This window comes from Paenibacillus pasadenensis (assembly GCF_023715725.1).
GTDB lineage: Bacteria > Bacillota > Bacilli > Paenibacillales > Paenibacillaceae > Paenibacillus_O > Paenibacillus_O pasadenensis_A.
Genome location: NZ_JAMBOT010000012.1, coordinates 57,672 through 105,826, shown reverse-complemented (window position 1 = coordinate 105,826; position 48,155 = coordinate 57,672). Strand labels below are relative to the sequence as shown.

Annotated in this window: 38 protein-coding genes, 16 tRNA genes, 1 rRNA gene and 1 pseudogene (1 of these 56 only partly in view); 44 read left to right on the top strand and 12 right to left on the bottom strand. The window is 50.0% G+C overall.

The features are described 5' to 3' along the window. The 17 genes from M3223_RS20530 to M3223_RS20450 form a co-directional block, all read left to right on the top strand. A 23S ribosomal RNA gene (locus M3223_RS20530) occupies positions 1–124 on the top strand; the annotation flags it as partial. A 90-nt stretch (positions 125–214) separates the two neighbouring features. Further along, positions 215–290, top strand: a tRNA-Asn gene (locus M3223_RS20525). 3 nt (positions 291–293) lie between these two features. Continuing rightward, positions 294–384: transfer RNA gene (locus tag M3223_RS20520), tRNA-Ser, on the top strand. Between the two features lie 4 nt (positions 385–388). After that, a tRNA-Glu gene (locus M3223_RS20515) sits at positions 389–463 on the top strand. 72 nt (positions 464–535) lie between these two features. Then, a tRNA-Val gene (locus M3223_RS20510) sits at positions 536–611 on the top strand. Between the two features lie 8 nt (positions 612–619). Continuing rightward, a tRNA-Met gene (locus M3223_RS20505) sits at positions 620–696 on the top strand. Between the two features lie 4 nt (positions 697–700). Further along, a tRNA-Asp gene (locus tag M3223_RS20500) sits at positions 701–777 on the top strand. A 22-nt stretch (positions 778–799) separates the two neighbouring features. Further along, positions 800–875, top strand: a tRNA-Phe gene (locus M3223_RS20495). A gap of 23 nt (positions 876–898) precedes the next feature. Further along, positions 899–974: transfer RNA gene (locus M3223_RS20490), tRNA-Thr, on the top strand. 5 nt (positions 975–979) lie between these two features. Beyond that, positions 980–1,065, top strand: a tRNA-Tyr gene (locus tag M3223_RS20485). Positions 1,066–1,070: 5 nt separating this feature from the next. After that, positions 1,071–1,144 (top strand) — tRNA-Trp (locus M3223_RS20480). An 8-nt stretch (positions 1,145–1,152) separates the two neighbouring features. Next, positions 1,153–1,228, top strand: a tRNA-His gene (locus M3223_RS20475). 8 nt (positions 1,229–1,236) lie between these two features. Beyond that, a tRNA-Gln gene (locus M3223_RS20470) sits at positions 1,237–1,311 on the top strand. Between the two features lie 3 nt (positions 1,312–1,314). After that, positions 1,315–1,389, top strand: a tRNA-Gly gene (locus M3223_RS20465). Between the two features lie 13 nt (positions 1,390–1,402). Continuing rightward, a tRNA-Cys gene (locus tag M3223_RS20460) sits at positions 1,403–1,476 on the top strand. 15 nt (positions 1,477–1,491) lie between these two features. Further along, a tRNA-Arg gene (locus M3223_RS20455) sits at positions 1,492–1,568 on the top strand. A 38-nt stretch (positions 1,569–1,606) separates the two neighbouring features. Further along, positions 1,607–1,692, top strand: a tRNA-Leu gene (locus M3223_RS20450). Positions 1,693–1,825: 133 nt separating this feature from the next. On the opposite strand, the gene M3223_RS20445 is transcribed toward M3223_RS20450, so the two are convergent. Together M3223_RS20445 and M3223_RS20440 are read right to left on the bottom strand one after the other, a co-directional pair. Continuing rightward, complete coding sequence (locus M3223_RS20445) at positions 1,826–2,086, bottom strand: 2TM domain-containing protein (RefSeq protein WP_251565092.1); 261 nt, start codon at positions 2,084–2,086, stop codon at positions 1,826–1,828. 12 nt (positions 2,087–2,098) lie between these two features. After that, a complete protein-coding gene (locus tag M3223_RS20440; RefSeq protein ID WP_251565090.1) occupies positions 2,099–2,869 on the bottom strand; it encodes a MerR family transcriptional regulator in 771 nt (256 codons plus the stop codon). Positions 2,870–3,130: 261 nt separating this feature from the next. Here M3223_RS20440 and kduI point away from each other — a divergent pair, with 261 nt between their 5' ends. From kduI to kduD, 3 genes are read left to right on the top strand one after another with little or no spacing between them, the layout of a single operon-like run. Then, complete coding sequence (kduI, locus tag M3223_RS20435) at positions 3,131–3,964, top strand: 5-dehydro-4-deoxy-D-glucuronate isomerase (protein ID WP_251565088.1); 834 nt, start codon at positions 3,131–3,133, stop codon at positions 3,962–3,964. 5 nt (positions 3,965–3,969) lie between these two features. Further along, complete coding sequence (locus tag M3223_RS20430) at positions 3,970–4,725, top strand: DeoR/GlpR family DNA-binding transcription regulator (protein ID WP_251565086.1); 756 nt, start codon at positions 3,970–3,972, stop codon at positions 4,723–4,725. 24 nt (positions 4,726–4,749) lie between these two features. After that, on the top strand, positions 4,750–5,505 hold the full coding sequence (kduD, locus tag M3223_RS20425; RefSeq protein ID WP_251565084.1) for a 2-dehydro-3-deoxy-D-gluconate 5-dehydrogenase KduD: 756 nt from the start codon (positions 4,750–4,752) through the stop codon (positions 5,503–5,505). Positions 5,506–5,714: 209 nt separating this feature from the next. Here kduD and M3223_RS20420 read toward each other — a convergent pair whose 3' ends face one another. From M3223_RS20420 to M3223_RS20405, 4 genes are all read right to left on the bottom strand, one after another. Continuing rightward, positions 5,715–7,937, bottom strand: coding sequence for a helix-turn-helix domain-containing protein (locus M3223_RS20420; protein WP_251565082.1), 2,223 nt, complete (start codon positions 7,935–7,937; stop codon positions 5,715–5,717). Between the two features lie 218 nt (positions 7,938–8,155). Continuing rightward, on the bottom strand, positions 8,156–9,823 hold the full coding sequence (locus tag M3223_RS20415) for an extracellular solute-binding protein (protein WP_251565080.1): 1,668 nt from the start codon (positions 9,821–9,823) through the stop codon (positions 8,156–8,158). Between the two features lie 64 nt (positions 9,824–9,887). Next, the gene (locus M3223_RS20410; RefSeq protein ID WP_251565077.1) at positions 9,888–10,760 is read right to left on the bottom strand and encodes a carbohydrate ABC transporter permease; all 873 of its coding nucleotides are present in this window, start codon (positions 10,758–10,760) and stop codon (positions 9,888–9,890) included. Between the two features lie 12 nt (positions 10,761–10,772). Then, a complete protein-coding gene (locus M3223_RS20405; RefSeq protein ID WP_251565075.1) occupies positions 10,773–11,741 on the bottom strand; it encodes an ABC transporter permease in 969 nt (322 codons plus the stop codon). 209 nt (positions 11,742–11,950) lie between these two features. On the opposite strand from M3223_RS20405, the gene M3223_RS20400 reads away from it, so the two are divergent. From M3223_RS20400 to M3223_RS20345, 12 genes and pseudogenes are all read left to right on the top strand, one after another. Continuing rightward, positions 11,951–13,030, top strand: a complete 1,080-nt coding sequence (locus tag M3223_RS20400) for a glycoside hydrolase family 88/105 protein (protein WP_251565073.1) — start codon at positions 11,951–11,953, stop codon at positions 13,028–13,030. 18 nt (positions 13,031–13,048) lie between these two features. Further along, positions 13,049–14,911 (top strand): hypothetical protein, encoded by a 1,863-nt coding sequence (locus M3223_RS20395; RefSeq protein ID WP_251565071.1) that lies wholly within the window; start codon positions 13,049–13,051, stop codon positions 14,909–14,911. A gap of 90 nt (positions 14,912–15,001) precedes the next feature. Then, positions 15,002–18,448 carry a carbohydrate binding domain-containing protein gene (locus M3223_RS20390; RefSeq protein ID WP_251565069.1) on the top strand — a complete coding sequence of 1,149 codons (3,447 nt, stop codon included), beginning with the start codon at positions 15,002–15,004 and terminating at the stop codon, positions 18,446–18,448. Positions 18,449–19,008: 560 nt separating this feature from the next. After that, positions 19,009–19,209, top strand: a pseudogene (locus tag M3223_RS20385) (thiol reductant ABC exporter subunit CydC); the annotation flags it as partial. A gap of 238 nt (positions 19,210–19,447) precedes the next feature. Next, positions 19,448–19,765 carry a hypothetical protein gene (locus M3223_RS20380; RefSeq protein ID WP_251565067.1) on the top strand — a complete coding sequence of 106 codons (318 nt, stop codon included), beginning with the start codon at positions 19,448–19,450 and terminating at the stop codon, positions 19,763–19,765. 38 nt (positions 19,766–19,803) lie between these two features. Further along, entirely contained in the window at positions 19,804–20,904 is a 1,101-nt protein-coding gene (locus M3223_RS20375) for a hypothetical protein (RefSeq protein WP_251565065.1), read from the top strand. A 165-nt stretch (positions 20,905–21,069) separates the two neighbouring features. Next, positions 21,070–21,366, top strand: coding sequence for a hypothetical protein (locus tag M3223_RS20370; RefSeq protein ID WP_251565063.1), 297 nt, complete (start codon positions 21,070–21,072; stop codon positions 21,364–21,366). A 51-nt stretch (positions 21,367–21,417) separates the two neighbouring features. Then, positions 21,418–22,098, top strand: coding sequence for a PspA/IM30 family protein (locus M3223_RS20365; protein WP_251565060.1), 681 nt, complete (start codon positions 21,418–21,420; stop codon positions 22,096–22,098). Positions 22,099–22,104: 6 nt separating this feature from the next. Continuing rightward, on the top strand, positions 22,105–22,593 hold the full coding sequence (locus tag M3223_RS20360) for a PspC domain-containing protein (protein ID WP_251565058.1): 489 nt from the start codon (positions 22,105–22,107) through the stop codon (positions 22,591–22,593). Positions 22,594–22,597: 4 nt separating this feature from the next. Then, positions 22,598–23,308 carry a PspA/IM30 family protein gene (locus M3223_RS20355; RefSeq protein WP_251565056.1) on the top strand — a complete coding sequence of 237 codons (711 nt, stop codon included), beginning with the start codon at positions 22,598–22,600 and terminating at the stop codon, positions 23,306–23,308. Between the two features lie 170 nt (positions 23,309–23,478). After that, a complete protein-coding gene (locus M3223_RS20350) occupies positions 23,479–24,474 on the top strand; it encodes a sensor histidine kinase (protein WP_251565054.1) in 996 nt (331 codons plus the stop codon). Continuing rightward, positions 24,471–25,154: a response regulator gene (locus M3223_RS20345; protein WP_251565052.1), complete on the top strand. Its 684-nt coding sequence runs from the start codon at positions 24,471–24,473 to the stop codon at positions 25,152–25,154. The genes M3223_RS20350 and M3223_RS20345 overlap by 4 nt, the downstream gene beginning before the upstream one ends. A 15-nt stretch (positions 25,155–25,169) precedes the next feature. Here the strand turns inward: M3223_RS20345 and M3223_RS20340 are convergent, their stop codons facing one another. Next, positions 25,170–25,853 (bottom strand): hypothetical protein, encoded by a 684-nt coding sequence (locus tag M3223_RS20340; protein WP_251565050.1) that lies wholly within the window; start codon positions 25,851–25,853, stop codon positions 25,170–25,172. 143 nt (positions 25,854–25,996) lie between these two features. Then, a complete protein-coding gene (locus M3223_RS20335; protein ID WP_251565048.1) occupies positions 25,997–26,521 on the bottom strand; it encodes a hypothetical protein in 525 nt (174 codons plus the stop codon). 111 nt (positions 26,522–26,632) lie between these two features. Here M3223_RS20335 and M3223_RS20330 point away from each other — a divergent pair, with 111 nt between their 5' ends. From M3223_RS20330 to M3223_RS20320, 3 genes are all read left to right on the top strand, one after another. Next, complete coding sequence (locus tag M3223_RS20330; RefSeq protein ID WP_251565045.1) at positions 26,633–27,502, top strand: hypothetical protein; 870 nt, start codon at positions 26,633–26,635, stop codon at positions 27,500–27,502. A gap of 110 nt (positions 27,503–27,612) precedes the next feature. Further along, positions 27,613–29,169: a glucose-6-phosphate dehydrogenase gene (gene zwf / locus M3223_RS20325; RefSeq protein WP_251565042.1), complete on the top strand. Its 1,557-nt coding sequence runs from the start codon at positions 27,613–27,615 to the stop codon at positions 29,167–29,169. A gap of 275 nt (positions 29,170–29,444) precedes the next feature. After that, a complete protein-coding gene (locus M3223_RS20320; protein ID WP_251565040.1) occupies positions 29,445–31,025 on the top strand; it encodes a peptide chain release factor 3 in 1,581 nt (526 codons plus the stop codon). A gap of 94 nt (positions 31,026–31,119) precedes the next feature. On the opposite strand, the gene M3223_RS20315 is transcribed toward M3223_RS20320, so the two are convergent. Then, entirely contained in the window at positions 31,120–31,494 is a 375-nt protein-coding gene (locus tag M3223_RS20315) for a VOC family protein (protein WP_251565038.1), read from the bottom strand. Positions 31,495–31,661: 167 nt separating this feature from the next. On the opposite strand from M3223_RS20315, the gene M3223_RS20310 reads away from it, so the two are divergent. Then, positions 31,662–32,660 carry a LacI family DNA-binding transcriptional regulator gene (locus M3223_RS20310; protein ID WP_251565036.1) on the top strand — a complete coding sequence of 333 codons (999 nt, stop codon included), beginning with the start codon at positions 31,662–31,664 and terminating at the stop codon, positions 32,658–32,660. 36 nt (positions 32,661–32,696) lie between these two features. Beyond that, positions 32,697–33,887 carry a Gfo/Idh/MocA family protein gene (locus M3223_RS20305; protein ID WP_251565033.1) on the top strand — a complete coding sequence of 397 codons (1,191 nt, stop codon included), beginning with the start codon at positions 32,697–32,699 and terminating at the stop codon, positions 33,885–33,887. A 90-nt stretch (positions 33,888–33,977) separates the two neighbouring features. Here the strand turns inward: M3223_RS20305 and sspI are convergent, their stop codons facing one another. Further along, positions 33,978–34,190, bottom strand: a complete 213-nt coding sequence (gene sspI, locus M3223_RS20300) for a small acid-soluble spore protein SspI (protein WP_251565031.1) — start codon at positions 34,188–34,190, stop codon at positions 33,978–33,980. 131 nt (positions 34,191–34,321) lie between these two features. Between sspI and M3223_RS20295 the strand changes: the two genes are divergently transcribed. Both M3223_RS20295 and M3223_RS20290 read left to right on the top strand, forming a co-directional pair. Next, entirely contained in the window at positions 34,322–35,005 is a 684-nt protein-coding gene (locus M3223_RS20295; protein ID WP_251565029.1) for a potassium channel family protein, read from the top strand. Then, positions 35,002–35,811, top strand: a complete 810-nt coding sequence (locus M3223_RS20290; RefSeq protein WP_251565027.1) for a TrmH family RNA methyltransferase — start codon at positions 35,002–35,004, stop codon at positions 35,809–35,811. Before M3223_RS20295 ends, M3223_RS20290 begins: the two co-directional genes overlap by 4 nt. Before the next feature lie 136 nt (positions 35,812–35,947). Here the strand turns inward: M3223_RS20290 and M3223_RS20285 are convergent, their stop codons facing one another. Together M3223_RS20285 and M3223_RS20280 are read right to left on the bottom strand one after the other, a co-directional pair. Next, positions 35,948–37,465, bottom strand: a complete 1,518-nt coding sequence (locus M3223_RS20285) for a response regulator transcription factor (protein WP_251565025.1) — start codon at positions 37,463–37,465, stop codon at positions 35,948–35,950. Next, positions 37,443–39,257 carry a sensor histidine kinase gene (locus M3223_RS20280; protein WP_251565023.1) on the bottom strand — a complete coding sequence of 605 codons (1,815 nt, stop codon included), beginning with the start codon at positions 39,255–39,257 and terminating at the stop codon, positions 37,443–37,445. The genes M3223_RS20285 and M3223_RS20280 overlap by 23 nt, the downstream gene beginning before the upstream one ends. A 161-nt stretch (positions 39,258–39,418) precedes the next feature. On the opposite strand from M3223_RS20280, the gene M3223_RS20275 reads away from it, so the two are divergent. The 5 genes from M3223_RS20275 to M3223_RS20255 form a co-directional block, all read left to right on the top strand. Then, positions 39,419–40,753 carry an ABC transporter substrate-binding protein gene (locus M3223_RS20275; protein WP_251565021.1) on the top strand — a complete coding sequence of 445 codons (1,335 nt, stop codon included), beginning with the start codon at positions 39,419–39,421 and terminating at the stop codon, positions 40,751–40,753. A 31-nt stretch (positions 40,754–40,784) separates the two neighbouring features. Next, positions 40,785–41,654 (top strand): carbohydrate ABC transporter permease, encoded by an 870-nt coding sequence (locus M3223_RS20270; protein WP_251565019.1) that lies wholly within the window; start codon positions 40,785–40,787, stop codon positions 41,652–41,654. Next, on the top strand, positions 41,651–42,469 hold the full coding sequence (locus M3223_RS20265; RefSeq protein ID WP_251565017.1) for a carbohydrate ABC transporter permease: 819 nt from the start codon (positions 41,651–41,653) through the stop codon (positions 42,467–42,469). The genes M3223_RS20270 and M3223_RS20265 overlap by 4 nt, the downstream gene beginning before the upstream one ends. Positions 42,470–42,724: 255 nt before the next feature. After that, the gene (locus M3223_RS20260; RefSeq protein ID WP_251565015.1) at positions 42,725–46,447 is read left to right on the top strand and encodes an NPCBM/NEW2 domain-containing protein; all 3,723 of its coding nucleotides are present in this window, start codon (positions 42,725–42,727) and stop codon (positions 46,445–46,447) included. 490 nt (positions 46,448–46,937) lie between these two features. After that, positions 46,938–48,155, top strand: the 5' portion of a protein-coding gene (locus tag M3223_RS20255; RefSeq protein ID WP_251565013.1) for a glycosyltransferase family 39 protein. Its footprint extends 9 nt past the window's final position; only the first 1,218 of its 1,227 coding nucleotides appear in the window; the start codon lies at positions 46,938–46,940; its stop codon lies beyond the right edge, outside the window.

Genomic DNA, 48,155 nt, shown 5'->3' with positions numbered 1-48,155 from the left:
CCCCCTCAAGATGAGATTTCCCAGTATGTAAGACCCCTAGAAGACGACTAGGTTGATAGGTTCGAGGTGGAAGCGCAGCAATGCGTGCAGCTGACGAATACTAATCGGTCGAGGGCTTATCCTTATCCACGCAAGACAACAGCCGGTCAGCACGGCATACCGTTCGATCCAGTTTTCAGGGCGCAAGTCCTGAAGAAGCAGTACCGAATACTATTCCCTGATAGCTCAGTTGGTAGAGCACTCGACTGTTAATCGAGTTGTCACAGGTTCGAGTCCTGTTCGGGGAGCCATATGGAGAGCTGTCCGAGTGGTCGAAGGAGCACGATTGGAAATCGTGTATACGTTAATCGCGTATCGAGAGTTCGAATCTCTCGCTCTCCGCCAGTATGGCCCGTTGGTCAAGGGGTTAAGACACCTCCCTTTCACGGAGGTAACAGGGGTTCGAATCCCCTACGGGTCACCATTTTCTTTCTTAACAGCTTGATTTTTACCGTTAACATAAGGTATATTAATACAAGCTGTTGCAAATTATTGTGGAAGCTTAGCTCAGCTGGGAGAGCATCTGCCTTACAAGCAGAGGGTCGGGGGTTCGATCCCCTCAGCTTCCACCATATATTATCGTGGGGTGGAGCAGTCCGGTAGCTCGTCGGGCTCATAACCCGAAGGTCACAGGTTCAAATCCTGTCCCCGCAACCAATATGGAGCTGTGGTGTAGAGGCCTAACATGCCTGCCTGTCACGCAGGAGACCGCGGGTTCGAATCCCGTCAGCTCCGCCATTTTTATTAAATAGCAATGCAAGGCTCGGTAGCTCAGTCGGTAGAGCAAAGGACTGAAAATCCTTGTGTCGGCGGTTCGATTCCGTCCCGAGCCACCATTTTGACAATTGCATAGCAACATGCCGCTGTAGCTCAACTGGTAGAGCAACTGACTTGTAATCAGTAGGTTGGGGGTTCAAGTCCTCTCGGCGGCACCATTCATGGAGGATTAGCGAAGTGGCCAAACGCAGCAGACTGTAAATCTGTTCTCTGACGAGTTCGGTGGTTCGAATCCATCATCCTCCACCAGATTTAGGGGCATAGTTTAAAGGTAGAACAGCGGTCTCCAAAACCGTTAGTGTGGGTTCAATTCCTGCTGCCCCTGCCAATCATATGGCGATCGTGGCGAAGTGGTTAACGCACCGGATTGTGGTTCCGGCATTCGGGGGTTCAATTCCCCTCGATCGCCCCATGTGATTTTGGGGATTAGCCAAGCGGTAAGGCAACGGACTTTGACTCCGTCATTCTCAGGTTCGATCCCTGAATCCCCAGCCATTTGCGGAAGTGGCTCAGCGGTAGAGCATCGCCTTGCCAAGGCGAGGGTCGCGGGTTCGATTCCCGTCTTCCGCTCCATTTTTTTTATTGAGGCGCCATAGCCAAGTGGTAAGGCAGAGCTCTGCAAAAGCTTTACCCCCAGTTCGAGTCTGGGTGGCGCCTCCATTCTTTGCTTAATGTGTGCCCTTAGCTCAGCTGGATAGAGCATTTGACTACGAATCAAAAGGTCAGGAGTTCGAATCTCTTAGGGCACGCCACAAGCGGACTTATGGCTTAAATTATGCGATTTTTATATGCTGGTGTGGCGGAATGGCAGACGCGGCGGACTCAAAATCCGCTTCCGGAGACGGAGTGGGGGTTCGAGTCCCTTCACCAGCACCAAACTTATCTATTAAACTTCTGAAGAAAGATTTCAGAAGTTTTTTTTGTATTTACAAACTATAAAACAAGGGGACAACTTAGAACCGTCCCCTGAAGTTGAATAACGCGTGTAGACAGACCAGAACCTCGCCTACTAGTTTGAACTAGACCGTTGTTTGATAAAAAATACATAGGCTCCTTGAATGGTGAGTATGAGCAGCCAAATTGCGGCAATAAAAATACCGCTTTCCTCATGATAAAACCAGATTTTTTCGGCTTTAATGGACTCTTGCATCTTGCTAAGAAAATTCGCTTCCGTACGAAGCAAAATAAACATCAAAATGTGAGCGCCGACAAATATTAGGGCATGCTGCTTAAAATCTTTAGGTGAGCCCATTTCTTTCTCTAAGTCCATATTGCCACTCCTTTATTGGGGATATCGCTCCGTAAGTTGATTGACGTATTGAATGAGTTTATGGTCCAATCCGGATACAATCGGTTCTTCGGGACTTGCGGAATCAATTAAGCTAAAATATTTACGCTGCAGTTCAACATTTCCATTAAACCAGCTGGCAAAACAGAGCTGCCATTTTTTCGCGAGCTCCTGTTCATGGAATGATTGAGGCGCCTCCATAACGACGCGAGTTTCTTCAAGCAGCTGGAGCGCCTCGTGAAGCCTGGTATCATCGCTTCCGATCAAGGGGAGTGACTGCAGCTGAGTGAGCTCAGACTCACTGAACAGATCTGCAGGAAATGTGGCCGGGATTTCTCCGGCTACAAACGCTGGGCTTTCCATTCGTTTCATTACATCCAGAACATGGTGTTCATTAAATGAGCCGGCCATCTTAATCGTCTGCTGCACACCTCTTAATATAAATTGCTTCCGTCTAAGCTCCTCTATCTGCTTATCCGCGTATTCGAGTTGAGCGTCCAGCAAGGAAATCCAGGACATTCCGTTATCTTTTTGCTCTGAATCATTCATTATTTTGTTATCAAGAAACGGTTTTATTTCCTCTAAGCTTAATCCCATGGACTTTAAGGAGAGGATTGTTTGCAGCTTAAGTAAAGCAGTTTCATTGTAATAACGATATCCATTGTGCTTTGAGACCGTGGGCTTCAAAAGACCGATTTCATCGTAATAATGCAACGTTCTACGGCTAATGTTTATTTTCTGAATGAGCTCTCCAATGGAAAACATAGGCGGTTTTCTCCTCCCTCGTCTAACGCCACTGTCTTTATTAAAGCCTTTACGTTAACGTCTAAGTCAACCATTTTTTATGAGTTTTCCTCCAGATTGGGTTAAAAATGGTCGCTGACCAAAGGTGCCTGCACTAAATCAATAAAAGCTGTTCTTTTTGTGTTCGAAAAAGTGTGATATTATAAAAACGAACAATAACAAACCAAGTTGGTTCACATATCCCTCAACCGCACCAGTACGAACCTAAGGAGGCCTATCCCCATGGAAGTCCGTCATGCGACTCATCCTGCAGATGTAAAACATTGCACAACAGAACGTTTACGCCAGGAGTTTCTTGTTGAAGGGCTGTTTGAAGCGAATACCATTCATATGACTTACTCCCACTATGACCGGCTTATCGTTGGCGGAGCCATGCCGATTGACGAAACATTGAAGCTGGAGGATCCGGAAACGTTGAAGACTGATTTTTTTCTGGAGCGCCGTGAAATCGGCTTTTTGCACATTGGCGGCGGGAGTGCGATTATTTCCGTTGACAGCGAAGCATACGAATTATCTAGGCTGGATGTTCTTTATGTAGGCAAAGGCAAACAAAACGTGACCATTAGAAGCAAGGATAAAAATGATCCTGCAAAAATCTACCTCGTCTCCGCAAATGCGCATGCTGAGTATCCTACCCGCAAAATGACGGAGGAAGAGGCCAATCCTACGCATCTAGGCGCGCTGGAAACGTCCAATGAACGTGTGCTGAACAAATATATTCATGCGGAAGGCATTCAAAGCTGCCAGCTCATGCTTGGCGTAACGACATTAAAGCCAGGAAGCGTATGGAATACGATGCCGGCCCACGTGCATGACCGGCGCATGGAGGCGTACCTGTACTTTAATGTGAAGGATGACGCCCGCATCTTTCATATGATGGGCGAACCTGCGGAGACGAGGCATTTGGTTGTTGCCAATGAGCAGGCGGTTATATCCCCTCCCTGGTCGATCCATTCCGGAGTGGGAACGAGTCATTATTCATTTTGCTGGGCGATGGCCGGCGAGAACTATACATTTTCGGATCAAGAGTTTATTCCGATGAAAGGGCTGAGGTAGGAGCAATGCTTGCGGCAGAACGTCATCGGCATATTATCGAGCAGTTGGAGCAGCGGAAAAGCGTCAGAGTATCGGAGCTTAGCGAGCATTTAAAAGTAACGGAAAAGACGGTTCGCGAGGATCTGGAGAAGCTGGAGGCAAAGGGACTGCTGCGCCGCATTCATGGAGGGGCGGTTATGGAATCGGTCGGAGAAGACAGCCTTCTGCCAATTCAAATACCGAATACTAAGCGCCAAAAGGAAAAGGCGGTGATTGCCGAAAAGGCTGTCGCCATGATTGAGCCCGACGACATCATCGCGCTTGATGCGGGGAGCACAACGCTGGAAGTGGCCAAAAGGCTGCCTAATCTGCCAATTACGGTACTGACCAACGATTTGCTTATTATTCGCGAGCTTACGCTGAAGGATCAGATCCGGCTTATCGTGGCCGGTGGCTACCGCCGGAACAATCTGCTAATCGGTACAGAGTCAAGTGAATGGATTCGTAAGCTGAACGTGCACAAGCTGTTTCTTTCAACTACCGGAATTCATTTGGAGTACGGCTTGACGATTTTTACGGAAGAGCTGGCCGCGTTGAAGAGATTATACATGGAGGGCGCAAAAGAGGTATTTTGCCTCGCCGATCATAGCAAGTTCGACCGGGGAGCGCTCATAACGTTTGCGGAATTAATCGATATTGATTGTATCATTACGGATGCATCGATAGATGAATCCGTTGCCACCAAATACGGGGATGCAGGCGTTCGTATAATTAGAGCGTAACGGATGAAAGGAGAGCGGGGATCGATGCGGTATTTTGACCTGACAGGCAAGGCTGCTGTTGTAACGGGCGCAGGCCGCGGACTTGGCGCAGCCATCGCAGTTGGGCTGGCGGAAGCAGGCGCGGATCTCGTGCTTGTCACAAACGCTACGCCTGCCGACCAAACCGCTGACAAAGTGCGGGAGCTTGGCCGCAGGGCGGTTACGCTCCAGGCCGACATATCTAACCGGAGCAAGCTGCCGGGCATTATCGACAAGACGGTTGAGGCATTCGGCCGTATCGATGTGCTCGTTAACAATGCAGGCATTATTCGTCGTACGCCTGCCGCCGAGCATAGCTATAAAGATTGGGAGGATGTGCTGAACGTAAACTTGAATTCCGTGTTTGTTCTTAGCCAGGAAGCGGGCAAACGGATGATAACACAGGGTTCAGGCAAAATCATCAATATGGCGTCAATGCTATCGTTCCAGGGCGGCATTAATGTGCCCGGTTACACGGCAAGCAAACATGCCATTGCCGGTCTGACCAAACAGCTTGGCAATGAATGGGCGTCTAAAGGTGTACAGGTGAATGCTATTGCGCCTGGTTATATGGTTACGGACAATACGGAAGCGCTCCGTGAGGACCCGTTGCGCAGCGCACAAATTTTGGAGCGGATTCCTGCGGGACGCTGGGGAACCGGGCAAGACTTGGCGGGAGCGGCTGTATTCCTCGCCTCCTCTGCATCCGATTATATGAGCGGCCACGTGCTGTGCGTGGACGGCGGCTGGATGAGCCGTTAACGAGGATAGAGATTTAATGTGAAGGTCCGCCTTGCAACTCGTGGAGGCGGAAGCACATCTGGAATTGAGAAAGGCTTATGCGCATGCGGATACCGTACCGCGCGCCGCTCCCAGCGCGCGGTGCTCGCCCCCACGGAGAACCTCAATTTTCGTGGCCTACTCGATTCAGCCGCGGGTTTCCAACAGAATAGAATATGGCGGTTCAGCGTTCATCCCGACTCCTGTGCTTTGCGGTATTCTCCTGGAGTGGTGCCGGTCCATTTTTTGAACACTCGGATGAATGAGAAGGAATGGACGTATCCAACCTGCAGCCCGATGTCCTGAATGGAAGCGTTTGTTGTTGCCAGCAGCTTCGTTGCCGCTTCTATGCGAATCCTTGTTAAATAATCAATGAATTTCTCGTTCATTACCTCCTTGAACAAAGCGCTGAAGTGGGAGGGGCTGAGCTGGAAATATTCGCTGATCTGATTCAGGGAAAGGTTCGAATCGGCCATGTGGGCCGAAATATAAGCTTCAATCGCTCCAATGTTTTGATAATGGGGATTCGACTCGCGGCGGATGTTAATCTCCCCGGAAATGTTGCAGAGGGAAGTGAACATATCGCGCTCCAGCTCGTCGATGGTTGCAAAACGCTGCAGCGTTTCCTTGAGCTGCGGCAGCAAATTATGGTTCCAATGCGCTGATATGTCCTCGGACAGTCCGGAGATTTCCTTGGTTAGATGGTAATGCAAATAGTCGGCCATATTTACAATCGCTTTGCGTGAGGAATGCCTGGCCTTTATCTCGCTAAATATCGACCTGAACTCATTTTTCCATAACTCTTTGCCCGTTTTCAAATAATGGATCATAGAGCGTATAGCGGCAAGCTGTTCATAGATGACCGCAGTAGGCTGTTGCGACAGATTTTGCTGTGAGATAACTTTATTTGAACCAAGCGTAGCTTTGATGTCCAGCATATCCAAAGCGATTTCATACGAGCAGGGCAGTTGCGAAAGGGCCGGCACAGCTTCTCCTACCCCCACTGTAATAGTAAATTTTAAATACTCCTCAACCCAGTTCCGCCACTCCTCGCACATTTGCAAAATGGTGTTCTGCGAGTCGTGCTCTGTTTTATCCAGCGTGATGAGATTGCATAAGCGCGAACCTGACAGCCATTCAATCCAAATTGAGTTGAAATAATGGCCGGACATTTCCGAGACGGCTGATTGCAGCGCAAATTTAAGCAGAAGCTGATCCCGCTCGTTGTATGTCTGCAAGAAGCTGTTGTATGCATCCACCTCGATAAGCAAAACCAGACAAAACCGCGGCGCTTCCGTAAATCGTTCCAGCAGTTGCAGCTCCAACAGCTCCCGCTTCGCCTCGGCCTGGACGGAGTTCATCGTTCCGGTTACAAAGTCGCGGAGCAGTGTGCTTTTTTTCCAGATAAGATCTTTGGCGGCCTGCGCTTCGTGATGCTGGGACTGCAGAATCAGCTTTTCGATGGAAGAGTCGATGAAAGCGAACTGATCGCCTTCATAGCGGAACTTGTCATTGTATACATATTGCTGAATCCGAGTTGTAATCGTATCGATTGGTTTGTAATTGCGGCGAAAAACATAGACCAGCAGGGCTATTCCGAACATGAGGACGATAGCTATGAAAATAATCCAGAAGAAAGAGATGATCGATAGAAATCCGCCAAACTTCGTACTTTTCAAGCCGGAGTGAAGAGTCCAATTTGTTAGCTCCGAATGAATCTCGACGCGGTCATTGTTATAGGAATCCAGCGAACGAATGACCGGGTTGCCGGCCGCATCGGAAAAATAGGCATAATGGAGATCGGATTGGCTGATTTCTGCCAACTCGTTTTGCAAATAGGGCAAAAAGAGGTTGACTACGAGCAGTCCCTGTTGAGCGGTGCCAAACGGAATGCCTTTCACAAGCGAGACAACCAGCCGGCTTTGCCCGCCTGTAACGGAGGAATACGCACGGGGGGAAGACCAGCTGTTCAGGCTGGGCTGCTTCATCCGATCCATCACGAACTCCCTGTCTTCGAAGTTGGCGAGGTCCAGCAGATAGGAGTCCGACATGACCTTTTGATCGGAGGTCCGATAGAGGTAGATCGAATCAATGCCGTTAATGCTGCTCGTCAAATCTCTAAACCGGGAGTACAACAAGTAATTGGAATAGATATCGTTAGTGCCGGTGTGGTCGTAAAAAGATTGCAAATTGCTGTTGGTCAGCGTCTCCTGAATAATGGCCTGCTCAATATTCCGAAGCGTATTATCAAAGGTTTTCACCACAGAGCTGGCATATCGGTTATTGGCATTTCCAGCTTCCTCCTTGGAGGCGTTTCCGAGGATAAACAAAAAAATGACGACCAGCGAAACGGCTGTGAACAAAAAAACAAACAAATAGGACAGGAAAAAACGCAGCAATGGATTTTTTTTCATAGAAAACTTCCACCTCGAATTATATGAAGTAGTCTATCTGCGAATCCCGACCTAATACGTTGTTGCGGACAAGATGAGGAACAGCACGCTCTGCAAACAAGAAGAACAACGGCAACTTCATCTGTATGGCAAAAGCACAGCTCCTTCTGCCGCGATCGACAAAAGGAGTTGTGCCTGTTTAGAAGGTGCATTCTCGATTTTGGATCCTTGTTGCATTATTATTTCTTAATGAAATCGTAATAGTCCTTTGTGAGCAGCGTTTTGTCTTTGTTCTGCGCATACCACTCTTTCATAAAGGCTTCGACTTTAGCTCCGTTTGATGTTTGCCAGGCAGCTTTTGCGTCCTGGATAGCTTGCTGGGCGGTATAGCTGCCGCCGGAAATGATGCTTTTGGCAATAATGTCGTAAACGGTTTTGAAGCCATTGGTTTGATTGATTTGCAGCGTTTGCGGCAATGAGGGCAGGGCGGCGTTTGGAATGACGCTGACCATGGGCCTGGACGGATCAAGGTAGGCATCAAAAGCCGATTGATAGGCTGCTGCGAATTGTTTGGAAATTTCATAGGCGGCTTTGCCTTCGACGGTCTGCTCTTTCGGTTCGATTGGATTCAGCAGCAGGTTGTAGGAGGCGCATTTGCCGGTTATGCCGCCTGTAATCATGGCAAAATCGCCGCTGTAATTTTTCTCGATTTTGTTTTTCTCCGGATCGATAACGGCCGGACAGCCGTTGTCTCCCAGTTTGTAATGCTCGCCTTCGATTCCATTGTTCAGCACCATTGTTGCTTCTTCTGACATCATGAAGTCGATGTATTCCATAATAGCCGCAGGGTTTTTGGCCTGGGCATTAACGACGGCATTCATGGAAATCGGGGTGCCGATAATCGGGCTGAAAGAGCCAAAAGGGCTTTCCGGCAATTGCAGCGCTGCAATTTCGGCATCCGGAACGTTTTGTTTTAAGGCGCTGTAAGCGACGGCATCCGGTCCATTGGAGCCCCAAATGCCAAGCTTGCCGGTCGTAAAATCGAGCTTGGCTTTATCTCCCTTGCCGTCGGTCAGAAAATCTTTATCTACGATTCCCGCGTCATAAAGCCTTTTCTTGAATTGAAGAGCGGCCTCTACCCGATCCCATCCAAGCGTTAAATCGCCGTTGTTGTCCAGAATCCACGGATTTTTGTCATTGGCGTTAAAAATGGTGCCGAACATGGCGTCAACGCCCATCATGCCCACAAAGCTGAGGTTTACGCCATAGGTATCCTTTTTGTTATTGCCGTCGGGATCGCCGTCCGAGAATGCTTTGGCAACATTGAAAAAGTCCTCTGTCGTCTTCGGCATTTCAAGATTCAGCTTTTTGAGCCAATCGGTGCGAATATAGATGATATGCTGAGGAATAACATCGCTGATTCGTCCAATTTCATAAAGCTTGCCGTCATCTTTCGTTCCCAGCTTGCGCAGGGTAGGATATTTTTCGAGCATTCCTTTGTAGACAGTGCTTTTTTCGATATATTCGTCCAAGGGAAGCAGCTGCTTTTGGGTGTAAAGCTGGTTTTTAATCACCGAATCATATTCCAAAATCAAATCGGGAGCCGTTCCGGATGCAAACAGCGTATTCAGCTTTTGGGCGGACTCCCAGCGCGGCACGCTTACAAACGATACATCCACCGGACTGTGTTCATTAATCCATTTGGTCCATCGGTTGGAGATCATGGTGCCTTCTTCCGGTGCGACGCCGCCCCTGTCGTAAATGGTGGACGTGATCTTTCCTCTTGCCCCTTGTCCGTCCGATTTTCCCCCGTTATTGGTTTCATTGGAAGAACAAGCGCCGAGCAGCATCATGCCGGCCAACAGCAGCAATAACATGGCGGAAGATGTTTTTCTGGACACTATCATTGATATGCCGCCCCCTCCAGATATTTTCTTCAGGTTTAACGCCTCCTTTGATGGAATCAGGTTTTCACCCTTTAATAGCGCCTATCATGGCACCTTTAACGAAATATTTTTGAATAAAAGGGTAGACCAGCAGCAAAGGGATAATCATGACCATGACACCCGCCGATTTTACGCCCTCCGGCGTAGACTGGGCGATATCCTCCGGACGCAGCGCAAAATCTTGGGCCAGCGATTGGCTTCTGACCATTTGCTGCACAAGCACGGACAAATTCAGCTTATTCGCATCATTGATATAGATCAGTACGGACATGAAGTTATTCCACATGGCTACTCCATAAAAAAGGGAGAGCGTGGCAAGCATCGGAATAGAGAGCGGAAGCACGATTTTGCCGATAAAACGCAGCTCCGAGGCTCCGTCAATACGGGCGGCTTCCTCAAGCTCAACAGGCAGGTTCTCGAAATGATTTTTCATAATGAGCATGTTGTAGGCACTGATGGCGGCCGGCAGCCAAATCGCCCAATAACTGTTGATCAAACCAAGCGATTTGACCAGCAAATACTGAGGAATGACTCCGCTGCTGAAAATCATTGTAAATACAATAGCCAGCGTAAAAAATCTGCGGTTGTAAAAGTCCGGCCGGGATAGCGGATACGCTGCCAAAAAAGTAAGCAGCATGGATACAGCTGTGCCTACCGCAGTAAGAATCAGGCTGTTTCCAAACGCATTAAGCACGGGTGTGCCTTTAAACAGAATGCTGTAGGCTTGAACATTCAATTCAACGGGCAATAGAAAAACTTTGCCGGACAGAATGGCTTCGTTGCTGCTCAGCGAAACGGCCCCTATGTTGACCAGAGGCAGCAAGCACGTAAGCGAGGCTGCCGAAAGCAGAACATAATTGAGCAGATTAAACCACTTTTCGCCTCGGGTTAAGCGCATTCCTGTTCCTCCTTACCATAATCCTTGACCGAACCGGCGGGCGACCGCATTGGTGGCCAGTATAAGCGCAAGAGCGATGACGGCCTCGAACAGCCCCATGGCAGCAGTGAGCGAGAACTGCCCTCCCTGCAGGCCCATCCGGTAAATATAGGTGGAGATGACCTCGGAGACGTTGGACACAATCGGATTTTGCAGGTTGTACACTTGATCAAAGCCGACATCCATCACTCTGCCCATGCCGAGAATCAGCATGAGGACGACGACGGGGCGAATTCCCGGCAGTGTGACATGCCATATTTTCCGCATTTTGCCCGCTCCGTCCAGAGCGGCTGACTCATACAGGCTTGGATCAATGTTGCCCAGGGCGGCCAAATAAATAATGGCGGCAAAACCGGCTTCTTTCCATACCCCGGATGCGAGAAACAGTGCCAGCCAGGAAGCCGGTTTATAAAGAAACGGAAACGTTTCGCCCGTCCATTGTTGTAACAGATGATTGACGGTGCCGGACTCTTGCGCAAATAAAGTGATGACCAGCCCGCCGACAATGACCCAGGAGAGGAAATGGGGAAGGTAGAGCAAGGTTTGGGCGGTCTTTTTAAACCACTGCTTGCGCACCTCGTTAAACATCAGGGCAAGCAGAACCGGGAACGGGAAGTTGACCACAATGGACAGAAAGGCGATTACGAATGTATTTCGAATCGTTGCAAAAGCGAGCGGATCGGTGAACAACAGCTTAAAATTATCCACTCCCACCCAAGGGCTACCCCATATGCCATCCGTAAAGTTGTAGTTTTTGAAGGCGATGATGTTCCCGCCCATTGGGATGTATTTGAAAATAATGTAGTATGCGACAACAGGGACAAACATGATCAACCACGGGATATTTTTCTTGAATCTCCTTCTTTTTTGAATTTGTTTGGTGCTCAGCCTGCTGCCCTTTAAAGGGAGCGGGCTGTTTTTGTCCAGAGCGGTGTGCTGCATCCTGTCACCTTCTTTGGGGGGATGATGTCATCTTACGGCCACATTAGCAAAGCCCCGTGCAACCGTCCATAAACATGAATTTCCGCGTCTACAATTTCCCGGATCATAACAATTGTGCATGGCTCCACGAGTATTGTTTATTTTGTCCGGGGCCCTTTTCTCATAAGGTAAGGGTACTTCAGAGGGGAAGAAGGTGCGGGCAAATAAATATGCGTGCCGATAATCTGTCTAAGATGGATGGGGAAATCCGGAAGGTCATGGAGCAGATGAAACATTTGCAAAGTCCTGTGGAGGAAGTCTGCCCGATTGGCATCGTGTCGATGGACAACTGGGAATGGCCGCAGGGCGTAGGTTTGTTTGCGATTTATTTATATTACCGGAGAACAAAACGCCCCGAGCTGCTGCAGCAGCTGACAGACTGGTTCGATTCGCAGCTGGAGCGGGGGCTCCCGCCCAAAAACGTCAACACGATGTGTCCTATGCTGGCGCTTGTTTGCCTTTACGAGGAAACGAAGCACGAACCTTATTTGCGGGTATGCCAGGAATGGGCCGAGTATGCCATGTGCGAAATGCCGCGAACGGGAGAGCATGCCATTCAGCATACCGTATCGGGGGAGTTGAATCCGGGAGAAATTTGGGATGACACGTTGTATATGACCGTGCTTTTTATCGCAAAAATGGGCGTGCTGCTTGGCAACGAGTCTTATATCCAGGAAAGTATCCGCCAGTTTCTGGTGCATTTAAAGTATTTGACCGACCGGCGGACAGGGTTGCTGTTCCACGGCTGGACCTTCCTGGAGAAGCATCATTTTGCGGAGGCATTATGGGCAAGGGGGAATTCTTGGTACACAGCAGGGCTGGTGGATTATCTTGACATGATCGAGCTTCCTGAAGGCGTGAAGGGGGTGCTTCTTTCGGCGCTGGAAAAACAGGCCGAAGCGTTGTCGCTGCTGCAAAATTCGGATGGCATGTGGCATACGCTGCTTGACGATCCGTCGTCCTATGCGGAAACATCGGCCACGGCCGCATTTGCATACGGCCTGCTCAAAGCGGTTAGGAAAGGATATTTGCCTAACGCGTACAAGGAGACCGGAATTAGAGCATGGCGGGCAGTCAGTGAGCAAATTGACGAATATGGAATCGTTCGGGGCGTATCGTATGGCACGAGCATGGGCCGAACGCTTCAGGAATATAAAGATATTCCGGTCTGCCCGATGCCTTATGGCCAATCGATGGTTTTGCTGATGCTGATTGAAGGGCTGGAGCATGACCTGGGAATGGAGTCTTGACGGGAGAGGGGGTTCGGCATGGAAGAAGCGCTTTATTACGATTTGCGAGGGCAGCGCGAGCGGAGGGCCGTTATATGCGCAAGAGTGGCAGCCGACACGCTGCATATGGCCCATGACGGCACGCTTTGGAAGCAGCTGTCTATGGTCGATGATTTGCGCGAGCGATTATGGACGGCCTTGATCTACCTGGAGCATGGCGGAAGCGAGGCGTCTGCAACAGCAAACCGCATCATTATGGAGTCCCGCTATAAGTTCTGCCATTTTGCTCCGATGATCGCTCTGCAGATTTTAGTTCGAGACATGAGTTTGCTTGCTCCTGATGCCAAGGAACGGCTTGGCGAGTATGTAACAAACGAGCTTCCTCATTTCTTGGGCAACGACATGGATTACGTTGGAGTAAACGATAATTTTCCTTCGATGGCATCCTTTATCTGCCTGATTGCCGGTCAAATGTTTCATGATGAAGCGGCATTTCGGGTGGGGGCTGAACGTCTGCTGCAGTTTAAGGAGCTGCTTCGGCGGCGGGGTGTATCCACGGAATTCAACAGTCCTACCTATACGCCCATTCACGCTTATGCGCTTGCAGAAATTGCCTCGTGGGTGCGGAATGAAGCGGTCGTCGCCCTTGCGCTTGAATTGGAGGAGAGAACCTGGCTTGATCTGCTCGGCCATTATCATCCCCAAACTCTTCAGCATGCAGGGCCGTACTCGCGCGCTTATATGAGGGATTCGGCGGGAAGAATCCATTCCAACCGGTATATGCTGCTGTCGCTGCTCGGGGAGCGTTTGCCGGAATACGGGACAGATACCGAGTGGAACTACGAGTCGTTGACAACGGGGCAGCGCATTTCTGCCGCTATGCGGATGATAGCCGACTTTCATTGTCCAACCCGCTTGGTCGATATGCTGCTGCATAAAACGTATCCGTTTACATTTAAAGCCGCCTTCGATTGCAGCCCTTCAAGCGATTACGGCGCGGATGCAGAGCCCGGTCTTTGCGTCAAAGGTGTCTATGAATATCCTGCTGCGGAAGGGCTGATCCACACTTATATGACCGACAATTATGCGTTAGGAACCTCTACCCGCGAATTCCATAACGGCATGCAGACGGATGCCTTTCATTTATTGTACAGACGCTCCGCTCCTGTCCGAAAGCTTAATGATGTCGGCACCGTTTTTGCGAGATATGTGAGCGATGACAAGGAAGCAGGCCTGTCCATGAACATCCTGAACGACGAAGGCCGGAAATTAGCGCTTCAGCATGAAAATACGGCTGTTGTTGTGTATAAGCCGAAAACATTTCTGCAATCAGGCATACGCCGGCTGGCGCTGCAGCTTTATTTGACGCTTGGCGACGATGGCGCTGTGCCGGATGAGATTTATTTGGGCGAACAGCCCGTTGCGGGGGAAAAGGGGGAGAGTGCGAGTTTATGCTCCATCTATGTCAAGGATGGGCCTGTCTATATCGCTGTCCATCCTTTGCAGATTTCAAATTTGGGAAGGAACATGGGCATATCCATCACAAGGCAAGGAGGTTTTTTGGCGGTAGCTCTGATTAACTATGAGGGACCTGCCCGAAATTTTAGCGCAGAGGAGCTTCTTGGCGTATGCAACGGTTTTGCCGTGGAGGTAGGGAGCGGGGAGAAGGACGGAGATTTTGCGTCATTTCGGGAGCGGTGCGCACTTTCATCCGTATGCGATTCACTTTCGTCAAGCGTCCATACGAGATACCGCATTACCCGGACGGTGAAGTTCAGTCGGGAAGGCTTGGAGCTGGCGCTGGAATACAGCCCGTTCAGTGAAGGAGTGCGCTACATGTCTGTTAATGGAAAAGCGATGGACTTCCCTGCGCTAGAGCTTTCAGGAATTATGCTGCAATGACGCTGTAAGGGTCCGCGTATGCATAAGCGGATGCCGCATGCGCGGTTCATGGTTTATCGCCGTTATAAAGCATTATAGAGGAGGAGTACGATGAAACGCGGCGAATGGATAAAAATTGCAGTTGTTGTCAGTATGATGCTGGGGTTGATGCCGGTTTGGCAGGCAGATCAAGCCGAGGCTTTGTCTGAAGGTGCTTGGTATGTGGACGCCGTTCAAGGTAACGACGATAATCCGGGAACGGTTGAGCTTCCATTTCGGACATTGAAGAAAGCGCGTGATGCAGTTCGCGGAATGACTGCCGGCATGGGGGCGGATCTTCACGTTTACTTGCGCGGCGGTGCGTTTCGCTTGACTGAAACGGTTGATTTTACGGCGCAGGATTCCGGGCAAAACGGTTATAACGTCATTTATGAAGCCTATCCGGGCGAATCGCCCGTGTTGAGCGGAGATCAAACGATAAGCGGCTGGGAGCTGCATGATGCAGCAAAAAATATTTACCGCGCGGCGGCAGGCGCCGATGCGGAAACAAGACAATTATACGTGGATGGGATACGCGCGATTAGAGCCAGAAGCGAAGGCGGCCTGCCGGACGCCGCGCATGACGATAACGGATTGAGCACTTCGGCAGCAGAGCTTGCGGGTTGGGGCAATCAAAGCGACATGGAAATGGTATTCAAGCAAATGTGGACGAATCCGCGTGGCACTGTAGAGAGCATTACTTTGTCGGAAGGGAAAGCTTTGATCAAAATGAAACAGCCGGGCTGGTATGCTTTGCGCAGCAAAGGCTCCACCTCGGCTACTGTTCCCTGGTATTATGAAAACGCTTACGAATTGCTGGATCAACCGGGCGAGTGGTACTTGGACCGTACCAGCGATACGTTCTACTATATCCCCAGTCCGGGCGAAGATCCCGGCACCGCGCAGATAACTATTCCTAAGCTGGAGCAGCTTGTAACGATTACGGGAACGGAAGCCGAGCCGGTTCATAACATCCAGTTCAGGGGGATAGGGTTTCAATATTCCACCTGGCTTGAACCAAGCAGCGCGCAAGGGCTTCCCGATGTCCAGTCCAATGTGCTGCGCCGGAAAGATCCCGGCACAGGCATCACGACGGAAAGCTTAACGCCTGCCGCCGTGGAGATTATAGCGGGCCGCAGCATTGTGTTTGAGCGCAACCGTTTCTCGCAGCTTGGCAGTGCGGCTATTAATATGTCGGGCGGAAGCCAGAGCAACCGCATCGTCGGCAATGTGTTCATGGATTTATCCGGGAGCGGAATTCAGATTGGGGAAGTGGATATGCGCAATCCCGATCATTATAATCCGCTGGATATAGGCAAGCTGGAGAAAGGCCATATCATTTCCAATAACTTTTTTTATCGGATAGGCGTTGAATATCGCTCAAGCGTTGCCATCTTTGCAGACTATCCGCAAAATATCGAAATCGCCAATAATGAAATATCGAATGTGCCCTATTCCGGCATTACGCTTGGCTGGGGGTGGGGGGATGTTGATACGAGCAACCGAAACAATGTCATTCGCAATAACTACATTCATCATACGATGCAGGAGCTGGTGGACGGAGGCTCTATTTATATGCTTGGCACTTCCTACGATATAACGATAACAGGCAATTACATTAAAGGTCAGAAAAATAATTTTGGCGCTATTTATTTGGATCAGGGAAGCAGCAACATCACGGCGGAGAACAATGTCATCGAGTACGCTGCTATTCCAATCTTCATTAATCCATCCACCAATAATAAAGTGCGGTCCACGTATACGGATAGCCGCAAGCAGGTGAATATGGGAACCAATAGTGAAATTTCCGGTACGGTATATGTTCCGGACGGCAGCTGGCCTGCCGGAGGGCAGGCGATTATTGCGGCGGCGGGAATTGAGAGCGCTTACCGCGATATTATTCCCGCAGTGCCGGATTCCGGGGAGCTAGTGCGGCCGCAGCCGCCCGAACCGTCCCCGTCGCTGCCGGTTGATTTTGCCGGAAAAAGCAGCTTTATAACATCCATCGATAAAACGGGCAAGCTTCGCAACGAATGGGGCGGCTGGGTAGGCATGAAGCTGGAGACGGCCGGCAACCCCATTGTTGTGACAGCGCTTGGACGCGTCAACCTGCCCGGCAGTTACGGCCTGCACCGGATGAAAATCGTGGATGCGGCCACGGGCGCCGATCTTCCGGGCAGCCTCGTTCAGCTTAATCTGTCCGACGCGTCGGCAAACGGAGATTTCAGCTACGTCCAGCTTCCCGCAGCCATTACACTGGAGGCTAATAAAGTTTATTATCTGATGAGCGAGGAAAAGGTTGGAGAGGATGTGTGGTATGACAGCGATATGATAGTTTCGACCGCTTCGGTAGCGACTGCCCGCATCGGGGTTTGGGGCTCGGCCTACAAAGAAAGCCCCCCCGGAGGAAACAGCTTTGTCGGACTCGATTTCCTATACGAAAACGGCGGTTCCGACACTCCTGCGCCTATCCTGCTTCCCGAGCCTGTAACGACGCAGCCTCAACCGGAGCCCGACCCTCTTCCGGTCGATTTGGAGAATACGTCGGGGTTCGTGCAGTCGCTATCAGGCGGTGAGCCGCGCGGCGGCTGGAGCGGTTATGCAGGCATGAAATTTACTGTTGGCAGTACGCCCATTGTATTAACTGCGCTTGGGCGAAAGTTCGAGGCGGGAAATTCTGAAATCCATCTGCTCCGGCTGCTGGATGCCAACACAAAAGCTTTGGTCACGGAGGCCAAAGTAAGGCCGGACGGGGCGCAGGCGGGGGACTTCCGCTATGCGCAGCTTTATGAGCCGGTGCGTTTATTTCCCGGAAGATCGTATTATCTTGTCAGCAAAGAAAATTACGGCGGGGACAGCTGGATAAGCGGCGGAATTTCCGTTTCGCAGCCGGAAATAGGCTCAATAGACGGTCCAATCTATGCTTCCGACGATAAAAAGCCGCGTGTAAACCATTATTTGGGAGAGCCGATTGCCGGAGGCGGATACGCCGGACTGGATTTCCGGTATACGACGGATCAGTCGGCAGAGACCAATCTGCTCAATAACGGAGCTTTTGAGTACAACACTTTAGGCTGGACATCAATGAACGCCACCCTTTCCAGACTGACGGTGACGGCGGACACTTACCATAACAGCGCCGGCTCCGCCAAAGTGACGGTGACAGGCAACTACGGGACAGCGCTGCAGAAGGTGGCGCTCGAAAAAAATAAAACCTATGAATTATCCGTTTGGGTTAAACTGGCGGCAGGCGCCGATGTAGCCCAAATCATTCTTGATCACGGAGCGGGAACGCCGAGATACGGGTATGTCGCTAAAAATACGCCGGTGGATACGACATGGCGGCAGCTGAAAATGAATTACACCTATACCGGCTCCAACGACACGGCGGATGCATCTATTCAGCTGCGGATTGGCAACGGGACGACCAGGCTGACCTATTATTTTGATGATTTTGAAATCAAGGAAGCCGGCAGCGGTAGCCTTATTGGAGAAGTCGAGCCTGGCTCTGGGGAATGAATGGCTGTAAGTTGAACCTGTACGCATAATACAAGCATTGCAGAAAGAGCGGGAATTGGATCCGGATGCGAGCGCCGATACGCCGCTCCAGGCTGGCCAATTCCCCGCTCCGTCTGTATTCGGGACGGAGGTTCTCTTTTGAGTTACCACTTAACGGCTGCAGGAATCAATAGCTCTTTCGAGTGCTTTCCGTATTTTCACCAAGTTTTCAGAAAGTGTTGACCCTTTCTTTAACGTTTAGGGACAAAGGCGTGTCAGCGATTGAATTGCTAAGAGACAAAGATATAATTTTAATTATCAGGTTTAAGCAGGTTTGTCCGATCTGCAATCTCTCATAATTCTGCGGGCACAACATCTTACTTTGTGAAAAAATTCTCAAATGAATCAAATCACATAGCTAAGATGAGGCGAAGGTGTAAGAAGAGTTTCCAAACCTGATCTAAATGCTGTGTAACGGCTAGCAAGCCTGAGCAAAGCACAATAATGGAACAGAGTTTGAAAGGAGGCTGTTAGAAATGGCAATTGATCAGTGCTGTGGAGTAAGCTGGTGACAGGCATGACCGCCGCTGTATACATTGATTGTCCTCACCCCGATGGTCAAATTGCCCGGCCTGCTGCGGGCGGCAAGCCGTTATGGCGAACGTTTGTATTCTCACCGGGCGACATTCTCCATGCTTAGCCGTCTGCGCACATCCTTTTTTGCCAAGCTTATTCCACTAACCCCCGGTATATTGAATAAAAATCGAAGCGGGGATTTGCTTTTGCTGAATGGAGAAGAACATTCCGACGAGCAGTTGTTGCATGTTCTGGCAAAAGCGCAGCTGCCCCATGCATCGTTGAGTGATCCCGTATTGAATGGCAGATGGTCGGAGAAGCCTGAAATGCAAGATTAAAAATTAAAATAAATAAGGCAGCCAGATAGCTCTTCTGAGCCTTCTCAAAAAATACCGCTATTATAAAATAGCAAAGAGATGATACAGAAGGGACATTACATGACTGATGCTTATGAAAATTGGAGCTGCCTTCGGATTGGTTTTTATTGCGGTTATTGTTTTTATTATTCCCTTTTCTTTTGAGCCGCCTGGCGGCACCCGCATGGTAGCCGACCATACAAATCAGACTTATATCGCACCTCCCTGCTTCGATGAAGCCAACCTGACGAATAACCTGGCCGAAGTGGATTGGTCTTGGGTAAAGGAATCGGGCTACAAGGCAGATTCAGCCTGCACTTCGGATAAGCTGGCGACAGCAAAAGAGACGTTAGGAGAAAAGTTTGCCCAGCTGCTGGGGCTGTCCAAAAGCCCTTGGGCTTGGTGAATTTTTGTCCAGAATCTTAGCTGTGGAGGCGGTGCGGGATGCAGGTTGAGTATGCCATTGAGTTCCCCAGAATATTTGCCATAACGGAACGGTTTATAGATGTATTTTCCATTATGCTGCTGCTCGGGATCTTTTATTTCAGAAGCTGCCTTTGGCCGGTCGTTCAAGCTAAGGTCGAGCTCCGAACCATCATTCGTCTGGAAAGAATCGCTGCAGCAGCAGTTCTTTATGCGGCGATTCTATCAGGCGGCTTCGATTGGATTTCCATAACGAAGGTTATTGTCGGCGCAGTCTGGCTCGTAATCGCTTTTGAACGATCAGAGTCTTCCTTCCGGATTGCCAGTGTGAAAATATTCCTGTCTATAATTCTGATTACTACGGTTGCAGCCGGCAACAACCGGGAGCTGGGCGGCTTTGAGAACATAGCCCCGTTAATTATTGCCGCCATGAGCTTCTGCGGCCAGCTTATCTGGTTAGGCGGAGGGCTCGGATTGTGGTTATCCGCTCAAAATCATGCGGGCTTGGCGACGGTTCAGTTGAAATCGCTAACGGACAGGTTCATGTCCTGGGCTTTGTTCAGCCTTCTGTTTATTCTTTTTCCAGAGCTGATAGCGCTATTGCAAGGCGAGTTCTCACCCATCAGGCTCTTTATTCCCCTGGTTATCGCTGGAATGGTTTACGTCTATTCACGCTCCAAGGACATAATTAAACCCGGCATTCTTCACTTGAATATCCTCCTTCTGATTTTTCTGATTGCCCATGCTTCAATTCTGTCGGTCAGCTCCCCATCCCGTGAGGCTGAGCCGTTCTATTGGCATGTAATGGGGACGGAGGCTCATATGTCATTGCGTATTATTCCTCAAACAGAGCAAGCGAGGCTGGACGCATGGCTTCCTACAGGAATGGGAAAACCGGCAGAGGCCGCAGTTGAATTAAGCAAGGAAGGGGCAAAGGTCCAGCTGCCTTTTTCCTTTAAGGAAGGAGGTCCGGATCCCTTTGGTTATGAGGGCTTCGACAAATACACCTATTTGGCTTCAGGGGAATATCTCGATAGCCCCGGAATATGGACTTTGTCCGTTACCGTGAAGGATAGCAAGGGCCGAGTTCATGTATTCAAAAAGAAGCAATTCGTTAATTGACGGAGCGGATGGCCTTGCATTGCGGCATTGGGCTGAGTCTTGCCCCGACCTGAGTCCAGGTCGAGAAACGTTCCAAGGTCCGTTTTGAGAAGACGGAATCTAACCTAGAATAAGGACATAAGCAAACGACTACTACTTAAGTCTGGAAGGCGGTGACAATCAACGATGAAAAAGAATTCCACGCTTGGCCTGATCTTGATTGCAGCAGGTGTCCTGGTCGCAATGAAATTTCTCGGCCTCGGCCATGTGATTGGCTGGCTCGTATCCCTGTTGTTCCCTGTAATTCTGCTCGGCCTCGGTTACATCGGCTGGAGAAACGGAAACCGGCTGATCGGCGGCATCTTGGCCTTTATCGGCGCAATCATGCTGCTTGGCAAGCTTTCCGGTCTGATCCTGGCGCTTCTGGCGATCGGACTGATCGTATGGGGCGTAGCCAAGATTAAGGATAACCGTTCCTACTAACCGCACGAAGCCAACCTTTCGCACTAGCGTCTTACGAGGAGGATTAAAACGATGAGCATCATTCGACGAGTCCGGGATATTACCTTGGCTACCCTGAACGAGCATCTTGAAAAATCGGAGGATCCCGTTAAGCTGATCGACCAATTCCTGTGGGCGACCCGGGAAGAGATCATTCAGTCGGAACGCCTCCATTCCCAATATTCCACGCACAGCCACCATTTGAAAATGCAGTGGCTCCAGGCGGAGCAGCAAAAGGAAAAGCGGGAGCAGCAAGCAGTCACGGCGCTCAAAGCCGGAGAAGAGCAGCTGGCTCGCATCGCGCTTCACGAAAAGGCGTCTGCCGATGAGCGCGCCGCCCAATATAAAGAGCTGTACGAGCAAAGCCGTCTCAACATGGAAGACCTCGAACATACGCTGCAGGAGATGCGCAGCGAGTATCAGATTGTATACGATAAACGCGAATACTACTCCGCCCGCATGGAGTCGCTGAAGCTTCAGCAGCGCATGAACTCGCGTTACGGTTCAACGGGATCTGGACTTAACGGCGGCAAGCCGGAAGGCATGTTCCGCAGGCTCGATGACCGGATCAGCGGCATGGAGCATGAGGCGCGCAGCCTGCGCGAGCTCAGACAGGGCGGACCGGAATCCATTCATGGACGCGCCAGCGTTCCAAATGCGGCTGTCGAGCATGAGCTGGAGCAGCTGAAACGCAAGCTAGGACAAGGAGGTTAACCGATCATGAAGCAACTGTACCGGTCTAGACATAAAAAAATCATGGCCGGGCTCTGCGGCGGACTATCCGATTATTTCAACGTAGATGCCAATCTGCTGCGTATTCTAGTGATCATTTTGACGATCTGTACAAGCGGCGCCGTGATTTTAGTGTACATCCTGGCTGCCCTTGTTATTCCGAAGGAGCCGGTTTATAACGACTATCCGCCAGGCGGCTTTGGCCCATACGGCGGTTACAACGATCCGGGCAGAGGGTACCAGGAGCCGCGCTTCGGCCGCGGTGAAGGAAGAGGACGCCAGCAAGGTCCTTATGGCGGCCCTTACCGCAACCCGTCGCAATTCGACGGCGGCAATGCCGGGCAGCAGTGGGGTGCGGAGACGGAGCCGACGGCGTCAGAGCTGGACAAAATGATGGACGATCTGGAGAAAAAAGCGCTCCGCAAGGAGCTTGAAGAAGTAAAAGCCAAACTTTCGAAGTACGAGAAGGGAGAATAACAACATGGGTATTTTCAAACGGATGAAAGATATTACGAAGGCGTCGATGCACGAGGTATTGGATAAGATGGAAGATCCGGTCGTTATGCTGAATCAGTACCTGCGTGATATGGAGCAGGAGATTCATCAGGCAGAGGTGACCGTTGCCAAACAAATGGCTAATGAGCGCCGCATGCAGCAGCGTCACGAAGAGGCTCAGCGCAGCGCAGCTGACCGCGACAGCAAGGCGGAAGCCGCTCTGCGCTCCGGACAAGAGGATCTGGCCCGCACACTGCTGGAGGAGAAGCTGTACTTCGAAGAAAAAACCGAAGAATTCAGCCGCCTCCATGGGGATGCCAAAGCTCAAGCCGAAGACCTCAAGCATCAGCTGTACGGCATGAAGGACGAATTTTACCAGCTGCGCAACAAGCGTAATGAGCTCGTAGCACGCGCTCAGATGGCAAAAGCGAAAAAGCAAATTTCTCAAACGTCATCGGTAAATAATCTGGATAACGGCAGCGCGTCCCGCGGCTTCAACCGCATGGAGGAGAAAATTCTGCGTATGGAAGCCGAGGCTGATGTTATGCGTACGCCTTACGGTCCAGGAGCAGGAACAGGAGCGTACCGTTCCCAGGTTAAGCCGGAGAACCAGCTTAAAGTTGAAGAGCAGCTGCAACAGCTCAAAAACAAGCTGAACCCTCCGCAGGCGGAGCAAAACTCCTCCGACGATAACTAAAAGGCCCTTGAGGGCCTGCAATCGGGCAGGAATCGTTAAGCAATCGCATCAGCAAGCCCTGTTCAGTCAGCTACAGCTGCCTGTCGGGGCTTGTTTTGCTTGAGGGGGGCTCCTGCTTGTCCAGACACCGCATGAAGCGTTAAAGTAGAGATAGAGAGGGGGATTCGAAGTTGGCGGTCAAAAAACCTCCGGGACAGGAAAGAGAAACAAACCGGCGCAACAGCATGGAAATTCTGATTTGGCTGCTTATTATATTGGGGCTGCTGCTTATTTTGCTGCAGGGAATCGGTTATGTGGAGTTTTTCGCGCTGCAGGGTAAAGCCGCCCTTTACGGCCTCTCCATAATTGCGGTCGGTTTGGCGGCAGTGGCTCTTAAAAGCACCGTTCAGACGACACGGCTTCGCGAAACGCTGCGTAAGCTAAATCAACAGCAGAGCAGACGCAAGGCGATTACGATTCCATCCTCCGGCGAGCAGTCGGAAGCGGAGACGCAGGAGCAGCAGGCGCAGGAGGATTGGCGGGAGCAGGTGAAATTTACTGCTGTCATTGAAGAACGCCAGCGGCTTGCCCGCGAGCTTCATGACGCCGTCAGCCAGCAGCTGTTCGCTATTTCGATGACGGCGACGGCGGTAAGCCGGACGATTGAGAAGGATTGGGAGCGCGCCCGCAGACAGGTTCAGCTCATTGAAGAGATGGCTGCAGTGGCGCAATCCGAGATGAGGGCGCTGCTGCTGCATCTGCGGCCGGTTCATCTGGAAGGGAAAACGTTGGCGCAGGCGCTGGAACGGCTCGTTTCCGAGCTGCAGGCTAAAGTGCCGATGGACATCAGCATTCAGGTTGATCGCAGCATTTTGTTCCACGCAACAGCTGAGGATCATCTGTTTCGCATCGCTCAGGAAGCTTTGTCCAATACGCTCCGCCATGCGAAGGCATCCAAAATGGACATAACTCTAGTACGAGACGGACAAATGGCCAAGCTAAGCTTTACGGATAATGGGACCGGATTCGATCAAGAAGAAAAGAAGCAGGCTTCCTACGGCCTTTTGACGATGGAAGAGCGAATTCACGAGCTGGGCGGCCGCATTGCTATTATGACGGCTCCAGGTGAAGGCACAGCCATTGAAATGTGGGTGCCGATTGAGGACGGAAAGGGGTTAGGCGTATGAGCAGAGCGCTTGGCAAGGAAGAAGGGCCAGCGCAGTCGGTGCGCGTGCTGTTAGTAGACGATCATGAAATGGTGCGAATCGGACTCGCTGCCGTACTGGATACAGAGGAAGGCATTGAAGTTGTAGGCGAGGCGGGCAACGGCAGGGACGGTGTGCGGCTTGCATTGGCCTATACGCCGGATGTCGTTCTGATGGATCTTGTCATGGAAGAGATGGACGGCGTAGAAACGACGCGCCAGATTATGGAGCAGCTGCCGGACACTAAAGTGATTGTGCTGACCAGCTATTTGGATGACAGCAAGCTGTATCCGGTTATTGAGGCCGGTGCGTTCAGCTATTTGCTCAAAACGTCGAGGGCGAGCGAAATTGCGGAAGCGATCCGCGCCGCCTCACGCGGCCAGTCCGTGCTGGAGTCCCAGGTTGCTGCAAAAATGATGAACCGCTTCCGCCAGCCGAAGCAAAGCATGCAAAAAGCTCCGCATGAGGAGCTTACGGAGCGGGAGATGGATGTGCTGAAGCTTGTGGCGCAGGGGTTGTCCAATCAAGAAATTGCGGACAAGCTGTTCATCAGCATCAAAACGGTGAAATTCCATGTGACCAATGTGCTCAACAAACTTGGTGTGGAAGACCGGACGCAAGCCGCCATTTATGCGCATAAACATGATCTGGCCTTGGAATAAGCGGGTGGTACTCGCCTAGATGCTTTCGTGAATCAGCCAGCTCTGTGCTGCCAATCGGTCCTCCAGCATGCCATCCTCGTTGTAAGGGCAATAAGGCAGCGAAATGGAGCTGCTCAGCAGAGCGCGGGCAGGCTGTTGCATATAACCAGCGAGGATCTCTTCTGCGCACGGAAGCAATCCTTCGGCATCAAATAACGCGGAGATTACACCATCCGGCTGCTCCTCCAGCAGTCGTCTCAGCCGAATGCGATCAACCTGCCAAGGCCCTTCCGGCAGACCGGAGAAGCCGGCTTTGCTTCCTGCCGGATGTTCATGCAATCGGCGGAGCTCCGTTTCTACATAGGAGGCCAGGCTTGCGCTGCAGCGAAAATAAAGCAGGCCGAGCGAATTCCATTGCTCCTCCAGCTCAAACACCGTATTGGTAATTCCGTTCAAGTCGGGATTAAAGCGCAGATGCAGACTGCGGCGGCGTTCTCTCATCCGGCGAATGGCCTGCCAAGCGCGATTAACCTCCTCGCTCCAGCGAGCCGTATCTTCCATAGAACGCTGAACGCGGGAACGAGCTTCTTCATAAAAAGGATGCAGCTGCAGCTCCAGCTGCCGTCCCCGGATTACGGAATCAGCCTGGAGAGCGGTTCGCTGTACAGGAGCGGAACGCTCAACCAGTGAGCGCGGGCGAAGCCGTTGAATGCTGTTCACTATGGGAATTCTCCTTTAGTGGAATTTTAATTACGGTGCAGCGAAACACGGCTATCCATTACCCTTTTCAGGTCGATATGTAAACAGCAGCCTGCAGCATTTCCATTCGGGAACTTGCTGCGGGCTGTTTTTTTGTTGCTGAATTAAACAAGCAAAAACAGAAAGGCAAGCGCGGCCAAGCTGACGGCCAAGGCGGTGCCATAATAGCCAAATTCGTTGCGGTTGGGAGGAATTGGGGAAAACCCTCCGAATCCATTACGGAAAGGCGAGAATCCTAGTGGATTTCCACCGAATCCAAACGGAGAGTATGCCGCTGATATCGCGGCTCTTTGCCGGGCGGGCTGTGCTATTGCAGAAACGGCGGCTAAAGGCTTTTCGCCGGATCCGTATGGATAACCAGGACCAAACGGAACCGCTTTGTTTTTACGGGCAGAGGAGTTTTTAGACTTTTTCGATTTCTTCTTTTTCAATTTGGCTGATTTTGCTGAAATTCCTGCTTTTGGAATACTGCCGTTCTGAAGTTTTTCTCCGCCATTCAAATAAATTTGTCCATCACCGCATGCCGACAACACTCCGGTATGCCGGGTACCATCCTGGAGCACCAAGCATACGGGCAATCCGCAATAAGGCCGAATATAATCTTCATGCAAAATCCTGATCGGAACCATGTTAGGCTCATCCTTTCGGGCAAAGTTAGGCTGATGACGACAGTATATTCACCTATGAGCTCATGCGTATGGTCAAACACCCATTTCTTATAAGTGAAAGGGGAATGATTCATGAACCCTCCACAAGGCGCGAAGCGCAAACGGCCGCTGCAGGCAATCGGAATTGTCGCAGCCGGGCTTTTGCTTGCGATGCTGGCTACCCTTTATTCTGCCGGTGCTAGCGGTTCTCTTGGCTGGAGTCTGCCGGATCGTCCTGTGGAAGCGGAGCAGATCCGTTCTGCTTCGGCGCAGGATATAGGGCGGTTATGGCATTGGTCGGACGGCGAGCTGCAAGGCGGGGCTGCAAACGGCAGCTGGGAGCTGAAATGGATCGTGAAAGGCCTGACTGAATCGGACGCAGGCGGATTAGCCGAAAGGCTCGGCATCCCTCAATCAGATTTAAAGCCGGAAGAGAATGAGTCAGACGGTCATTCGGGCATTCTATGGCAGGCGGACCATGAGACGGCAGGCGGAAAAATGACTGCAGCGGCCGTCAAGGTAGGCGGAGATGCAGCGGATCAGGTACTGACGATTCTAAGGTTCTATCCTGCCGGACATGTTCAGCGAAGCCTTCTGGAGAGCATCGACGTCAAAATCCGCGAGTTGGTCCACGATACCGGGACGGCAGCCGAGCCGCTGCTAAGCTTAAGGCTGAGCGGGCAAAAGCTTCGTGCGGACAGCGTGCAAAGGATAGGGCAAGCGGCGGGCGCATCCAGTTTGGACGAGTATCGGGATGAAGCAGTTCTAATTCGTACGTATGCCTCTAATGGCGTGGATGCGTCAATCCGTCTAGATCTAGGAGATCGGGAGTCCGAAGCAAGCCTGCAAATTGCAGAAAGGCTGCCCCAAACTGCAGCCAAACAGCCGGCTGATGCTGCTGTGACAATCGGTATACCGCTAATTTCAGGAGAGGCGTTGGATGTGCAACATGAAGGAACGTGAAGCGACCATGAAGATTAGGTGAGATCAATAGCGGTTGAAGCATCGATATGATACACTACATACCATATCAACCCGATCCAACCAAAATTTACGACGAAAGAATGAGGAACATGAACTACTCTAACAAACAGGAACTGACAGCCGCCGAAGGCGCGGTCTACTATCTGTTCGGAGCCACCGGCGATCTGGCGCGGAGGAAGCTGTTCCCGGCGCTGTTTTCCTTATATAAAGAAGGCAAACTGGCGGAGGATTTCGCCGTTGTCGGCCTAGCGCGCCGTCCGCGCGACAACGAGCAGTTCCGTCAAGATATCTATGAGTCGATTCAGGAATTTTGCCGTTATAAGCCGACCGATCAAGAGCTGTGGGAGCGTTTTGCGGAGCATTTTGTTTACATGCCGCTCGATATTCATAATGTAGAAGGCTTCCGCGAGCTGGATCGTTTGTCCACCGACTTGGACAAAAAATTCGGTATCAACGGAAACCGCCTCTTCTATCTGGCGCTTGCGCCGGAGCTGTTCGGGCCGGTATCGTTCAACCTTCGTGACGGTGGCCTGCTGGAGTCCAAAGGCTGGCATAAACTCGTTATCGAAAAACCATTTGGCTACGATCTGGAATCGGCCCGTGAGCTGAACAGCCAGCTGAGCCAAGTGTTCAAAGAAGAAGAAGTGTACCGGATTGACCACTACCTCGGCAAAGAGATGGTGCAAAACATCCAGGTGTTACGCTTCGCCAACCAGCTGTTCGAGCCGCTTTGGAACAAAAATCATATTGCCAACGTGCAAATTACGCTGTCGGAGACGGTCGGCGTTGAAGAGCGCGGCGGTTATTATGATCATTCCGGCGCGCTGCGCGATATGGGCCAGAATCATATTTTGCAGATGATTACGATGATCGCGATGGAGCCTCCGGGACGTATGCATCCGGAAAGCCTGCGCGACGAAAAGGTGAAGGTGCTTCGTTCGCTGCGTCAGTTCGGCGACAGCGAGGATGTGCGCGGGCATGTCGTTCGCGGTCAGTATTCGGCCGGCAGCAGCAGAGGCAAGGATCTTCCAGGTTACCGTGAAGAAGAAAAGGTAGATCCGGTTTCTTCAACGGAGACGTATTTTGCAGCAAAAGTATTTGTAGACAATTTCCGCTGGGCGGGAGTGCCGTTCTACATCCGTACAGGCAAACGCCTTCCGGTCAAAACGACCGAGGTTGTAATCGAGTTCAAAAACGTTCCTGACAACGTGTTGTTCGCGAAACGCCATAACCTTGGCCCGAATCTGCTTGTTATCCGCGTCAATCCGATGGAGGGCATCTATCTTAAGATCAACGCCAAACGTCCTGGATCTGACAACGAGGTTCAACCGGTAGCAATGGAGTTCTGCCAAAGCTGCCAGATCGGCATTAACACTCCAGAAGCCTACGAGCTTCTGATCTATGATGCGGCGCGCGGCGATTCCACGTACTTCACCCGTTGGGACGAAGTAGCGGCAGCCTGGACATTTGTTGACCGGATCGCAGCCGCATGGCGCGAGTCGTCCGAGGACCTGCGCTCGTATCCTGCAGGATCTTGGGGACCGAAGGAAGCGGAAGCTCTGCTGGAGCAGGACGGTTACTTCTGGTGGCCGGTTAACGGCCAAGCGGAAGACAACGTGATTTGGGTAAGCGGAAACGGCAAATAAGCCTCTGCTGACTTGGCATAGAAATTAACTCTTAATCCTGTTCGGGTTCCCGGACAGGATTTGAGGCGTTTACGGCGCGTTAGGATGGAATTTGCTTGCGCGGAGCAGGTGTTACAGGGTTTAATGGAATGTGGGACTGCGGCTGGCCGCTGTCCAATCCAATCATCGAGGAATTTTAAGCTTGATAAAGCCGATTTGATTCAGGAAGCCGATCCGCTTCCGGGAGCACATTTCTAATACGAAGGACATTAATAGAAGCAAGCAAGGAGACTCTTATGACATTAATCAATGAAATTAAACAAGAGGTGGACAAACGGCGCACCTTCGCCATCATTTCCCACCCTGACGCCGGTAAAACGACGCTGACCGAAAAGCTGCTGTTGTTCGGCGGCGCAATCCGCGAAGCTGGCTCCGTAAAAGCGCGTAAAGCGAGCAAACACGCCACTTCCGACTGGATGGAAATTGAGAAACAGCGCGGTATTTCGGTTACCTCTTCCGTCATGCAGTTTGACTATAACGGACATCGCGTAAATATTTTGGATACACCGGGCCACCAAGATTTCAGTGAAGACACGTACCGCACGCTCACAGCTGCGGACAGCGCCGTCATGCTTATCGACGTTGCCAAAGGCGTCGAGGCTCAGACGATCAAGCTGTTCCAGGTTTGCCGCCGCCGCGGAATTCCGATCTTTACCTTTATCAACAAGCTGGACCGGGAAGGGCAAAGCCCGTTTGATCTGATGGAGGAGCTGGAGCGCGTGCTCGGCATCCGTTCAGTACCGATGAACTGGCCGATCGGCATGGGCCGCGAGCTTTGCGGTGTATACGACCGGATGAAAAATCAGGTCGAGCTGTTCCAGGGCAATGACCATTCTACGATTGAGGTTAACAAGGTGGAAAACTTCCGTGATCCTGTTATCCGAGAGATGGCCGGGGATTATTTGGCCGATCAGCTGGAGCAGGAGCTGGAGCTGCTTGATGTAGCCGGCGACCAATTCGATTTTGAAAAAGTTCGGGCGGGCGAGTTGACACCGGTGTTTTTCGGCAGTGCCGTCAACAACTTTGGCGTGCAGACGTTTTTGGAGAACTTCCTGCAGCTGGCGCCAAAACCAACGCCGCGCAACAGCACCAACGGTGAGATCGAGCCTACGAACGAGAAGTTCAGCGGATATGTGTTCAAAATTCAGGCGAATATGAATCCGGCCCACCGCGACCGTATTGCTTTTCTGCGTATTTGCTCCGGCCGTTTCGAGCGCGGCATGAGCGTGAAACATGTGCGCCTTGGCAAAGATATTAAGCTGTCGCAGCCGCAGCAGTTTCTGGCTCAGGACCGGGACATCGTCGAGGCGGCATATCCAGGCGATATTATCGGCTTGTTCGACCCCGGCATTTTCCGGATTGGTGACACGCTGTCGCAGATGAAGGAGATCGAATTTGACGAGCTCCCGACATTCTCTCCTGAGATTTTCGCCAAGGTATCGATCAAAAATGCGCTGAAGAAAAAGCAGTACGAAAAAGGCATCGACCAGCTGACGGAGGAAGGGACCATACAGGTGTTCCAATCCGCAAGCGGCTTCGAGGATACGATTCTTGGCGTAGTCGGCCAGCTCCAATTCGAGGTATTTGAATACCGGATGAAGGCTGAGTACGGCGTTGATGTCATCCTGCAGCGCATGCCGTTCCAGTTCGCGCGCTGGATCGTCGATGATAAAATCGATCCGTCCAAGTTCCGCATCAACTCGACATTGGTGAAGGACAAAAAAGGGAACTACGTTGCATTGTTCGAAAATGAGTACGCGATGCGGACGGCAGTAGATAAAAATCCGACGTCCAAGTTTTTGGAGACAGCTCCTTAAGTGGTTTACTGAAGCTGGATGAAATAAAACAAAGCCAGCCGGTCTCGACCGGCTGGCTTTTACTGCTGGTGAAGTTAATGAAGCCTTTCCACGGTTAAGCGAACAGACTGATGCTGTTGCCGTCCGGATCCTGCACAATGGCGTACCGCTGTCCCCAGAACGCATCCCACGGCTCGCGCAGCCCATATCCATGCTCGGCTAGCTTTGCATAAACGGCGTCTACGTCCTCAGAGCTGGAGCATTTAAAAGCAAGCTCGATGCGGTGCCCCGTCGGCTCTACCCAATCTCCGTACACCTGAACCATCGTCTCTTGGATATCAAATGCAAGACGGACGCCTTCCTGATCCACCTCAACATGAGTGTTTTCATTTTCTGACTCAGGAATGTCCAGGCCAAGCATGCGGTAAAAATTAAGCGACGTCCTCATTTCTTTTACGACAATTCCAACGAGATCCAGCTTAATTCCCATTTTCTCAGCTCCCTTGTCCATTTAATACATTCAGTATAACGTTCATGGGAGATTGGAAGAAAGCGGTTGACAGAGGAAAATGTCCTATGAGAAAATGTACGCGCGTACATTAATCGGTTATAGATTTTAAATGAAGGCAATTAGGCACAGCAAATGAGGTGATTAATATGCGCAAACTGGTAGCAGAAATGGCCGGAGTGTCTGAAGCGACAGTATCACGTGTGTTCAGCGGCTCCGATACGGTCAAGGAAAACACCCGTTCCAAAGTGTTGAAGGCAGCGCAGGAGCTCGGTTATGTGCCGAATGAGCTGGCGCGCCAGCTAGCCCGTAAAAAAAGCGGCAATCTCGGCGTTATTTTGCCTTATGTGCCCAAAGCAAGGCTCTTCTCCACTTATTATTTTTATGAAATGTTAGGCGGCATCAGCGAGGCGGCTCAGGAGCATGGAGTAAATTTGCTGCTGCTGCATCGCAAGCCGGATGAAAACGGCAACTATGAGCTGCTGTTCAGGCAGCAGAAGGTCGATGGCTTAATCGTGTTAGGCGCGCGCGAGGTGACGGAGGAGCGGGAGGAGCTGCTGCAGATGGATGCGGAGGGCAGGCCTTTTGCCTTTGTTAATCAGCGGATGGATGGACTAGAGCATCGGGCCGTCGAGGCGGATCACCGGCGGGGAAGTTTTCTTGCTTGTGCTCATTTGCTGGAGCAGGGCTGGGATAAGCCGGCTTTTGTCAAAGGGCCGGGCGACTTCTCCAACACGCTGGACCGGCTGGAGGGCTTCCGCGATGCGCTGCCGGATGAGCTGAAAACGAGCCACGCGGAGCTGCAAGGCAACTATAGCCGTACGAGCGGGCTGGCGCTTGCCGAGGAAGCGGCTAGTCTGCTGCGTTCAGGCATTGCGGACGCGTTTGCAGCGGCCAATGACCGAATGGCAATAGGGCTGCTGCAAGGACTAAAACAGCGTGGGTTTGAAGCGGGACAAGACTACGGATTGACTGGTTTTGACGACTCCGACGGCGCCCGTTTGACCGATCCGGCGCTTACCTCCATAGCAGCGTCTTTTTTCGAGACCGGCCGGGAGGCGGCGCTGATTGCGCTGAAAGTGAATTCAACGCCTGCGGCCAAGCTGCCTGTACAGCTCGTCGTGCGGGAATCCAGCTTGCGCGGCTGATGTGTCATTCTATATACATGAAGGGAGATCGGAATAATGTCAGCTTCTAACCCGAAAAAGCAAGGCAAACTTCGCGTCGGTATGGTCGGCTACAAGTTTATGGGCAAGGCGCATAGCAATGCGTACCGGGCGATGCCGATGTTTTTCAGCGAGGCGCCCCTGCAGCCGGAAATGGCCGTAATATGCGGACGCGACCCCGAAGGGACCGAATTGGCACGTTCGCAGTTTGGCTGGCAGGAGCTCGAAACAGATTGGCGCAAGCTCGTTCAGCGCGACGATATCGATATCATTGACATAAATACTCCGAGCGATTCTCACCTGGATATTGCTATTGCCGCAGCTCAATCCGGCAAGCATATTTTGTGCGAAAAGCCGCTTGCTGTTACACTTCAGGATGCCCGAAAGATGCTCCATGCAGCGGAAAAAGCAGGCGTGAAGCATATGACCGGTTTTAATTACCGGTTCGTTCCGGCAGTGCGTCTGGCTAAAAAACTGTTGGATGAGGGCAGGGTAGGCAAGATTTATCATTTCCGGGCTCGTTTCCTGCAGGATTGGCTCGTTGATCCCGAATTTCCTCTCGTCTGGCGGCTGCGCAAGGAGATTGCAGGCTCAGGAGCGCAGAGCGATTTGGGAGCGCACATCGTTGATTTAGCCCGTTATCTCGTCGGGGAGTTCGAAGAAGTGGTCGGCATGAGCGAGACGTTCATCAAGGAACGTCCGCTGCCCCGGGAACTTTCGGGAAACAAAGATAACTCCAGTACAGAGCGCGGTCAGGTTACAGTAGACGATGCAGCCGTGTTTATGGCGCGTCTGGAAGGCGGCGTTCTTGGAAGCTTTGAGGCGTCGCGATGCGCACCGGGCCATAGGAGTTTGAATACGTTTGAGATCAACGGAAGCGAAGGGAGCATCCGTTTCGACTTTGAACGAATGAACGAGCTGAGCGTTTACTTCACCGGAGACGACGACGATGTACAAGGGTTCAGGCGTATACTGTGCACGGACCCCGCCCATGAATATGCGGATGCGTGGTGGCCGCCTGGGCACACGATCGGATTTGAGCATACGTTTACGCATGAGGTACTGGAGCTGATGAACGCCATTGCGGAGGACCGCCTGCCCTCGCCGAGCTTTGCGGACGGAGTCAGATGCCAGGAGGTGCTGGAGGCGGTTGAGCAGTCCATTGCAGAGCGGCGCTGGGTGTCGCTGGCGGAGTTGGCGGAGAGCTGAAGTATTGTGGAGCAATTCACAAGCATGCAAAAAGCCAAAGGCTGGGCCTTTGGCTTTTTGCGTTAATTGCCTCAGCTGTTTTGTGCTGCTTCAAGCGTTTTGAAGATGTCCGTGCAGCTTTGACACAAGCGATTGCTGTTCTTCCGCTGCGCTGTCTTTCCAGATCATTTCGAACAGAACGCCAAGGCCCGGAAGCGCTTTTTCGTCACTATCAATGGATTCACGGATGATTTCGTCGAGCTCTTCCCGGGACTTGTCCTGAACGATCTGGGCAATGGCCTGCCTCAGGTTAAATGAATTCAATACGCTCACTCCCCCTGTTGGATGATTCTGTTTAGAGTGCCCTTTTCGTCGGGATGACATTCGGGAAAGCTGCCATTTGTTATGGTATAATGTTCGTTACAAGCGGGAGTGGAAAGGCGGAATGGTGGAGCATGCGCAAAAAGCAGTTTGCCGTCATCGGCATGGGCCGGTTCGGCTCCAGTGTAGCCCAGGCGCTGTCAGAAATGGGCTTTGAGGTGCTGGCGGTAGACAGCGATGAGGACCGCATTCAGGAGGTCGCGTCCATCGTTACTCATGCGGTATCGGCCGATACGACCGATGAGGAAGCGCTGCGCGCAATCGGAATGCGCAATTTTGACGTTGTAGTTGTCGCCATTGGGGAAGACATCCAGGCGAGCATTTTAACAACACTGATTCTCAAGGATTTAGGCGTGCCATATTTGATTGTCAAAGCGCAGAACGAGCTGCACGGCAAGGTACTGGGCAAAATCGGAGCCGACCGCGTTGTGTACCCCGAGCGGGATATGGGACTTCGCGTTGCGCATCATCTGATTTCGCCAAGCGTGCTGGATTTTATCGAGCTTTCGCCGGATCACGGCATCATTGAAATCCAAGCGCCCGACGCAATGATCGGTCGCACGCTCAAGCAGCTGGATATCCGGTCCCGGCATCGCTGCAACGTGCTGGGCATTAAAAATAACGGCAAAATGGACATTACCCCGATGGCGGATCATGTGATTAAACCGGAGGACATTCTGGTCATCGTAGGTGCAAATAAGGATTTGCTGAGTCTTGAGGTCGCCTATGCGGTGGAGCGGGAAGTGAAAAACCGATGACGGCGGAGCTGGTTTTAACTTCAACAGGCAATTCCCGGGTGAAGGCTTGGGCCTCGCTGCTGGAGACGAAACACCGGAACCGCACGGGGCAGTTTTTGGCCGAAGGCATACATATGCTGGTTGAAGCGCTTGAATGCGGGGCTGCGGTACGCACCATCGTGTACGATGCAGAGCGGGGGCTGCCCGCCGAGCTGCTGGAGCCGCTGCGCCTCCATGGCGCCGGGGTTGAGCTAGTAGCTGCGGCTCGCTCTGTTATTGCGAAATGCACCGGCACAGACTCGCCGCCGCCAGTGTTCGGCGTAGTTGACAAGCCAGTCGCAGACCATACGGCGCTATTTCGCGAAAAAGGCCTTGTCGTCGTGCTGGACGGCGTACGCGACCCGGGCAACGCCGGAACGATTATCCGCAGCGCAGATGCCGCTGGAGCGGACGCCGTAGTGCTTGGCAAAGGTTGTGTGGACTTGTACAATCCCAAAACAGTCCGCTCAACGATGGGCTCTCTCTTTCATCTTCCCGTCGTGGAAGGCGACTTGGCCGAGCTGCTGCCGGAGGCGCGCGCCAAGGGCATGGCGATTGCGGGCACAAGCCTGCAGGCAGCGCGGAACTGCTACGAATGCGACTTTACCGGACCGCTCTGGCTGCTGCTCGGCAACGAGGCGGACGGACTGTCCGAGACTTCACTGCAGCAGCTTGACTACGGAGTCATCATTCCGATGAAGGGCCGCACTGAGTCGCTGAATGTGGCGATGGCGGCAACGGTTGTGCTGTATGAGGCATTGAGGCAGCGGGAGTTTGCAACAACGTAACCTGCTCACAAACCGTTCTCAAATTCAAAAAAGACTGGAACTAGGTTATCGATTTATCAAACCATTTCCAGTCTTTTTGTTTTGTTATAGTCCTCCTTAAGTAAGTGATCGATTATTACCTCATATGAGATCTAATTTAATCTATACTATTTTTGTATTCTGTTGGGCTGTATCCTGTATATTGTTTGAAGACTTTGCTGAAGTAAAAGGGATCCGTATAACCTACATGTTGCGCTACTTCCTTAATAAGTACAAAGGGATGCTCCCGAAAAAATCGACAAGCCTCGTCCATACGGATTTTGATTAGGTAGTCCGGAATCGAGGTCTGATAAATACGCTTGAATACCCGATTTAAATACGCTGGATGAAGTTGGTATGCATCTGCGATACTAGTTAACGAAATGTTCTCATGATGATGCTGCTGCATATATTGCATAGCTTCTTTAGCCCAGTCTCGCTGGACAGTTTGATCTTGTTCCGAGCGAAAAAAATAGGAACCCCAAATTTCGGTGACATTGGTGTGTAAATCAGAGATGGTTCGCGATCTCCAAACCTCTTCATAGATTTCGGTCTCCATAGCCTGCTTATTCTGAAAAGTGCTCTGAAAGGAATCTTTTAGTAAGGTATGCAGTAAATGAGATGTGTGCATAAGCAGAAATTCCCAGCCTTTTCGAGTAGACAGAGCGGCATGACGGGCTTGTTCATGAAACAAAATATCCAGTTCTTTGGAGAATAGTTGCTTCTGCTGCTTGTCAACAAACTGGGCAAGACGGGACAAAAGGGGGTGAAGTGTTGCAAACAGAGGATTCAGATCCATTGAAACATCATCGGAAACCCAAAAGCCGCTTCCCTCGAAACGACTTTTCTCACGAGATTGTTTCTTGCATTCAGCGAGAAGTGCTGGAATGGGCTGAAGGCCTTTCAAAGAAAGAGCGGCTGCTGTCGTAACTCCCGAATTTGAATGCGAGACTTTTTGAATTGTTTGGGTCCAAATCGTACGCCGTTCAGTGGACCAAGTGTGAAGACCGAACAAATAGGTGATCTCGTTTCCCGAACTGGATGATAGCGGGGTAGCCTTTTCTCCCTCCGTCAGCGTTGCAATCATAGGTTTTAGTAGGTCAGGTGACAAGTTATTCATCGGAGACCAAGCACTCACTATAACGTAGTAGGCTTGGTAGAATAGTTCCTTAGCAATTCCTCTCCACTCACTCTCCGTACTGTACGAATCTGCCGCCTCAACAATACGCTTCGCCACTTCGTGTTCAAGCAATTCCATATCGTACGAGAGTTTATTTTTCATTTTATTCAACAATTCCATAATGTCTGCGTCCGTTACAGGTTTGAGCAGGTAGTCCGTAATTCCGAGTTTAATAGCTTCCCGTAAGTACGAAAAGTTGTCATGGCCGCTAAGAATGGCACATTGAACACTGGGCAGTTGCTCTCTCATTTTCCCTATTAATTGAATGCCATTCATTACTGGCATGCAGATGTCTGTAATGATGGCATGCGGTTGCGTCCAATTCAGTTCGACGAGGGCATCTTCTCCATTATTGTAAACACCGACGACTTTAAAGTCGTGGCTCAAGTTACTGATCTTCTCACGAAGATGCCTAAGAATTCGAGGTTCGTCTTCAACGAGAATCACTCGGAACATATCTTTGCTCCTTCCTTATCTGAATGACAAATTCCATGCCCGGCTCTCGTTGTCTAAGGTAGAAACGGACGTCTTCATTCCAGAATAATCGGCAACGGGTTAGTGTATTGACAATGCCCAGATGACCGAGCTCTTGATTGGATAAGGTGAGCAGGTCCCGTAACTGTCCATTGTTCAATTCTTGAATTAGGGATTGCGTCTCGGCAAATGCATCTGCTGTAAATCCGGATCCGTTATCTTGGAGGCGGATTTCCCACGATAAGGATGCTTCAACTTGCTTAGCCGATACTTCTATGTGCCAAGGTGGTCGAACGGACTGAAAGCCATGAGCGAAAGAATTTTCCACAAGGGGCTGCAACAAAAACTTGGGAACAGGCTCATCCTCCAGATGAGGATCGATTTCGACCGAGAATTTAAATTGATCTTCATATCTAAAACGCATGAGCTCCAAATACTGAATTGTATATTGGGATTCCTGCTTTAGCGTTATAACTCTCGTCATAGAGTTGGTCGAATAACGAAGCATCCCACTGAGTTGCTGGGAAATGCGTGCGTATTCAGGGAACCCCGATTCGTCTGCGTAGGAAGCCATGGCATTCAAGGTATTAAATAAGAAGTGAGGATTCATCTGGGCATACATAGCTTGCAAATGAGCTAAACTCTCTCTTTGTTGAAATTGGATTACCTCGTTCAAGGAGTGATTAAGTCGAGCCCTCATTTCCTCGAAAGTTGCATATAATGAGGCGATTTCCTTAGTTTTCTGCAGTTTTTTGACTTTCGAAATGGAGATGCTGTCAATTGTTATCTTCTCGAACTGCCTCTGTAAATACCGTATTGGAGATGCAATACCCGCTGATAACACGTAGGCAATGAGGAATGATGCAATCTCGCCAACGATTGCCAGAATGAAAGTGATTTGTCTTAATTGAACGATTGGCTGCATAATTTCCGACTTCGGCTGCTGAATGAGAATCGTTAATCCGCTAAATTCAGATCGAACCTGGCTCCAGATATCTGTGTCGCTCCCATCGGCCCGTTTGATTTCTAACACGCCTTCTGTCCATCTAGGAATCGTAGGGGGAGCGGCTTTTTCCTGACTATACGGATAAAACACTTCTCCCTCGTCGTTAATGATGTAGACACTTGCCCTCGACGTCGCATTGCGGCCGATTTCTATGGATTGAGCGAGAAGTTCGTAAGACTGTTGAACTTCGACTGCTGTTGGTGGAAAAGCGGCTGGAAAATTAAAGCTTCGAGTTAATGAAAAATAGATCGGATGGTTCTCCTGCCATTCGCTTGGATGGGGAGGAACCAAGAGTTTGTCCCCCTCTAATTTAAACGCTTCTTTTAACCAGTGTGCTTGCTGTATACGCTGCTTCTCATCGGTAACGGTATTCATATTTTGTCCGTAAGTCAGGAAGAAGCCGTCCATGTTAATTAAATTAATTTGCGCTGCAATGAACCAAGGACCATTAAATAATGCAAGCATGGATTCGTACTTTTTCCGCTCCGCGAAGCTCTGGAACGAAGAAGAGTCTTCATTGGCTTGCTCCAATAAATAATTCTTAATTTCAGAGCTGTAAATCACCTGTGCGGAAATCCGGTCCATGTCTTCAATCATATTATCCAGCGTCTCTTGGTATCGAAATAACTGCTGCCGATTGGTCTCTTCTATTTGGATCATAAGATCTTTCGATGTTTGTTTGTAGTATAGATAACTGCTGCTTGCAACCAAGACCGAACTTAGCAATGTAAAGCTGAGTAACAATCGAGTCTGAATGCTAACCTGCATGATTTTTCCTCCCTATAATATTGTAGCACGCAGTATGCAAAATATAGTAAAAGGTTCGATATTTACAGGCCAGAGGTTCACTATCTCCATTCCGAACACATGGTCGAGAGCCTAAAATAAAGATGCAACTCTCGCACTTACACAAATTTGGAGGGGTCCCAATGACTAAAGGTAAAACAGTATTGCCTCTGCTCACGCTCACCATGTTGCTTGCCGCTTGCGGAAATAACACCGACAACGGAAACGCATCGAATAAGGGAAGCAGCGAAGTATCCGGTTCGAAAGCAGCAATAGCATCGCCATCGGTCGAGAATAAGTCGGTCACGCTGAAGGTACTCGTCGCCAGCGACTGGCTGAACGAGAAGAAGTGGCAGAAAGTGTTCGATGACTATGAGGAGAAGACGGGCAATAAGCTGGACATCCAAAGTGCTCCGGTCAATAATTACGCCGACCTTGTCAGCACGCGATTGGCTACGAAGGATGCTCCGGACTTGCTATTCTACTGGGGACAGCCTGGCAACGTGACGAAGCTTCAACCGGAGAAGAACTTGTTGGACTTGAGCAACGAGGAATTCGCATCCCGCATCAATCCGGCGGTGACGAAGTACTTCCTGAAGAACGACGACAAGCTGTATGGCATTCCGGTAACGGGGCTCAACGTGGCAGGCGTTATTTACAACAAGAAGGTATTCTCGGATCTTGGACTCGAAATTCCAAAAACTTATGACGAGTTGTTGACTATAAGTGAAAAGATTAAGGCCGCTGGCATTACGCCGGTGTACGAAGCTGGTAAAGAAGGATGGCCGCTGCAGCTGTTCACCTTCAGTAGCGTTGCAAACGTCATGAAGAAACAGCCGGACTTAATGGAAAAGATCAATACACGCCAAACGACCTTTGATCAGATTCCTGAATTTGTCGACACGCTTCAAAAACAAAGCGATCTGCAAAAGAAAGGCTACCTGAACAAGGACCTGTTTTCCGGAACGTACGACATGTCGCTTGAGCAAGTGGCGACAGGCAAGTCGGCCATGATCTTCCAAGCAGACTGGGCGATCGGTCCTCTCCTGGAGAAGTATCCGGATGCGCAAATTGGGATGTTCCCGATGCCATGGGACGGCGACGGGTATGCGGCGATCTCAGATCCTATCGGCCTGTACGTGCTTAAGAATTCGCCAAAAGCAGAAGCGGCTAAAGATTTCTTGAATTTCTTCAGCAGTCAAGAACAACTGACTAAATACTTCAACGAAGTGAAATCGATTCCGACATGGACGGGGCTGGACGTGCCGCTAAACCCGGGAACAGCCGATATGAATACGTTTGTGGAGCAAGGAAAGGCTATTCCATTCTTTAACTCGCTTGCAGTAGTGGAGATCGGAGATTATCAGTCGATTTTGCAACAATTGTACGGCGGACAGCTGTCACCGAACGAGGCAGCAAAAGGGCTGCAATCCAATATTGATAAGAATGCCAAAGCTGCAGGAATTGCCGGCTTCTAGAGATAAACGCAAGAAAGGGTTGGAGAGAACGATGCTGCATAGAAAAATGTACCCCCTGTGGCTTATTGCTCCCGCATTTGCTATTTATGCCATTCTTTACCTTTATCCGACGTTCTCAGGATTCTACTATTCTCTTACGGACTGGTCGCCTTACAAAGATACTCTTAAATTTGTTGGATTTGATCAATTCGTAGAGTTATTTCACACGAAAAGTATGTATCTCGCCATGAAGAATACTGTTATTTATGCAGTATTGGTGACGATTTTGCAGAACGGGCTCGGGATTCTCCTAGCCCTTCTGTTAAACTCCGCGCTTGCCGGACGAAACTTTTTTCGGGGAATATACTTCCTGCCAAGCATCTTAAGCGCGCTTGTTGTTGGTTATATGTTTACGACCGTCCTCCACAGGGATGGATTATTTAATCAATTCCTGTATTATTTAGGGCTATCGAATCTGCAAAGTGATTGGCTAGGCGATCCGATGCTTGCTCTCTATACCATAACTGCGGTTAACATATGGCAGTGGGCCGGCTCCTCCATGGCCTTATACCTTGCTGGTTTGCAGGGTATTTCAAAGGATATGCTGGAAGCAGCGATTATTGACGGAACAACTAGTGCGCAGCGTCTTCGATATGTCATGCTTCCTACGCTCGCACCAGTGGTTACAATTAGCGTGCTGCTAAGTATGATCGGATCTATGAAGGCGTTTGAAATCATTTTTGTTACAACTGGTGGTGGACCTGGCGGGGCTACCGAGGTCATGAACACGTATATTTTCAAACAGTTCGGATCAGGGCTTTATGCTTACGGTACGGCTGCGAACGTCGTCTTGTTCCTTTCCGTGGCGATTATATCCATTCTCTTGGTCAAGCTGATGCAGAAAGGAGAGACGGCAGAATGAGGACGCGAAAGGGCTTCTGGCTTCGGACAGCGTTAGCGGGATTAGGGAGTTTGCTCATTATTCTGCCGTTACTGCTAGTGGTTTTCGGCTCCTTGAAAAATCCAGCAGAAGCTTCCGAGCTGAACCTTAACTTGCCAAGTCAATGGATGTGGTCGAACTATAAAACCGTGTTCATTGAAGGACGTTTATTAAATGGTTTTAAAAATAGTATTATTGTAACCGCTTCTACAGTTGCGATTACAATCCTTGCAGGCTCCATGTGCGCCTATTTCTTAGCGAGGCGTCAGGGCCGTTGGGTGCAATATCTATTTTTCTTCTTTTTTGCTGGCATGATTGCGCCCCCATCCATGATTCCTACGATCAAACTACTGCAAAACCTACAAATCTCCGGGCAATTTTTCGGTTTGATTCTATTCATGAGCGCGCTAAATCTTCCATTTACCATCTTTATTATGAGCGGGTTTGTTCGCTCCTTATCTAGAGAATTGGATGAAGCGGCGACAATTGATGGAGCGGGGAGCTTTTATACGTTTAGAAGAATTATTTTTCCGTTACTGAAGCCATCCATTGCAACCGTTACCATATTTGTTGCGATGTCTGCCTGGAACGATTTCCTTAATACACTTTATATCATTAGTGACAGTGGCAAGTGGACACTTCCCTTCTCCGTTTATAATTTTGTCTCCCAATATGGAACTCAGTGGCATTATGTATTTGCTGATCTGTTATTAGTCATGTTGCCTATGCTGATCGTATACCTATTCCTTCAGCGATATATTATCGAAGGCATGACAGCCGGATCCGTTAAGGGGTAGTTTACCCTTAGGATACAACTGTTGTTTGAGTGAGACTCGTCTATTCACTGGACGAGTTTTTTCTTGCCAAAATAAGCGAGAAAGCAAGTCTAAACAGGTTCGATATTTACAGGTCAGAGGTTCACTATTTCCATTCCGAACAGATCGTTGATTGCCTAAAATAAAGATGCAACCAACGATTCTAGGATTGTACTATTCTCACACGTAATCTATGTACTGGCAGGGCGTCATCGAACAAATGAGGAGGGAATTGTTGTGTACAATAGAAAAAGCGGTAAAAGAATTGTAACCTTGTTGTTGGCGGTCACCCTGGTGACAGTGAACCTGTTAGGCTTTACCCAGCCCGTGAATGCCTCGTATACCAGTGGGGAACCCCAGACCCCGCCGATGGGGTGGAACTCGTTTGATACCTTCTTCGATAATGAAGAATTGAACGAGGCCAATGTAAAGGAGATAGCGGACTATATGGCCGCCAATTTGAAGGACAGCGGGTATATCAATGTTAATCTGGATGGCGGCTGGTGGACCAATGAAGGCCGAGGCGCCATACATATTGACGAATACGGGCGGCCGATTCCAGGCGTTACAAGGTTTCCTTCAGCTGCAGGCGGCGCCGGATTGAAGCCTCTGGCGGACTATGTCCACAGCCTCGGCCTTAAGCTGGGTATTTATGCGATGCGTGGGATTCCCCGAGCGGCCTATGCAGCGGATGTTGCGATCAAAGGGACGAGCTCTACGGCGAAGGATATTACGAATACGTCCGATGTCTGCTATTGGAACGATGACAACTATGGACTGAATTGGGCGGATTACCCCGATGAGTCGCAGGCGTATTACGATTCACTTTTTGAGCTGTGGGAGTCCTGGGGAGTCGATTACGTGAAGATCGATGACCTCACCAGCCCCTTTCACCTGAATGACATCAAAGCCTACAGCCAAGCGAGGGAAAATGTGGGCAGCGACATCATCATCAGCGGATCGCCGGGAGATAGTGTTTCAGAAGATCAGGTGCAAACGATCCTCCAAAACATGGACCTGTTCCGCTCCACCGGTGATGTATGGGACAACTGGAACGATACCAACAAGCAGTTTGATCCTGCCAAAAAATTCGCGAGCTATGCTGGCGAAGGCGCATGGATAGATTTGGACATGCTTCCCTTTGGTAAGATACGAAGCAGCACTTGGGGAGAGATCAGGCAGAGCCTGTTAACCAAAGATGAAATATACACGTCAATGACGCTGCATGCCATAGCCCGCTCTCCGCTTATCATGGGCGGCGACCCGAGGGCACTGTCGAACGACGATTTCACCCTTGACGTCCTAACCAATCCTGAGGTTCTGGCTGTCAACCAGACAGGCGATAATCAGCGCGCCTTTTACGACCAGAACAATATTACCAAGTGGGTCTCGGATGCAGGGAACGGAGAGAAATATATCGCGCTGTTCAATCGGACGGCACAAGAAACCAAAATATCCTTTGATTTTTCAGATGTTCAACTGCCTCAACTAAATAACGTTCGAAATCTATGGACACGTTCTAATATCGGCACTTTTTCTGATCGTTACTCTGTTGTAGTTCCATCGCATGGTGCAGCTTTGCTTAAAGTTACTCCAACAACTATTGATGAAGCCATCGGATCTTTGGATATCTCTCTCTCAACAAATCCAGTTGTTATATCTGAAGACCCGGTTCAGCTTACATCCGTATTGAAAAATGACGGTCTCGTCCCTATTCGCGATGTAACAGCTAATATTCAGCTCCCTGCAGGCTGGATAGCGGAAGCGGCGTCGAGTAATACATTTGAGGTTATAGAGGTAGGCGAAACAGTTACGATTGAATGGATTATTACGCCGACAGCCGCTTCCTCTTTTATCAACGCTCAACTAAGTGCAACTGCACAGTTTATTGAGGCAGGGAATACGCGAGAGCTTAGTGGAAGCACATCGGTAATGGTATATCCTAAGTTATCAGATAGCAATATTCCGTTTGCTCCCACACATTATCTTAGCGATTTGGAGTGGAGTTATTCAAGCCATGCCTGGGGGCCAATAGAAAAAGATATGACAGTTGGCGGATCAGGTTCCAATGATGGAACAACGATTAAGTTGGATGGGATTAATTATGTTAAAGGGTTGGGCACTAATTCTCCATGCAAAATAATTTATATATTAGATGGGCGCTACGCGAAATTCACATCAGTTGTTGGAATAGATGATAGCGTAAATAATGGTTCGGTAGTGTTTGAAGTACATGGGGATGGCAAGAAATTGTGGGACAGCGGACATATGACTGCTAATACTCCTGCAAAGACGATTGATGTCGATATCACAGGAGTTAATTTTCTTTTACTAGTTGTAACTGACGGGGGAGATGGCTCAGCATATGATAATGCTGATTGGGCCAATGCAATGATTCATGCACAACTAAGCAGTGACACAAGTCTTGCCTCAGCAATCGGAACGGTAAGCGCGGGCGGAACGGCGAATGAGACGATAACGAACATTCCAAACGGAACAACGCTAGCGGAGCTGAAGGCAGCGATTACCCTGGCCGAGGGAGCAACGTTTAAGGTGTACGATGCCGACGGAACAACCGAGGCGACGACCTTGACGACGGGCAGCAAGGTAATCGTAACCGCACAGGACGGAACGACAAAAGTGACTTATACCGTGACGGTAAATGCGGCGTTAAGCCAAGACGCCACTCTGAGTTCAACGATCGGAACGGTGAGCGCGGGCGGAACGGCGAATGAGACGATAACGAACATTCCAAACGGAACAACGCTAGCGGAGCTGAAGGCAGCGATTACCTTGGCCGAGGGAGCAACGTTTAAGGTGTACGATGCCGACGGAACAACCGAGGCGACGACTTTGAGGACGGGCAGCAAGGTAATCGTAACCGCACAGGATGGCATCAGCAAAGTGACTTATACCGTGACGGTGGAAGTCAGAACGCCAAGTGGATTCGACGGTCCAGTGATACCAAGTGACATAATTTTAAAGTCGATGAATGGCAAGCTTACGCTTCCGGCTGGTAAGGCAGGCCAGGTTAGTTTGGACGATGAGATCATGGCCACGATCCCAGCCCTTGCTACAGGCAGAGACGCTACAATTACGATTGAGAAGGTGACGGACACACAGAAGCTGCTTGCGAATGATGAAGTTCCAGTCAGTAAGGTGTTCGAGCTTCTGAAAAACTTCACGGGAAATTTTTTGAGCCCGATTATGATAACTTTTAGGTTTGACTCCGCGAAGTTGAAGAGCGATCAAACGCCGGCTGTTTTTTACTATGACGAAGTAAAGAAAAGCTGGATAAAGGTAAATGGCGGTAAGGTGAGTGGGAATAATATTAGCGTGACGGTCGATTATTTTACGAAGTTTGCTGTATTCGCAGTAGATCAATCCGATGATGAACCGACTAAAAATCCGGAGTCGGAGACGCGCTTCAGCGACATTGCCGGACACTGGGGAGAGGCAAACATCAAGCAAGCGGTAAACATTGGCCTTATTAAAGGATACGCCGACGGAACATTTAAGCCGAATCACACCGTGACACGCGCGGAATTCGCAGCGATGCTGATTAATGCATTCAAACCGCAGGGAACAGGAACGGAACTATTCTTTAATGATGCGGCGAACATCGGACCATGGGCAAAAAGCTTGGTCGCGCAAGCTGTTCAAGCGGGCTATATGAAAGGGTACGCCGACGGGACTTTCCGTCCGAACTCAGCGATTACCCGCGCCGAAATGGCGGTAGCGATCGCTAATGCTGCAGAATTATCCATGGAAACGAACGCCTCGATCGGCTTCAAGGATGACAAGGACATCCCAACGTGGGCGAAAGATGCCGTCGCAGCCATGAAAAAGATTGGAATCGTTGAAGGTAACGGTGCAAACATATTCAATCCAGACGCCAAAACAACACGGATAGAGGCTGTGACTGTGCTTCTCAAGATAATCGCAGAAAAGGTCAGATAAATTTTGTTAATAGAGTAGATGTTGAATCCTTGAATTTAATGAAAAATTAGCATAAAGACTGGAAATTGCTTGGGTTTATACCCAAACTTTCTCCAGTCTTTTTTCATTTCCTGACATACTAGCAGAGCCTTGATGTTGAACGAATTTAAACAAATTATTAAAAAACATTTTATTTTCAAAGATATACCAGTATAATCAACAAAGCGGTCTGGATGTAATTTGATTGGAATATTAAAATCATTTTTGAAACAAAGGAGTAAATATGCTGTTTTCGAACCGGATTCTCTCCGCAGTCGGCGGAGTTTTTTTTCTGACCTTAATGATTTCTTCCTTTGTCAATTTAACCTTTACTTTCGAAACGGTTTGGAAGGCGATAGCTGCACTTGGTGCCGCCTGCTGCGTTGTCCTGCTGTTGGTTCATTGGACATGCCGTAGGATTAGTCCCAAAATATTTCTAATCGTATTTATCTCGCTCGGCTTCGCCGTACGAATGACCTGGATCATTTGGAACCCGACAAAGCCGGAATCGGACTTTCTCTTGATGTACAACGCGGCTTTAATGGCTGTTTCAGGTGACTTTTCCTTCGGAAATTCCGCCTACTTTACGAGTTTTCCTTACCAGTTTGGCTTTACAATGTACGAGGCATTGATCATTAAATTATTTGGAAACTCGATATTTGTGCTCAAATTTCTGAATATCCTGTTCAGCGTTGGAAGTGCAGTCATTCTCTATTACTCCGCCTCAAAAGCGTTTAATGAAACTTGCGGAAGAATCGCCATGCTGATTTATCTATTTTATATACCTAATATTATCATGTGTTCCGTGTTGACAAATCAGCATATTTCCATATTTTTCTTTTTATTGGGCTGCTTTCTGCTGTTAAAAAGGCCTCATTCCATCCTAATCGGTTTATTCGCAGGATTCGCGTTCAGCGTCGGTAATCTGATGCGTCCAATCGGGATCGTCTATCTAGCCGCAATCGTATTGTTTTTTGTACCCATTCTTTGGGGACAGTGGAGGACATCCCCTAAGAAACAAGGGATAGCCGCGGCCTCCAGACTGGCGGGGGTCATTGCTGTTTTTTATTTGGTGCAGCATTTGGTCAGCTTTTCGCTTATTTCATCAGGCGTAACGAGCAACTCTTTGTTTGGCGGCGATAAATACTGGAAATTTATGGTCGGATTGAATGCGGAAACGATTGGCGGCTGGAATTTGGATGATGCACGATATGCGAACCAATATTCATTTGGCGATGAGCGGCATCAGGCTGAGCTGGCTAGAATTAAGGAGCGTTTGGAGCACAAACCTGAGGTAGTGTTATTAATGGGGAAAAAGCTAGTAGCCATGTGGGGAGCCCCGGACTCGTCCGCCTTCTGGAGCCTACAGGGGCTTGACAAAGGGAAGCTGGAAAGACTGTTGAAAAAGTGGGAAAGCCCAATATACGTTCTCATTTCCATGTTTGGTTTAGTTGCCATGATCGCATTGTGGAGATCCCGAAATTATGGAGATCATTTGTTTTACGTATCATTACTTTTGATGTACGCAGGGGCGCATTTGATTATTGAGATTCAAACACGATACCGTCTGGATTTGATTCCCGTCATGATTCTTCTGCAAAGTTACGGCGTGTATAAATGTTATGAATGGGTGCGGGAAGTGAGGATCCCGCTTGCTTCCAAACTGAAAAAGACAACAGAGGAACAAGTT

What these genes read in the sequence shown, in the direction of transcription:
- M3223_RS20320 (WP_251565040.1), top strand. Translation starts at nt 29,445, where the DNA reads ATGACATTAATCAATGAAATTAAACAAGAGGTGGACAAACGGCGCACC.
- M3223_RS20365 (WP_251565060.1), top strand. Translation starts at nt 21,418, where the DNA reads ATGAGCATCATTCGACGAGTCCGGGATATTACCTTGGCTACCCTGAAC.
- M3223_RS20310 (WP_251565036.1), top strand. Translation starts at nt 31,662, where the DNA reads ATGCGCAAACTGGTAGCAGAAATGGCCGGAGTGTCTGAAGCGACAGTA.
- M3223_RS20280 (WP_251565023.1), bottom strand. Translation starts at nt 39,257, where the DNA reads ATGCAGGTTAGCATTCAGACTCGATTGTTACTCAGCTTTACATTGCTA.
- M3223_RS20335 (WP_251565048.1), bottom strand. Translation starts at nt 26,521, where the DNA reads ATGGTTCCGATCAGGATTTTGCATGAAGATTATATTCGGCCTTATTGC.
- M3223_RS20360 (WP_251565058.1), top strand. Translation starts at nt 22,105, where the DNA reads ATGAAGCAACTGTACCGGTCTAGACATAAAAAAATCATGGCCGGGCTC.
- M3223_RS20440 (WP_251565090.1), bottom strand. Translation starts at nt 2,869, where the DNA reads ATGTTTTCCATTGGAGAGCTCATTCAGAAAATAAACATTAGCCGTAGA.
- kduI (WP_251565088.1), top strand. Translation starts at nt 3,131, where the DNA reads ATGGAAGTCCGTCATGCGACTCATCCTGCAGATGTAAAACATTGCACA.
- M3223_RS20380 (WP_251565067.1), top strand. Translation starts at nt 19,448, where the DNA reads ATGCTTATGAAAATTGGAGCTGCCTTCGGATTGGTTTTTATTGCGGTT.
- M3223_RS20295 (WP_251565029.1), top strand. Translation starts at nt 34,322, where the DNA reads ATGCGCAAAAAGCAGTTTGCCGTCATCGGCATGGGCCGGTTCGGCTCC.
- M3223_RS20290 (WP_251565027.1), top strand. Translation starts at nt 35,002, where the DNA reads ATGACGGCGGAGCTGGTTTTAACTTCAACAGGCAATTCCCGGGTGAAG.
- M3223_RS20285 (WP_251565025.1), bottom strand. Translation starts at nt 37,465, where the DNA reads ATGTTCCGAGTGATTCTCGTTGAAGACGAACCTCGAATTCTTAGGCAT.
- M3223_RS20395 (WP_251565071.1), top strand. Translation starts at nt 13,049, where the DNA reads ATGGAAGAAGCGCTTTATTACGATTTGCGAGGGCAGCGCGAGCGGAGG.
- kduD (WP_251565084.1), top strand. Translation starts at nt 4,750, where the DNA reads ATGCGGTATTTTGACCTGACAGGCAAGGCTGCTGTTGTAACGGGCGCA.
- M3223_RS20405 (WP_251565075.1), bottom strand. Translation starts at nt 11,741, where the DNA reads ATGCAGCACACCGCTCTGGACAAAAACAGCCCGCTCCCTTTAAAGGGC.
- M3223_RS20415 (WP_251565080.1), bottom strand. Translation starts at nt 9,823, where the DNA reads ATGATAGTGTCCAGAAAAACATCTTCCGCCATGTTATTGCTGCTGTTG.
- M3223_RS20410 (WP_251565077.1), bottom strand. Translation starts at nt 10,760, where the DNA reads ATGCGCTTAACCCGAGGCGAAAAGTGGTTTAATCTGCTCAATTATGTT.
- M3223_RS20375 (WP_251565065.1), top strand. Translation starts at nt 19,804, where the DNA reads ATGCAGGTTGAGTATGCCATTGAGTTCCCCAGAATATTTGCCATAACG.
- M3223_RS20430 (WP_251565086.1), top strand. Translation starts at nt 3,970, where the DNA reads ATGCTTGCGGCAGAACGTCATCGGCATATTATCGAGCAGTTGGAGCAG.
- M3223_RS20445 (WP_251565092.1), bottom strand. Translation starts at nt 2,086, where the DNA reads ATGGACTTAGAGAAAGAAATGGGCTCACCTAAAGATTTTAAGCAGCAT.
- M3223_RS20420 (WP_251565082.1), bottom strand. Translation starts at nt 7,937, where the DNA reads ATGAAAAAAAATCCATTGCTGCGTTTTTTCCTGTCCTATTTGTTTGTT.
- M3223_RS20270 (WP_251565019.1), top strand. Translation starts at nt 40,785, where the DNA reads ATGCTGCATAGAAAAATGTACCCCCTGTGGCTTATTGCTCCCGCATTT.
- M3223_RS20355 (WP_251565056.1), top strand. Translation starts at nt 22,598, where the DNA reads ATGGGTATTTTCAAACGGATGAAAGATATTACGAAGGCGTCGATGCAC.
- zwf (WP_251565042.1), top strand. Translation starts at nt 27,613, where the DNA reads ATGAACTACTCTAACAAACAGGAACTGACAGCCGCCGAAGGCGCGGTC.
- M3223_RS20400 (WP_251565073.1), top strand. Translation starts at nt 11,951, where the DNA reads ATGCGTGCCGATAATCTGTCTAAGATGGATGGGGAAATCCGGAAGGTC.
- M3223_RS20345 (WP_251565052.1), top strand. Translation starts at nt 24,471, where the DNA reads ATGAGCAGAGCGCTTGGCAAGGAAGAAGGGCCAGCGCAGTCGGTGCGC.
- M3223_RS20390 (WP_251565069.1), top strand. Translation starts at nt 15,002, where the DNA reads ATGAAACGCGGCGAATGGATAAAAATTGCAGTTGTTGTCAGTATGATG.
- M3223_RS20330 (WP_251565045.1), top strand. Translation starts at nt 26,633, where the DNA reads ATGAACCCTCCACAAGGCGCGAAGCGCAAACGGCCGCTGCAGGCAATC.
- M3223_RS20265 (WP_251565017.1), top strand. Translation starts at nt 41,651, where the DNA reads ATGAGGACGCGAAAGGGCTTCTGGCTTCGGACAGCGTTAGCGGGATTA.
- M3223_RS20315 (WP_251565038.1), bottom strand. Translation starts at nt 31,494, where the DNA reads ATGGGAATTAAGCTGGATCTCGTTGGAATTGTCGTAAAAGAAATGAGG.
- M3223_RS20305 (WP_251565033.1), top strand. Translation starts at nt 32,697, where the DNA reads ATGTCAGCTTCTAACCCGAAAAAGCAAGGCAAACTTCGCGTCGGTATG.
- M3223_RS20275 (WP_251565021.1), top strand. Translation starts at nt 39,419, where the DNA reads ATGACTAAAGGTAAAACAGTATTGCCTCTGCTCACGCTCACCATGTTG.
- M3223_RS20370 (WP_251565063.1), top strand. Translation starts at nt 21,070, where the DNA reads ATGAAAAAGAATTCCACGCTTGGCCTGATCTTGATTGCAGCAGGTGTC.